The sequence below is a fragment of the Agaribacter flavus genome (assembly GCF_042646125.1).
GTDB classification, from domain to species: Bacteria; Pseudomonadota; Gammaproteobacteria; order Enterobacterales; family Alteromonadaceae; genus Glaciecola; species Glaciecola flavus.
In genome coordinates this window covers 105,906-163,576 of sequence record NZ_JBHRSW010000014.1, presented here as the reverse complement: position 1 = coordinate 163,576, position 57,671 = coordinate 105,906, and the positions used below count along the sequence as shown (strand labels likewise).

Genomic DNA, 57,671 nt, shown 5'->3' with positions numbered 1-57,671 from the left:
CATCTTCCAAACTTCTCGAAAGATTGAGCTGATGAAGATCACGTTTTTGGTATTCCTCCTTGTACATACGACCAGGCATAACAATCGAAATGTATTGATCGGCTGTGACTATGTTAGTACCAATACAAGTCAATATCGTCCGGCTCACCATGTCTCCTGCACTGCGAGCGCCTTTGAGTATGGCTGATACGATAGATTTCAACAAACCCACGCTTTCTAACACCGCACCAAACGACATTGCACAAATGATTAACCAAATTGTGTTTAGCATGTTTGACATGCCGCCACGTGATAGCAAGCTATCTAAATCCTCATTTCCCGTGCTAAAGCTCACACCATCAAACATGGCTATCCAAACTACTTGGAGGCTTTTTAATGCATTGCCATGCGTAGAGTCAATCATAGACAATACGAGTTCTTGCTGAAATAAAACCGCCCAAATGCCGCCAACTACTGCGCCAATCGCTACGGCAGGAAAGGCCGGCATTTTATTGATGGCTAGAGTCAACAATACAAACAATGGGATAAGTGTATACCATGCAATATTAAAGTTATCGTCTAAGAGCGTTCGCATTTCTGCGATTCTGGAACCGGCATCACTCGTATCTGCCTGAAAACCTATAATAATAAAGAGTGTCATTGCAATGACAAAACTTGGTACTGTTGTCCATAGCATGTACTTAATGTGCTCAAATAGGTCTGTGCCGGCTATTGCAGGTGCTAGGTTGGTGGTTTCTGACAAAGGGGACAACTTATCGCCAAAATAAGCACCAGAAATAATTGCACCTGCAGTAATAGCTAGAGACATATCCATGCCCGTCGCAACGCCTATCAACGCGACCCCGACCGTTGCCGCTGTCGTCCAAGAGCTACCTATACTCATCGCAACAATCGCACAGACCAAGCATGCTGCAGCATAAAATAAACTCGGATTAAGTAATGCTAAACCGTAATAAATTAGTGTCGGCACCGTACCGGCTAACATCCAAGTGCCAATGAGTGATCCGACTGCCATCAAAATCAAACAGGCACCTAGAGACATAGAGATACCTTTAACTACCCCCTTTTCAATCGACTTCCAAGTGTGCCCATTTTTCAAGCCGATAACAGAAGCGACAAACATACCGGTCAATAAAGCGATTTGATTGGGACCAAACGATGAATCACTTCCAAATAAAAAGACCGCTCCGCCCATCATGATGATTAACAAAACAATTGGGAGAAGAGAATCCAACAGTGAAGGTTCTTTGATTAGTTTGTCATCCATAATTTATAGCACCGAAAAGTAAAAATTTAAGCCTATGAATAAAGGGCACAGTAACTTCACATACCACGGCCATATCTTCCAAAACCAGCTATTTTCGGCTTGGTCATTACCATTTTTCAACTCGTTTAGTATTTCATTGCGCTTCCAAATCCACCCCGCAAAAATACACAAAAGTAAACCAAGTAGTGGTTGGCTGTATTCTGTTGTGATAGTGATTACCAAACCAAATAGCGCGCCGAAGTTAAACACAATTACTAGGCTCGCAATAAAGACCACGAAGGTGATTATTTGCGTCGCACGATTTCGAGAGAATTTTTTTGCGTCCACCATATAGGAAACCGGCACTTCCAGCATTGATATAGAGGAAGTCAGTGCCGCGATTACCATAAGCAAAAAAAATGCTGACGCGATAACAGTCCCAACGTACCCAATGCTTTCAAACAAGGATGGCAGTACAGAAAAGATGAGGGTTGGTCCAGAAATTAAACTGCCATTTTCATTGAAAATTTCTACACCATTATTTAGTGCGACGTACATCGCAGGAATAATAAGCATGCCCGCTAAGATAGCAACACCGATATCAACAAGCGCAACGGATGCACCAAGTGAAGGTAAGTTTTCTTGTTTTCGCACATAAGAACCATAAACCAACATAGTACCCACACCTAAAGACATGGAAAAGAACGCCTGTCCCATTGCATCCAACATAAGACTTGGAGATAAAACACGCGAAACATCAGGTACCAAAAGTGTTTTCCAACCTTGTATTGCGCCAGGTTGAATACTTACATAGACAATCAACAACAGCATCAAAACAAACAGTGTGGGCATTAGGCGCACTGACCATCTTTCTATCCCTGCACTAACCCCGCCAATCACAACAATACACGTAAAAACTAGAAAAGCAGCGGTAAAAATTAGGTTACGCGTAATAGAATCTGCAGTAAGCCAAGGTACGCTAACATTGATAACACTTAACAGTGCCTCAACTAAGTATGACAACATCCAACCGGCCACAATAGCGTAAAAGGCGAGAATCAACATCACGGTAATTGCGCCAATACTGCCGACAATTGTACCCATTACGTTTCCAGATATACTGCGCAATGCGTCAATCATGTTTGCTCGCTTTGCGCGACCAATAATCAACTCAGCCATCAATACTGGGTAAGCTAACAAAAACGCCATTGCTAAATACATGATGATGAATGCAGCGCCACCATTTTCGGCAACTTTGGTGGGGAAGCCCCAAATGTTCCCTAAACCTACTGCAGAACCAGCCGCAGCTAGAATAAATCCTAGCCGGGAAGAAAATTGCCCTCTTGACGCCATGAAAACCTCATTTTTATGAGAGGCTGTTTATCTTTGTTTATTATTTGTGCTGCCGGTCATTAATTCGTCAAACAACGCTAAATTCACGTGGTTTGGTGGTTCCAAATGAGTGAATTTAGAGGCCGTGTGACGAATTAATGGCCGCAGCCCGAAGGATTGGCTCTAAAATTGGATAATACTTCGTTGTAGTTGGCTTATCCAATTTTAGAACCAACACAAAAAATAACCAAAGATAAACAGCCTCTATTATTTTATTGGCTATTATTATCCCTATAAATGTAAAAGCTCAACAAACAAGAGCTTTGTTTACTGAACCTCTACACTTGCTGTTTTTTTAATACAGCTTAAGAACGGGTATTTAAAGCATAGCTGCCCGTTTTTATCATATCACTTGTGATATTAACCGCCTCTGTCAAAAACGGGTCGATCTCTTCTAATTTTTCCGGTAACTCGTCTTCTAGCGATTCAACTTTACTCAAGCCCATCCTTTCAAGGCGCTCGTTGACACGAATCAATCGTTTCTCGTCATTTTTCTTACTTTCCGCTTTTCGTTCAGACGCTACTAAAGAGATAAACTTCTTGTCTTTATTCTTTTTATACTCTTCGATGTCATCATAGATATACTGAAACTCTGGGTCTTTAACGACTCTAGCATTGTGTTTAGCGGTAAGTACATCAATCATGTTGTGACTGTTTGTAACCGTCACATAGTTTGCTCGCTTTATCTTGTCCCAAGGCAAAGCGTTCTCTTCTTTGCTCTCGCCCCACTCTTCTGGCTCAATTGCACTGGGATATAAGATATCAGGTTTAACCCCTTTGTGCTGGGTGCTGCCGCCGCTGATGCGATAAAACTTAGCCATCGTGTATTGTACGGCGCCCAGTTTATTTTCGTAAAAGTCGTAAATACGGCCTAAAGAACGATGTTGCTGAACTGTCCCTTTACCAAAGGTTTGTTCGCCAATGATTATTGCTCGATTAAAGTCTTGCATAGCAGCGGCAAATATTTCGCTTGCCGACGCACTAAATCTGTCCACTAACACGGTTAAAGGACCGTCATACGTGACTAAACCATCCCTATCTCGGTTAACCTCAATATGCCCGTTTTCTCGCCTAATCTGCACAATTGGCCCTTTATCGATAAACAGACCAGATAAGGCAACGGCTTCAGGAAGAGAGCCTCCGCCATTTCCTCTTAAGTCTACAATGACACCTTGCACATCTTGTTCATTAAATTCGTTTAATAGCTTGATAACGTCAGCATGTAAGCGGTGATAAAAAGATGGAATTTCGATCACACCAATTTTTTTGCCATCTTCTTGTTCATATACTTCTGATTTTGCCGCCTTATCTTCTAACTTGACCTTGTCACGGGTTATGGCCACATCAATTACTTTTTTGCTATCCGAGCCACCTTTTTGTACCTGTAATTTAACCGAGCTTCCCTTAGGCCCCTTGATCAGTTCAACGACTTCGTCGAGACGCCAACCCACTACATCAACGTATGTTTCTTCGTCTTCTTGTGCCACACCCAATATTTTATCTTGTGGTTTAATTTCGCCATTCTTATCCGCTGGACCGCCAGCCACAACACTCACTACTACGGTATGATCATCTTCGCTACGCAGCACTGCCCCAATGCCTTCAAGGGAGAGATTCATGTCCATTTGGAAGCGTTCGGTATTTCTGGGGGAGAGGTAACTAGTATGTGCCTCGATGCTTCGCGCAAATGCATTCATGACTGTTTGAAACACATCTTCACTATTCGTTTGCGAAAGTCGACGGATAGCTCGCTTGTAACGCTTGTTCAACAGAGTTTTAGCTTCTTCCACCGTTTTGTCAGCGAGTACTAAATTCAGCGCATCATATTTTACGCGTTGACGCCATACTTCATCTAATTCTTGACTTGTCTGCGCCCATTGCGCATCTTCTCTGTCGTAAAAGAACTTGTCACCTGCTTTTTCAAAGTCAAATTCCTGTTCCAACAAGGAGAGTGCAAACTCTAAACGCGCTCTACGACGTTCAAGATTTAGAGAATACATATCGTAAGCAATTTCTAAATTACCGACTTTGATAGCCTCATCAAATTTTTCTCTATATTTGCTAAATTGTTCAATGTCCTTAGCTAAAAAGAAATGTTTACTGTTGTCGAGTGCGTCCAGATATTTATGAAAAACTTTTTCAGACAGCGCATCGTCAATACTGACTTTTTTGTAGTGAGCGCGAGTAAATAATTCTGAAATGCGCGTGGCTGCTTTAGCATGCTGTTCTTCTTGCGCTAAATCGGGAATTTCTACAGATTCGGTTGCCACTTTTGCATAAGCAGGTGCAAAGTAAAAATTAGCAAACCCGATAAAGGTAGTCGCTAAAAACAGCTTTTTAGCTGCGAAACGCTTTACATTCATTCAATTACCTCAATTAGTCTTTGACCAAGATCCTAAGTTTATCTTGCTGTACTTTGACCGACATACCTGAATTAAGTTGCACTAATATACCGTCTTTAGCAACTTCGGTAATAACTGCTGGCATTGGTTGTCGACCCACTTTTACTGATACAGAAAGACCTGGTTTTAAGTCTTTTTCTTCAATTTTTACTGCAATATGCTTAGTATTTTTGGTTTTCACTGCGGGGGTTTTGCTTGCGGAAGTGTCTCTACTTCCAGAGTGACTTCGGTTTGAATCACCCTTTACATGTTTAAATCTGCTACTTTTCGTTTTACGTTTTTCTAGTTTTTCTTTTTCGCGCTTTTCAGCCGCTCGCTTTTTACTCTCTTTAAGCTGCTCGGCAGCATGCTCTGCATGCTCGGTTTCTACTAAATCGCCGGGTTCACCCTCTAAGTTAATACGGGCGTTGCCTTTTTTTACCGCTGCTAAGTATTTCCAACTACTTGTGTAGTGACGAAGGCTCATTCGCAATAGGCGTTTACTTACCAGCTCTGAGTCTTCGAAAGTTGCAGCTAAGTCTTTAAAAATGCCGATTTTTAATGGCTTAACATCCCCGTCTACAATGAAGCATTTTGGAAATTTTTCAGACAAAAATGTAAGTGTATCTTTGGTATTAGTTAGCTTCTGTTGTTCCATTAATTATATCTATCAAAAGGATGGTTAGTCATAAATCTATATTGTCATTATTTCAGTTATTCAAAAGATGATCCACCCAATCCACTAAATCATCAGTGTCAATATCCACTAAATTCGAATCGGTGTGCCATTTTTCCCATACTGCAGTTAGCTTTTCATTTAACTTATCGGTATCCATATCCTGATCTGCTTTGTCATACGTTAAGTGCAATAGCATGTTTAGCGCTTCACTCGCTTCTTCGGGATCGTCATGCCAATCTTCCATGTCTGAAGGCGTTGATAAAAGCGTGTGGATATCAATCGTATCTTTCAATTATTTACCTTTTTGAGTTTGAATACTCTGTTTCAGGCAACAGAATTAAATAGCGAAGCAACGTGCAGAGCAATAGGACGAAGCCCTTTCGCATCTTGCTGATCAAACCTACCCACCGATGGGCTATCGATGTCCAAGACAGCGATGACTTTACCATTGCTTATAATTGGAAGAACAATTTCGCTATTTGAAGCAGCATCACATGCTATATGCCCGTCAAAAGTGTGGACGTCATAGATAACTTGCTCTTTGGCTTCTACCGCTGCTGTTCCGCATACCCCTCTTCCCAGTGGGATGCGAATGCATGCCGATTTACCTTGAAAAGGCCCTAGCACTAATTCGTCATCTTTTAGCAAATAAAACCCTGCCCAATTGATATCATCCAAACCATAAAAAAGAATCGAGCTTATATTTGCTAAGTTTGCAATCAGATCGGGTTCGCCTTGTGTAATGGCAGACACTTGTTGTGAAAGTGACTCATAAATGACGTTTTTATTATCCATACTACTCAATACCCTAGATATTGTTTTATTTCACTAAAGCTATTAATAATACCGATGGGATTATGTTTAGCTAAGCGAGTTTTATCATGTACACCATAAGATACAGCCAGTCTGTGCATGCCAATTGCCTCTGCCATTTGCATGTCATAAACGGTGTCCCCTACCATTAATACCTTATCCGCTTTTACTTGCCATACATCCAAAAGTTGCAACAGCATATCTGGAGAGGGTTTACTTTTTGCTTCATCCGCGCATCTTGAGGCATCAAAAAACAAAGCACTTGATGAATTTTCCCAAGCTCTCTCTAACCCCTTTCGCGCTTTCCCCGTTGCCACGCCCAACACAAAATCATCTTGTAGTTCAGCCAAGGTGTCATATACCTCTTCAAACAGGGGACACGGAATACTATCACTGCGAATAAAGCTTTCTTTATAGTGCCCCGCAATCGTATTGGCGGCCTTGATATCGACATCGAAGAGTTGCTGTATGGCAGGGATTAAACTGATACCAATAATATTTTGTATTGCCTTATCTGATGGCACATCCAAATTTGACTTAATCGCAGCTTGTTTCATGCAGCTGACAATTTTTGCAGATGAATCCATCAATGTACCATCCCAATCAAATATAATATGACTGTACTTTATATCCAATGCTTTATTTCCAATTTGTGACGACATTTTTCAATTGTTGATCGTAGGGCGCAGTAAAATGCACCGTTTTTTCCGTATGAGGATGTAAAAAGCTCAGTTGATAGGCATGCAAAAAAAGGCGATTGCAGTTCAGATCTTTAATACGTTGATCAAACGCTTTGTCTCCATATTTACTGTCATTTGCAATCGGATGACCAGCATGTAAGCAATGTACCCTTATCTGGTGTGTTCGCCCAGTGACAGGTTTACATTCTATGAGTGACATATTTTCGCCTGTTCGCAGCAGCTTAATGAGTGTTTTGCTTGGTTTACCTTCAGGATGCACCTGTACCATGCGCTCTCCACCTTGCAACAAGTTCTTTAACAAGGGAGCGTCTACTTTTTGTAAGCGTTTAGGCCAAGTTCCTTTGACTAGCGCGTGATACACCTTGTTGACCTGATTGTCTCTCAACTGCTGATGAAGGTTTCTGAGTGCTGAGCGTTTTTTTGCAATCACAAGACAACCTGACGTGTCTCGGTCTAAGCGATGAACAAGTTCAAGAAAATCTTGCTGCGCTCGAGAAGCACGTAAACCTTCAATCACCCCATAATTTAAACCACTTCCGCCATGCACAGCGATACCGGAAGGTTTGTTAATCACGATTAATCGGTCGTCTTCAAACAGTATGCTCTTATTGATTATATCAATGGCTTTATTTGACGGCTGCGCACTTTGTTTTTCGTCAAGGCGAACAGGGGGAACTCGAACAGCATCGCCGACATTCAACTTGTATTCTGGCTTAACTCGCTTTTTGTTAACTCGAACTTCACCCTTGCGCAAAATTCTGTAAATTTTACTTTTGGGCACACCTTTCAGTTTAGATAATAAATAGTTATCAATCCGTTGACCTGCGTTGTCATCGGTAATACTAAGAAACTGCACTTGTTGAAATTTTTCTGACATGTATGCTCAAGGGTTGTATTCGACGAGGTAATATAGCGGTGGATAAGGTCGAATAAATTCAAAATTTGTTTTTCATGGAAGAAAAACTAAAGCGTACATGGATATGTTCGCAGCGTTTTTGAATTTATTCGACCTTATCCACCGCTATATTATCTCGCCATGGTAGATTGTAAAAAAATTCGACATTTAGGTGTTTAATCTATATGTGAATAAAATTTATTGTGATATTATCGCACGGCTTGGAGTCGACCTGAATAAAATTTTTGCATTTTCAGTGCCTTATTCTACAGTGTGATTGTAGTGACCATAGAGTGTACAGTTAAAATGAAAAGTTCTGGACGGCATTAGAATCTGATGATTTTAATTGCGCCACAAACTGAATAACTTCAAGCAACATAGATTTTTACCGGTAGCTGAGACCTGAATATAGGTAAGCAGAGTAGATAAAAGACAACGTCATTTTAGCCAGCTGCCTTAGATTGATAAAAATAGAACGACTTAACAGCGAATAAACTAAGTGTAAGCATCACCCCGTATTTGAAATGATGAAATTTTAGATACTAGTATTTAAATAAATTGAAACGCAATACATAAAGAACGAAACACACCCACAGTCGTGAGACTCTGAGCAAAATAATTTGCTGCTAAGTCTGTATAATACAGAGTTAGACAATATGAAACGTATGTTAATTAACGCCACTCAGCAAGAAGAGTTGCGCGTAGCCCTTGTAGACGGCCAAAAACTCTACGACCTCGATATAGAAAGCCCAGGCCACGAACAAAAAAAAGCAAATATATACAAAGGTACCATCACTCGCGTTGAGCCGAGTTTAGAAGCCGCATTTGTTGATTACGGCGCCGAGCGTCATGGCTTCTTACCAATGAAAGAAATAGCACGCACCTATTTTCCTGACGGTTATCGATTTGAAGGTAGACCGAATATAAAAGAGGTTATTTCTGAAGGAACAGAAGTCATTGTTCAGGTTGATAAAGAAGAGCGCGGACAAAAAGGCGCAGCCCTTACCACCTTCATATCCTTAGCAGGTAGCTATCTGGTACTCATGCCTAACAACCCACGTGCTGGGGGTATCTCGCGCCGAATAGAAGGTGAAGAACGCACAGAATTAAAAGCCGCCTTAAGCGGCCTAGATGTCCCGCAAGGCATGGGTCTGATTGTGAGAACCGCAGGCGTCGGAAAATCTGCGGATGAGCTGAAGTGGGATTTAAACGTTCTCAAACACTACTGGGAACAAATATCTACGGCAGCCGATGCGAAGCCAGCCCCATTTTTAATTCATCAAGAAAGCAACGTTATAGTTAGAGCTATTCGTGACTACCTTCGCCGAGATATAGGCGAAATCTTAATTGACAAACAAGGTGTTTACGAGCAAGCGCTAAAACATATAGAGCTTGTCCGCCCGGATTTTGTTAGTAAAGTAAAGTTGTATCGCGGAGAAGTGCCTTTATTTTCTCACTACCAAATTGAAAGCCAAATTGAGTCCGCTTTTCAACGTGAGGTGCGTTTACCATCAGGTGGTTCGATCGTTATCGACCCTACGGAAGCACTGACTTCTATTGACATTAACTCTGCCAGAGCGACAAAAGGCGGAGATATAGAAGAAACAGCGTTAAATACAAATTTAGAAGCGGCAGATGAAATTGCCAGACAGTTACGACTGAGAGATCTTGGCGGCCTTGTCGTCATAGACTTTATTGACATGTCTCCAGTCAAACACCAAAGAGAAGTGGAAAACCGCATGAAAGATGCGGTGCGCAGTGATCGTGCGCGCATTCAACTCGGTAAAATTTCGCGCTTTGGTTTGCTCGAAATGAGTCGCCAACGCTTGCGCCCTTCTCTAGGAGAATCCGCGCATACTGTCTGTCCTCGTTGCGATGGGCATGGCACGATACGCGGCATTGAATCAACTGCATTGGCCGTACTTCGGATTTTGGAAGAGGAAAGTATCAAGGATAATACGGGTCAAATTGAAGCACAATTACCAATATCAGTTGCAACTTATTTACTCAATGAAAAGCGCGCCGCAGTGCAGAGTTTGGAAAAGCGTCAGAAAGTCAACTTGCTTATTATCCCCAACCCGAATTTAGAGACGCCTAAATTCCAAATTGTTAGACGTAAAACAGCTGATGTCGTGACTGAGCATAGTTATAATTTAGAGTTGGTTCAAGCTACTGAAGAAGTAAAAGAGTCAAGCAACGCTCAAGTTATCAAACGTGAAGAACCTGCTTTGCAAGGTATGACAGCACCTACTCAAGCACCTATTGTAAAACAGGAAACCAAACAGTCTCCTGGCTTATTGGCTAAACTAGGCGCTTGGTTTAGCAAGTTGTTTGAAGAAGAAAAGGAAAAACCTAAAGCAAAAGGGCGTCAACAAAATCGCAGAAACGGTAAAAATGACAAACGCCGACAAAACAATCGTGGCCGCCAGAATCGCAATGCTCGCAACAACGATGGTCAAAACAAACCTGAAGGGCAAGATAAGCGCACCGAGAATAAGCAGGATCGCAACACTAAGCAGGAACGTACTAATCAAGACAAAGCCAAACAATCTCGGGGCAACAGTGCTAACAATCAAGATAAGCAAGCACAACGCAAGCCTCAACAGCGTAAAAAACCGGCGCAACGCAGAAATAAACGCGCCGAACGTCCTAGTGTACGAGTAAAAGACGATGCGCCAGTCAGTGACAAGGTTTTGGAAGAAAATAATACAGCTGTAATTTCCGCTGAAACTAAGCCACAAGTTCCTGATTCGGTAACAACACCGGTAGCTGAAGCGCCAGCTGTTGAAAAACAAGCAGAATCACTTGAAGTGACTTCTCCAAATCAAAAAGCGGTAGAAGAAAACACGAAGCCTGCAAGCACAAGTGATGTTTCTACTTCTGCAGTGGAAGCGGAGTCAGAAGAGAAAGCTGAAGCTAAAGAAGATAAAGCGACCACGGGACGTGTGAGAACAAGGCGTACACCTCGGCACACACGCGTAGCAGGACAAAAACGCAAACAAGAGAAAGAAAGCACTGCAGAGTTAGAAGCAGCCCCTGACACTGACACAGCGTCTGAGCTAAAAGAAACACCTGATGCGAAAAGGGGGGGCGCAACAATAGATACTACAACGACAGAAGCCAAGCTCTCAGACGACGTGCAACAAGCAGAATTATCCTTTGATAACTCTGACCCTGTCATTCACGAAAGCTCAGAAGAAAATGTAGTGGCGCAACCTGTACAAACAGAAATGCCACTGGAAACAAATACGAGTGAAAACATTTCTGCAGAGAGCGATACTGGAGTAAGCAGTGATAATTCATCTCAGGCTGAGACTAATAACATCATTACGAAAGCTTGGGAATTTACCTCACACCCTATGGCTCGTCCTGACAGTATCACTATGCCACCCATGTCTGATACCCATCCGATTATGAAAGAAAGTGATCGCAAGGAGATTGCTGGTACGCGGATACCCGCTATTATCGCCAATGCAAGGTCAAATGCCAGCGCACCAATTACCACTCCAGCCTCTGTAGACTAAAGGTATATACAACTAAAAAACGCCCTTGTAGAACAAGGGCGTTTTTTTTGTCTTAGATTTGAGTCCGCTAAACTATTGTGTTTAGCACTGATTAACAGCTTGGGACAAGGTAATGACTTCGACAGAAGAAATTTCCAACTCCATTTTGCCTGAAGTATGCAACATGAAAGGTGTAGTGACGGCTGACAAATCAATTTTGCTTTGGTCAAAACAAGCCATTGGAATCGTCACATTAGACCACTCTCCAACCGGTAAACGAGACAATACAGATTTAAGTTGAACACTCGCTCTACACTTCCAATCCCATTTGCATTCCATCGTTAGCTCGACAAGCTCATCGGGCTTTCGCAGGACTTTTGTTCTAATGTTCAAGGCTTTAGATTGATAATTATCGCCCAAATTAGCATGCATCTGGCGGTTAATCACTGTTATAGTATGGACATTCGTATCTGCACTACCCCATTGATTTTTAACGCCTCGAGGACGCCACTTGAAGCGAACGCCGCTCACCTCGTCTTCGGTAAATGGTGTCGCAATGAGCGAGCCTTTTGCGGTTTTTTGCTTTTTATCGGTAATAACTTTTTTGCCAAAGGATAAGCTCAATTCATACGGAGAAACGGCTTTACCATCTGCCAAGATCGGCGTAGTACTTGCCTGAGCCATGCCTACCACTAAAAACAGCGAACAAAGGCTGACTTTTTTTAACAGTCTCATCGTGACCTCCAGTAACTGCTAGAAAATTCAACTAGGGATACTAACCTAAGCAAAGTCCATTGCAAAGCGCAAACTCGTATAATGTATAGCGTTTTTACGGAGGCTACAATTGGGAGCGTCCTTATTTGGTCGCAAAACCGCTACGAGTATATCCATATACGCTTTGATTTTTTTTCCATGAAAAATAAATTTTGCGACAAAATAAGGCCTCCCAATGCTAACCCACCTAACAGCTACTTTTTACGTTTGTCTTCAACCACCCACTTACCGTCTTTATACCAAGCTGACCAACCTGAAGCCTTTGCCTTGCTCTCTCCTTTGCTAGGTTTAAGCTCAGACATAATATACTGTTGTTTTGTTTTTCTGCTAAAACGAACAATCGCGGGGTTGCCATCGGGATCCTTTTCGGGCGCATCCGCTAGATAATAAAACGTTGGCGATAAGCGCTCTCGAAAACGTTTTAACTCACTCACCAGTGGCGCACGCGTTTCTCTTGACTTAGGAAATGTTGATGCCGCTAAAAATATACCTACTGCACCATCTCTTAACACAAAATAAGCCTCCGAGTTTGCACAGGCGAGTTCAGGCAAGTGCACAGGGTCTTCCTTAGGTGGCGCTGCTTCACCATTTTTTAGTAGCTTGCGGGTGTTTTTGCATGATTCATTGGTACAACCAAAGTACTTACCAAAGCGTCCATTTTTTAATTCCATATCACTTTGGCATTTGTCACACTCAATCACGGGTCCATCGTAGCCTTTGAGTTTAAAGCTACCGGATTCGATTTCAAATCCAGGGCATGTTGGCGTATTGCCACAAATGTGCAGGCGTCTATTCTCGTCAACAAGATAACTATCCATCGCTGTATCACATATTGAACAACGTTTTTTAGCGCGGAGTACTTCCGTTTCAAGCTCTTCTTCTGAGGCGCTGACGACTTCTTCTCCTGGAGTGAGATTCATAGTATTCGTACAGCGTTCTTTAGGTGGTAGATTGTATCCGGAGCATCCCAAAAAGACGCCTGTACTTGCTGTTCTCAAGTTCATTTGACGACCACACTTAGTGCATTCTACATCGACTGGAACAGCTTGATTAGGCCGCATTCCTCCTTGTTCGCTATCGAGTTCAGCTTTACTCAGCTTAGTAGAAAAATTATCGTAGAACTGATTGAGAACTTGTTTCCAACTCAATTCACCGTAGGCGATGTCATCTAAGTGCTGCTCCATATTAGCAGTAAAATCGTAAGAGATTAGGTCTGAAAAATTTTCTACCAAGCGATCATTGACGATTTCGCCCATTTTTTCTGCATAAAAACGTTTATTGTCTAGCTTTACATAACCTCGGTCCTGAATCGTCGAGATAATACTTGCATACGTAGAGGGGCGACCAATTCCGCGCTTTTCGAGTTCTTTTACTAGTGAAGCTTCGTTAAAACGTGCAATCGGTTTAGTAAAGTGTTGTTTGGGATCCAAGTGTTTTAACTGCAACACATCGCCTGGCTTGACATTGGGCAGTTCCGTATCTTTGTCGTCCTTTTTCTTTATTTGCGACAGCACAGTGGTCCAGCCATCAAAAATGAGCACCCTTCCCTTCACCGTCAATTCAAATTCTGTGTTGCCGCTCGGCACCCCAGATGCCCGAATAGTTGTTGAATCATATTTGGCATTTGTCATTTGGCAGGCAACAAACTGGCGCCAGATAAGGTCATACAAACGCTTTGCATCGTTTTCCATATCTGAAAGGCTAGTTGATTTGATGACGACATTACTTGGTCGAATTGCTTCGTGCGCTTCTTGTGCGCCCTCTTTACTGCCGTATATTATTGGAGATTGAGGTAAGTACTGATTGCCATAGTTATCACTAATATAAGCACGACAGGTTTCAACTGCCTCTGCACTCAAATTTGTCGAATCTGTACGCATGTAGGTAATATGCCCGGCTTCGTACAAACGCTGCGCCATCATCATGGTTTTTTTAACGCCAAAACCCAGCCTTGTACTAGCAGCTTGTTGCAAAGTCGAAGTAATAAACGGTGCAGAAGGCTTACTTTGCGTAGGTCTAGAATCACGACTCACCACTTCATATTTGCTTTGTTCTAGCTGTTCTACGGCCTGTTCAGCTTGCGTTTTGTTGAGTGGCTTAAACGCCTTACCATCTTGCTTGGCGACCAACATTTTAAGTGAATCGCCTTTCTGGGTGTGCAAATCCGCATGAATATCCCAAAATTCTTCTGGTACAAAGGCTTTAATCTCTCGCTCACGTTCTACAACTAGACGCACCGCCACAGATTGCACTCTGCCTGCAGACAGCCCTCTGGCCACTTTCTTCCAAAGCAGTGGAGACAACATGAAACCCACTACCCTGTCTAGAAAGCGACGCGCCTGTTGTGCATTTACTCTTTCAATATTTAGTTCACTAGGGTGAGAAAACGCTTCCTGAATGGCGGTTTTGGTGATCTCGTTAAATACAACCCGCTGAAACTGCTTGTTGTTGCCTTTTAACAGCTCTTGAAGATGCCATGCAATGGCTTCCCCTTCTCTATCCAAATCGGTCGCGAGATAAATGGTGTCTGCATCTTTTGCTAGCTTTTTGAGTTCGCTGACGACCTTTTCTTTACCTTGCAAGACTTGGTAGTGCGCTTTCCAATCATTTTGTGGATCGACGCCCATACGGTCAACGAGCTTTTTGTATTCGTATTCTTTTAAATATTTTTGTTTTTTATTCTCGGTCCATTCTTTTAATTCTTTTGCTGTTTTTTTAGGCGGAACCAAACCTAGAGACTTAGTTGGCAAGTCTCTGACATGACCAACACTGGACTTTACAACAAAGTTTTTGCCTAAATATTTATTTATCGTCTTTGCTTTTGCTGGCGACTCTACTATAACAAGGGATTTACCCATTTATATCAAAAACCTTATATAAATTAGACACTTGAAAAAAACAATTATTGAAATTAGACAAGTGTAGATTAATTCTTCTTTTTTAACATATATCTACAAAGTGAATAGAAAACAAGTTGTTCTATATATTTATCTTTGGATAAACCATCAAAGCTATTGTTTTTACTAAGTTTTTCTATATTAAAAGATTGGAATAAAAAATAATACTCGTATAATCGTCGAATTATACTACGAGTTTACTAAGCTTAACTTTTAATAAACTCGTTTTGAGTAAAAACCAAAATAGGAGTGAAATTGTGTCTTCAATAGAAGTCAATTTTGACGGGCTGGTTGGGCCTACCCACAATTATGCGGGTCTGTCTTACGGTAATATTGCTTCACAATCTAATGCCAGCGCTAGCAGTAATCCCAAGCAAGCCGCATTACAAGGTCTAGCAAAAATGAAGGCACTTCACGACATGGGCATGACACAAGGTGTCTTGGCACCACAAGCTCGCCCCGATATCAATACACTCAGGCGTTTAGGTTTTAGTGGCTCTGAGCAAAATGTACTAGAGACGGCGAGTGCTCAGGCGCCATACTTACTCGCTGCCACTAGCTCTGCTTCCAGCATGTGGACAGCCAATGCAGCTACCGTATCGCCAAGTGCGGACACCGAAGATAAACGTGTTCATTTTACGCCAGCAAATTTAACCAATAAGTTCCATCGCGCTATCGAACCTGATACGACAGGTACCATTCTAAAAGCTGTTTTCCCAGATGAATTGCACTTCTCCCATCATCAACATCTGCCTGAAAACGATCATTTTGGTGATGAAGGTGCAGCTAATCATACGCGCTTATGCAGTGATTACGGCGATGCGGGTATTGAGTTATTTGTTTACGGTAAGCAAGCTTTTTCAAATTCAGCTCCCGCGCCCAAAAAATTTCCTGCGCGTCAAACATTGGAGGCCAGTCAAGCGGTTGCCCGACTGCATCAACTCGATCCAGCAAAAACGATTTTTGCGCAACAAAACCCTGATTTAATTGATCAAGGTGTATTTCATAACGATGTGATTGCCGTTGGAAATAAAAACGTACTTTTTTATCATGAACAGGCTTTTTTAAATACCGATGTATTACAAAGTCAGCTAAAAGAGGCGTTTTTTTCGAAAAATGTATTTCATTTTGTTGAAGTAAAAAGCCACGAAGTCAGTGTCGAAAACGCGATAAAAAGCTACTTATTTAATACGCAACTGATTAACTTACCGAATGGTAATATGGTCATTATTGCGCCAACAGAGTGTAATGAAAATAAGCAAGTTGCAGACTATCTGAGGGAAGTTGTGGAGCGTGATAACCCCATAACAGATGTACACTTTTTTGATGTGAAACAGAGCATGCAAAATGGCGGTGGTCCCGCATGTTTAAGGTTACGCGTGGTTTTAAACAGCACTGAACGCAAGGCGGTCAATCAATCTTGTTTAATAAACGATAGCAAGTACCTAGAATTGTGTGATTGGGTGAATAAGCACTACCGAGACCGACTGTCTGCAAGTGATTTAGCTGACCCCAATTTACTGCTCGAAAGCCGCACTGCGCTTGATGAACTCACGCAAATATTGGCATTAGGCTCTGTTTACCCCTTTCAAAGATAGTTAACCTTGAGAGATATCATAGCGCCCTCGTTTACTTCGAGGGCTTGTTATGAGCTTTCGATTTTTATCTAATTTGTGTCGCTGCACACCGCATTCATACCGAATGGATTTGCGGGTGGTGGGCTCGCTCTATCAGTTAAGTCAGCAGCTGCAACTGGCAAGGTATACCGTTGTACCTCTGAGGATTCTGTGCCTAGGGATTGACCAAAAACTTTTAAATCAATCGTTACCCATTCGCCAAACTGCCTAGGATAACGAACCTCAACAGTAGCCTGCCCAAAGTCATCCGTTCGCGATATTCCGTCCTTAAAGGAGACGGCGGCAACATTGCCTGGTGTGAGCAATTCATCTCCATTAAAGTCTTCCCCTGCGTCTAGTCGATTGTTGTTCTCAACAAAACTATCCTCTGAATCACAAAATACTGAAACTAGAGATACCCAACTATTGGCATCAGTACTCCACATCCAAACGCCTTTACTGTATGCGTTTCTCAACGACGGTGTACCAGTAACTGTTAGGTCAGCGCCAGCAATCGGTCTGCCAGCAGCATCTGTTACAAAAACGGCAAACTCTTTGAGGTAGGAGGCGTTATCTGGAGATTGAATGATATTACCAGTACCAAGAGATATATCGAAGGCTCGATCCCCTACTGTTAGGTTTGTCTCACCCTCAGCATTTCCACTACTCGCTTTTATCAAAATGCCATTTTCCGAACTTACCGCGTTAGATGTATATACCGTGGTTGCAATACCATTGGAATCAGTGATTGCTGTATTAGGTGAGATACTCCCGCCAGTCGAGTCGGCTACGATAGTAAAATCAACCGTTGTCCCTTTTACTAGGTTACCAGCGGCATCCCTTACAATCGCAGTAATGGTTGAAGTTTGCCCTTCTGGACCGACTAAATCAGGGGTTGCATCAACCGAAATATTATTCGGGTTAGTTGCAATAAATTCGACCGTCGCTCTGGCGGTGACCGTTTCTCCGTTAGTATCGGTACCTACTGCGGAAATAGAGCTTGGACCAGCAAAGGCAGAGCTGATTTGTACCACAGCAAGCCCATTGCTGTCTGTACGGGTTTCATTTGTGTCAACACCGTTAACAGTGATATTGCCTCTAGAGGAGGTAACAATCACATCCCCGTTCGCAAACGGGATACCATTTTTAAACCACCTGAGTGTCAGGTTATTGCTTTGGTTAAGTTCAATTTCACCTTCTGGTAGCGCCGAAAAACTAAAGTCATCTTGTTGAATTGCGACACTAAACTCTGTACTTGCATTTAAAGCCGAGGCGACGATGGTCGCCTGCCCCGCTGATGACGAAGAATAGTTAACCGTGACTTGCCCATTGGCGCCTGTTTTTACTTCGGTTTCGCTGAGCACCCCTAAATCGGTAGTCAATTGAACGTCTTGATCAGCTATACCTTTCCCATCTGAGTCTGAAACGATAATAGTAATAGGTGAGACATCATCAATGATCACCGAAGACGCTCCATTCAAATTGATTTCCGTGCCGACGACATTAATTTGTAGCTCTTGTGTCAGCGTTGTAGTCGACGCAACAACCGTGATAACACGATTTTCAGGGTTGTTTTGAGTAGACAATAATGCTCTTGCCGTACCGTCTTCACCGGTCGCTAAATCTACAGACGATAGTGATGAATTTTGATTAGCCGAAAAGGAAACTGGAATATCACTCAACAAAATGTTTTTGTCATTTTTAACGACAGCGATCAGTTCGATTTGGTCCGAACCGCTTGAGGGAAGTTGTATGTTATTGGCAAATAATTCCAAGGTTGAAGGCTGTTGTTGTCTAGACCCTGCGGATGTAAACCCTACAGTTTGTTCATTTCCTGCTGCAATGCTTGCTGTTATGTTGGCACTGCCAGCAAGGCTTTCAGCATAAATGTTGATGCTCGCGATCCCATTTTCATTGGTTAGTGCGGTACCTGTATCATTGCCAAATCTAGCTAAGTCATCTTGACTAAAGACAAATGTAACCAGTTCATTGTTCACAGGTTGGTCGTCCTGATTGGTGACCAAAGCGTTAACGGTAAGCGGAGCACCGTCTTCTACGAGTGTCGAAGATAAACCATTTTCATCCACCATCGTCACAGTTAAGTTAAAACTGGTATTGGTAGGGCTTGAAGTAAAACCGATTGAAGCACTCACACCGGCGTCAATCGTCGCATTCACATTTCCACTTCCAGCCAACGTCGCGGCAAAAATTTGGATGACCGCTACACCCTCCGCATTGGTTAACGCGGTGCCTGTATCATTGTCAAAGCGCGCAAGATCAGGTGTGTTAAATGAAAAGGTCACAAGCTCCTGTGCTACGGCTTGACCATCTTGGTCTGTAAGTGTAGCTTGAACGGTAAGCGGCATATTGCTACTGACTTGCGATGCATTCTCTCCATCGGCGTCAAGCAAAGATAGGCTTAGGCTGAAACTAGGTGTGTCCGGAGTTGGATCAGGATTTGGTGTAGGAGCTGGCGTAGGCGTTGCCCCTGTATCAGTGCGCTCAAGAGGCTCTCCACCCCCGCCACATGCAAAAAGTAGCAAAGCCACTGAAATAAACCAAATTGTGCGTATACTGTGTTTCATGTTTAAAACCTGTTTTATCGCTTAAAAGCTCGATTGGCAGTAATATCGATTTAATTTAGCAAAGTATCTTTAGCTTTTATGCCATTGTTGTTAACCTTTGGTATCAAGACACATAACCAAAATAATAAGGTCTTCGTATGTCTGAAACGGCAAAAAAATCAAATCTGACCCTCAAAATCTTTATCGGCATGGGGGCTGGAATCATAATAGGCGCATTTCTGCAAATACTTCGTAACGTGTTCGGAAACGGCTCTGATGACGTGAGCATTCCATTTTTTGGTATGACTTTTTCTATTTATGGCTTCTTCGTTGAAGGGATATTCAACATAGGCGGCACCGTCTTTGTAAAAAGCTTAAAAATGCTTGTCGTCCCGCTTGTTTTTGTCTCTTTAGTTTGTGGTGTTTCCAGCTTATCCGATCCGGCAAAGCTAGGACGTTTGGGCGGCAAATCCGTTGCGCTTTACTTAATGACCACCGCCATTGCAATTACCGTTGCCTTGGTGGCGGCACTGATCGTGCAACCAGGGGCTGGATTTTCTGCCACAGAGCAAGCCACGTTTGCGGCAAAAGAATCACCAGGGTTTGCTAATGTCATAATTAACATGTTTCCTTCCAATCCCATTGATTCAATGGCAGAAGGCAACATGCTGCAAATTATCGTTTTCTCTATTCTGGTCGGGATTGCCATTTCGCTGAGTGGTGAAAGTGGCCGTAAAGTGCGTAGCGGGTTTGACATGTTAAATGATGTCATCATGAAAATTGTCACAATCATCATGAACCTAGCACCTTATGGCGTCTTTTTCTTGATAGCGAAATTAGCGAGTACAATTGAGCTTAGGGATTTTGGCAATATCTTCCTTTACTTCATCTTAGTTTTTGTTGTGCTCATTGTGCATGCAGCTGTCACCTATCCCCTGCTGTTGACCTTATTTGCCAGACTTAACCCCAAAAACTTACTCATCAAAATGAAAGATACCGCTATGTTTGCCTTTAGTTCATCGAGCAGTAACGCAACCTTACCCATTACTCTTGCGACGGCTAACAAAAGGCTGGGAGTAGATAACAGCGTCGCTTCATTTACTGTTCCCTTGGGTGCGACAATTAACATGGATGGCACTGCCATCATGCAAGGGGTAGCAACGGTATTTATAGCACAAGTTTACGGCATTGACCTAACTATGCCTCAAATCTTAACGGTAGTCGCCACGGCGACCTTAGCGTCTATTGGCACGGCAGGTGTTCCCGGCGTAGGCTTAATCATGCTCGCTATGGTATTGCAACAAGTCAACCTGCCAGTAGAAGGCATAGCCTTAATTATCGGTATTGATCGCTTGCTGGATATGACCAGAACTGTCGTTAATGTCACAGGCGATTGCACGGTGACTTGTATCGTTGCAAAATCTGAAGGTGCATTGGACGAGACGGTTTATAATGATATGGATTCTGAAATTGAAGTCGTTCCAAATGGCGAACCTTCAGCAATGGCCAATAAAACCGCATGAGTAAATCATTGCATCAAGTCTAACTTGAGTCGGGTGTAGTTAATGGGCAAGAAGGGGCTCACCATAAGGTAAAGCCTCAAAGGCATGGATGCCTTTGTGGAGCCCCCATGGATGGGTTTACGGCGACTTTACCTTATGGTGAGCCCCTTCTTGCCCTTTAGCTACACCTGAATTCACTATTTGGTGAGCCTTTTATTCTTCCTACTGTCACACCTGACGTTACGTAGTAAGCCCTTTTTCTATTTCAGTAACACTCAACGTTGTTCTAGCTTAAGTGAGCAGTTGGCTGCATATTTGCCGCTTTACTAGCAGGATACAAGGTGGCAAATAAGCCTATAGTCACCGCCACACTGAATGTGAGCAAGACGTTCCACCAGATGACTTTTGATGGGATAGTACTCGTAAAGTAAATACCCGCATCTAGTACAGTCCAACCTGTAAGATTCTCAACCGCGTTGACAATATTGGGTAAATACACGCTGAGCAGCGTTCCTACGCAACAGCCAATAAGTGCACCAATAAACGTGCTTCTGATCCCTTTAAGAATAAATATTTGCCTGATTTGCGCTTGTGTTGCCCCCATTGTTTTCAGGATGGCAATCGCTTTGCTTTTTTCTTTTACCGACATGACTAACGAAGATACAACATTGAAGCAAGCAATGCATATTAACAAAAACAAAACAATGTATATCACGACTCTAACTAACTGAATATCATGATACAAATGCCCTTTGCTCAAAAACCAACTAGACATATAAATCGCTTGGTCGAATTGATAACCATGCTCTCGTACAAAGGATTGAGCCAAAAAAGGATCGTGTAATTGAAATTCTACATGTGTGCTATTTGGGGAGTGTAAGTTAAGTAGTTGAGCTAAATCATCGTTATCAACAAATGCGACAAAATTGTCCAGCTCTCCGCCCAAAGAGACCGCTCCCACTACCGTAAACCAAGCACTGATAGGCGTTTTAAAACTCAGCTCTTGGTTAGTTTGGGGCAATAGCAATTGAACCTTGTCACCTTCCTGTAGGTCAAGCGCGTTCATCACCTCGATACCTAGTAGTATCTCAAGATCATTCTCACTTTCTGTTTGCCTAGGGCTAAGTACAGAAAAATCAAAGACCTTCGCATATTTCGCAGCATGGTAGCGCTCGTTCATACCTGTTACTTCTGCTGATTTTATTTTATTCCCGCTTTGCAATAAAGCGGTCGCTTTGTTTAGTTGAAAAACCTGCTTGAGTCGCGGATCATCTCTTAACCGAGATTTTGCATCATCAGGCAAATATATACCTTGATCACCTACCTGAATAAATTCAGCATGAGGCACTAGGTTTAAGAGCTTGCTTCTGAGCTCATTTTCAAAACCGTTCATTACTGATAACAAGATGATCAGAGCAGCACAGCCTAAACCCACTCCAATCGAAGACATCTTAGATACAAAACGAATAAAGCCTTGCCCCTGACTTGCTTGGAATCCTTGAGCAAGCAACTTCACAAAATAAGTCATGGGTGAACCCCGTGCGTTTTTTTATTTCGCATGCTTACTTTCCGTAAAACAACCTTTATGAAGATATAAGGTACGATCCAGTTGTGCAGCTAAGGCTTGATCGTGCGTGACGATGACAAAAGCTGTGCCATTTTTTTTATTGATGTCTTTAATGAGCTCCACGATTGATTGACTGGTATCAGCATCAAGATTCCCGGTAGGCTCATCGGCCATAATAATGCTCGGATCATTGATGAGTGCTCGTGCAATGGCTACGCGCTGCCTCTCACCACCAGAAAGTTGGTAAGGTTTATGTAATACGCGTTCAGCTAAACCAACTTGATTTAACATCGCCTCGGCTCTTTCGAGTGCTTTCTGCTTTGCAGCGTTAGCGATAAAAAGAGGCATGGCAACATTTTCTATTGCGCTAAACTCCGGCAACAAATGATGAAACTGGTAGACAAAGCCAAGGTGTTGATTACGAAAGGCGGCTTGTTCCGATGCGCTTAAGGTGAGTAAATTTTTATTTTCAAAAATAACTTCACCCGCATCAGCTTGGTCAAGCGTGCCGAGTATGTGCAGAAGCGTGCTCTTACCTGAACCAGAACTACCTAGGATCGCCAACATTTCTTTTGGCGCTATTTCAAGCTGGACATTTTTTAGTACATGGAGAGCATGCTCGCCTTCTTTGAAACTTTTAGATATTGATTTACAAGACAGCAAGGGTGGCGTCATAGACATTTTTGAATATTAAAATTGATATAGATTGGGATTGTAACTAATCCGGAGACTATTCCCAAGGCTTTAGTGAAGCACAGATAAAACTATCATAAAGAGGATGTGCTATTGAAGAAATGGCGGAGTGGACGGGACTCGAACCCGCGACCCCCGGCGTGACAGGCCGGTATTCTAACCAACTGAACTACCACTCCAATGGTAGCTATTTTTCTGGCGGAGTGGACGGGACTCGAACCCGCGACCCCCGGCGTGACAGGCCGGTATTCTAACCAACTGAACTACCACTCCTCAGAAAAATAGTGTTTGAAATGGCGGAGTGGACGGGACTCGAACCCGCGACCCCCGGCGTGACAGGCCGGTATTCTAACCAACTGAACTACCACTCCTAATTTCAAACTTCTGCTCTCAAATTTGTCTAGCAAGCTTGAGTGCGGCGCAGATAATACGGTGCTCTTTATTAGTAGTCAACTGCTTTTTTTACACTTTTGTGAAGTTGCTTAAATAAAGCACAATAAGATGCATTTTTATACGTAAACATGTATTTTTAAACATCTTCACGCTCGCATGATGCATTAATTTTCTTCTGCTAATTTCGGTTTCTTTCTTATTTTGGGGATTTTATTTGCCAGTCTCTTAAATAGAGATTGATCAGGGTTTTTACGGCGATCCAGAATAAAAAAGATAATCCCGCCACCTATCATAATTAGGCCTAGATTTAAGCCTAAGACAAGCATAATAAGCGAACTCTCTGAAGTTTCTTCTTTTACAACAAGCTCTGTGCTCTGTTCAGCTTCGCTCTCTTGTTTTTGTTCTGCTTGTTCAATTTCAACTATCGGCATTTCGTGAGTAAAAGCATACTCAGGTACGTCCAAAACGATATCTCTGCCGCTAACGGTATTCGCAAATAAACTCAAGTTAATTTTGTATTCACCGTAACCAGCATTGATGATCTCAACAACTCTTGTATCGTCAGATATTTCGGTTACCGAAAATCGCTCTACATCACCATTGGGGTGTTTAATTGTGCCATCCAGCAATACCGAACTAATATCGACATAATCTCTGTCAACATCAACATGCAGCAGGTGATAACCATTGTTTGTCATATCCAGTTCATAATGCATACTCACGGGATTTTCACGTAGCACGACCTTGTCGGGTATTTGTTCTCTAGAAAACAAAGGCGTTCTGACAGTAAATATGGGTTGCCATTCACCTGGCGAAATTTTTAGATCAAACTGTCCGGTGAACACACCGTCCCCACTCTGCTCATCAAAACCAAGCCCATTGTCCTCAAATCTTGCAACGGATTTCGTCCCGAGACCAAAATTAATAAAATTGGGGTTGTTCGTGCTTGCAAAATCTACGGATAAAGACACAACGTCACGAAATTCATTGAAATCAATTCGATTGCCAGCATTATTCAACTGGGCGGTAATTTTAATGATTTCGCCAGAAAACACAGGGGAAGGAATCGGGTCAGTGCTCAAGGTAATGTCTGCAATCACCATCACTCGGCTTTGAGGTAAAATTTCACCAATTGCTTGCCAAGGACCAGGCATGGGGTTGCTTAGCTGAATCATGTCATAGGTATCAGTGTCATACCAATCATAGCTATCATCAACACCGTCATTATCTAAGTATAATTTCGAACCATCAGGGCGAACCAAAACAATGGGTGCACTGCCGTACTCGCGAAAAAAAATCAAGGTGACCTTTTTTACATCGCTGTCAATGCGAAAGCGGTTGTCTAGTAATTGAATGTTGTTTTGATATTCGTTGCCTAAAGGTACGACTTTTTCAAGGACTTTGCGGGCATCAAGGTCTATTTGTGCTTGCTTGTTTTCATTGCTAATTACAGGAGTATCTTGAAGACCATTTGATGCATCTTCCTGCCCCCAAGAATGAGGCGCGTAGGCAGCACAAAGTAGAGCAAATACCTGTAAATATTTGCTCTTACGCTTAAGATGGTGACGTGAGGTTTCGCCAAATAACCTTATTTGCTTTCTTTTCAATGCTATCTAAAAACTCTTCATGCTTTGTCAATTCATCGGCTGAAGCACGTAAAACCTTTAAGCTAGGTTTGTTGTTTAGCTTCTTGATTTTTACTTCAGTGTTACTAAAACCCTGATTATCGTCTTCTGATAGGCTCAATGCAGTTTGCCCACCTGTCATGTACAGGTAAACCTCTGCCAGTATCTCACTGTCGAGTAAGGCGCCGTGATAGGTTCGATGACTATTGTCTACATTGTAGACTCGACAAAGTGCGTCAAGGTTATTTTTTTTGCCGGGGCGCATTTTTCTAGCCAGTTCTAAAGAATCTAACACACTGCATATATCAGCGGTCATTGGTAAATTTCGGCCACAAAGCTTAAATTCGTGATCCATAAAACCGACATCGAAAGGCGCGTTGTGGATAATTAACTCTGCCCCTTCAATAAACGCAATAAAGGCGTCAGCCACTTGGTCAAAACGAGGCTTATCCGCCAAAAACTCATTGGTGATGCCATGAACATCTATCGCTTCCTGCTCAACCTCTCGATCAGGATTGATAAACTGATGATAAGTATTACCGGTTAGCTTGCGGTTAATCATTTCCACACACCCTATTTCGATGATTCTGTGTCCATCGAGCGGATTGATGCCGGTAGTTTCAGTATCTAAGACTATTTGACGCATGTGATTTTTACTTGTTGTCTCTTTGAATGACAGTATACTGCCGTTTGTTTTTATAGGATACGTTCACTTGTTTATAAACTGTGCAATTAAATGAATAAAGTCACGATATATACAGATGGTTCATGCTTAGGAAACCCCGGCCCAGGCGGCTACGGTGCCTTACTCATGTTTAATCAACATGAAAAAGAAATCAGTCAAGGTTTTGCACTGACCACAAACAATCGTATGGAATTACTCGCTGCAATTGAGGGCTTGTGTGCGCTAAAGCGTCCTTGCGCAGTGGAGCTTTATACTGATAGCCAATATGTAAAAAATGGCATTCAACAATGGATCCACAATTGGAAAAAGAACAATTGGCGCACCGCAAGTAAGAAGCCCGTGAAAAATGCTGATTTATGGCAACGCCTAGACGCCGCTGTAAAAAATCACAACGTCAACTGGCATTGGGTAAAAGGACATTCTGGACAGACTGAAAATGAACGGGTCGATGAGTTAGCACGCGCAGCCGCACAATCAACAACGCTTATTGAAGATGAAGGGTTTACAGCATAATGCAAGCACAATTGGTATTAAAAGCAGGAAAAGAAAAATCTCTTCTTCGCAAGCACCCTTGGGTGTTTAAAGGCGCCGTAGATAAAATTATTGGCCAAGCTAAACAAGGTGGTACGATTAATATTGTCTCGCATAGTGGCGAGTTTTTAGCGAAAGCGGCGTATTCACCTCATTCACAAATTTGTGCTCGTGTCTGGACCTATAGCCTGCAAGAAAACATAGATGATGTCTTTTTTAAGAAAAGAGTTGCCAATGCCATTGCCCTAAGAAAAGAGTGGCTAGCGCAGGCAAATACTAATGCTTATAGACTTGTCGCTGCTGAATCAGATGGTTTACCGGGAATTACAGTAGATAAATATGACAATATTATTGTCATCCAATTGCTCAGTGCCGGTGCTGACAAACACCGTAAAAAAATTGTCAATGCTTTGCTGGCACACTTTCCAGATTGTGTTATTCATGAACGCAGTGACGTAGCGGTGCGAGAAAAAGAAGGCTTATCTCCTGTCGTGCAAACCTTGCAAGGCAGTTTACCTGAGACGGTGATAATTAAAGAAAATGATATCAAGATTGAAGTTGATTTAATAAACGGTCACAAAACGGGTTTTTACCTTGATCAAAGAAAAAACCGACAAATTGCAGGACAACATTGCCGTGGCAAACGCGTGTTAAACTGTTTTAGTTACACGGGTACATTTGCCCTATATGCCTTAAAAGGTGGAGCACAAGAAGTGATTAACCTGGATGTGTCAGCCAGTGCCTTAAATACGTCCAAGCACAATATTTCACTCAACTTTGACGAAAACATCGCAAACAGAGCCAAGCACTTGAAAGTGGATGTGTTTGAACAATTGAGAAAATACGACGAGTCGGGTGAAAAGTTTGATCTTATTGTGATGGATCCGCCAAAATTTATTGAGAACAAACATCATCTAGAAAAAGCCGCCAGAGGCTATAAAGATATCAACAGGTTAGCCTGCAAACTACTCAAGCCAAGCGGCAAGCTGCTCACTTTTAGTTGCTCAGGTCTAATGCCGGCCTCGCTGTTTAACAAAATCGTGGCCGATTCTGCACTTGATGCAGAAACAGAGTTAAATTATGTTGAATATTTGTATCAAGATTTTGACCATATGACCGCAAGCTATTTTCCAGAAGGGATGTACTTAAAAGGTCTGGTTTGTATAAAAAGGTGAGAACAATTACTTCATATCCGTAATTTCTACGCCAATTAAGCATGTTTCATCTTCACCGGCCTCACATCTCACCACTTTTGCTTTTGCTTCCAAGGTCGGGATTTGATCGCTATTTGACTCGATTGTTACGGCGACCGAAGCGCCTAGTTCGATACTTGGTAAATCGAGTTCTAAAGACATACCTGTTGCACTAATATCTCGGCATACTGCCGACAAACTGGTCACCGAAGGCTGATCCAATAATCTTACCTCACAAGGTGAATTAACCATCATCCGGTAAAAGTTCCGTTTATCGTCGTACCCTAGCATTCATATACCTCTTTTTAGTAAGAATGATTGTCACAACATTTATAGGTGTATGATCAAATGGTGTCAACCTTTTATTATTGGCGAAAAGTGCTTTTTACTCTTGCAACTTACATAGCTTCAAGTTTATTTTTTATACGTTTCAAGGATATAGGATATTTTGTTCCTAGTTGCTGAGCAAAAAGTGACACCTTAAATTCTTCAAGCATCCATTTTACCTCATTTAATTCTTCAGTATCTTGTAGGCGTTGTGTTCTGGTATTCAAAGCCTTGTCGAACAAAGCTTGCGCTTTATCTAGTTCGAGTTGATTTAAGCGATCGCGGTTGGGGTCGACCTTCAGTTTTTCTGCACGTTGAAGGAGCGCCTGTAAGTACCGGTTCCAATCTTTTAGCCTAGCTTCGCCATAATGCTGAACAAAACCTTTACACACTAGTGCATCTAACTGGCTTTTGATGTGACCGATGTTGTTTATCAAATTGAGTGGAATATTGCCTTTCGTCAGCTTTTGAATAGCATTTGCGGTAGCCAATCCCTGTTCAACTTCCTGCGCGATTACCAAGGCTTTATCGTTGAGTAGCATTCGGCAGTGCTCAAGCAATACTGAAAAATCATCTTTTGTTCTTACCTCGTGCAGTGCCATTTTTTCAGCGCTCAAACTGGCTAATGAAGCATATATTATGTCGTCAATTAAAATAGATACCTGACCAAAAGGATTGAAGTACAAGCTCAATTTTGCTTTGTTAGGTAATTTTTGCTGGAGATACTTAACCGGCGACGGAATATTATTTTTGATCAAGGTAAGGACACCGTGAGCGTGACTATGCTTCGCCTGTGTTTCGTCATCTAATACAACTAAGTCAACTTTTTGCTGTGCAGCCACTAAAGCCGGAAAGCCATTTATTTCAAAACCGGCCTGTTTGCGTTTGTACACCTTTGGCAACGAGCCAATAGACCAAGTCTGGATATCTTTTTGTTCCAAGTCCACTGAAGCAACCGCTTCTATCTTTTGTTTTACCTGATTCTGTAATTGTTTTTTTAATTGTATGAGAGATTTATCGTTAGCAATGATTTTTCCCTTTTCATTCACGACAGCAAAATTGAACTGCAAATGAGAGGGTAAGTTTTCAAGCACAAAGTCCTCAATGGCTATCTGAGTGCCGGACATTCGGAATAATTTTTGTGCAAGTGCATCAAGCAAAGCGACCGGCGCGCCTTTTTTATCCACTGAACTTAAATCTTCAAGGCAGGCATGCGCGTAATCAGGTGCAGGTACAAAGTTTCGCCTTAAACGTTTAGGTAAAGCTTTGATCAAATGGGTGACTAACTCGTGACGCATACCAGGAACAAGCCAGTCAAACCCAATATCATGCACCTGATTAAGTAAGCTTATGGGAACATGTAAACACACACCATCCATCGACTCACTGGGTTCAAAGTGATAGGTCAATTTTAACCGTATATTACCTTGAACCCACACATCAGGGTAATCAGCTTCACTGATCCCATCAGGCGTCTTTTTTAAGAGATCTTCATAGTTGAAATTGAGAAATTCAGGTGTTTTCTGTGAAGCAGTTTGCCACCACTTTTTGAAATCTGCTTCATTGTTAATATTCTGCGGGATTTTGCCTTGATAAAATTGTGTTAATACTTCTTCATCAACCAAAATATCCCGCCGCCGCGCCTTTTTCTCGAGTAATTCTACCGCTTCAACTTGTGCTCTGTTGTGCTTTAAAAATGCATATTTCAGTCTAGTATGACCGTAGACTAAGGCTTCACGAATAAATAATTCGCGGCTTACCTCATGGTCTATTGACGAATAGTCCACACGACGACGATTGACAATTGGCAAACCGAATAGTGTGATAGTCAAAAACGCCTGAGCACAGCCTCTATCCATACTCCAATAGGGCTCTGCATAATTGCTTTTGGCAATATGTGTACTGATGGGCTCCAACCACTCAGCCTGAATGCTCGCGACCTGCCTTGCAAACAATTTGGACGTTTCAACAAGTTCTGCTGCCATCAACCATTTTGGTTGCGCTTTGGCCACACCCGAACCTGGAAAAATCATGAATTGGGCGTTTCGACAACCTAAGTACACCTTGTTCTTATCTTTCAAACCTATTTGTGACAAAAGACCTACCGCAATTGAGCGATGAACAGCCTCATAGACAGCAGGCTGCGTGTTTAAGCGCAAATTAACTGACACAAGCGTTTGTTTGATTTGGCTGACAATATCTTGCCACTCACGCATGCGCTGAAAATGAAGAAAACGCTGCTTGCACCATAAGCGCAATTGTTTATTGCTCAAGGCATTTTGTTGTTGCCTAAAACTATTCCATAAATTCAATAAGCTAATGAGATCGGAATCTTTATCTTTAAATTCAGCATGTGCAGTATCAGCTTGTTGTTGTTTTTCCTGTGGCCTTTCTCGCGGATCTTGTACACTTAAGCCTGCAGTAATAATCGCCACCTCTTTCACGGCATCGTGATTGGCAGCCTCAATTAACATACGGGCGTATCGAGGATCTAATGGTAATTTCGCCATACGCCGCCCGATATCCGTTAAGCGCCATGCTTGTTGCTTTCGGGTAATCGCATTTAGCTCTTCTAGGAGTTTAATACCATCGTTAATTTGTCTCTCGTCCGGTGCTTGTACAAAAGGAAATTGTTTAATGTTCCCTAAACCCAAAGACAGCATCTGCAAAATAACACTCGACAAATGCGTTCGAAGAATTTCAGGATCAGTAAAATTGTCTCTACTCTCGTAATCGGCCTCACTATACAAGCGAATGGCAATACCGTCGGACAAGCGTCCACAACGTCCTGATCGTTGATTGGCAGATGCCTGAGAAATAGCTTCTATCGGTAAACGTTGTATTTTGCTGCGCGCGCTGTAACGAGATATCCGCGCATAACCAGTATCAACAACGTATTTGATACCCGGGACAGTTAGCGAGGTTTCGGCAACATTGGTTGATAAAATAATCCGTCGAGCGCTGGAAGGAGAGAATATTGCTTGCTGTTCATTGGACGATAAACGCGCATATAGGGGCAAAATGCGCGTATTTCTATATTGCCTTTTCTGCAACACATCTTGTGCATCGCGAATATCACGCTCACCCGACAAGAATACGAGAATGTCGCCAGGCGCTTCGCGCATCAACTCATCGACCGCCAAGCCAATAAGACCGAGTTGATCTTCATTGTCATAGTCAACTGGATCTTTATACCTTATCTCAACTGGATACGTACGGCCACTGACTTCAATAATCGGCGCATCATTAAAATGCTTAGAAAAGCGCTCCGGGTCAATTGTAGCTGAGGTGATGATGAGTTTAAGATCAGGGCGTTTAGGTAGTAAACGTTTTAAATAACCTAGGATAAAATCAATGTTGAGGCTTCGTTCATGCGCTTCATCAATAATTATTGTGTCATATTGATTTAAGTAACGATCTGCTTGTATTTCTGCAAGTAAAATACCATCAGTCATTAATTTTACTAGACTGTTATCACTTACCTTGTCGCTAAATCTAACCTTGAAACCGACTTTTTCACCTAGAGAAGACTTTATTTCTTCTGCAATCCTATTAGCCACACTGCGTGCAGCCAAACGCCGAGGTTGTGTATGACCAATGTAGCCATGAACTCCACGCCCCAACTCAAGACACATTTTAGGGATTTGCGTCGTTTTTCCCGATCCGGTCTCCCCAGCAATAATGACAACTTGATGGTCACGGATGAGCTGCTTAATTTCATCCTTTCTCTCAGATACGGGTAATGCTGGGTATTCAATATGGGGCAAAATCGATTGCCGATGTTTTACAAAATCTTGAGAATCGGCAATTTTATTTAAAAATTTTTCAATTTTTTCTTGTGGAACATCGCCATCCACAGCATTTTTCATCGCGTTATACTCACGCGTTAGGCGATGTTTATCCTTACATGCACATACAGAGAGTGCTTTTTCAAAATCAAAATCGATCATTAATAATTATTATATGAGGGAGTAAAAAAGGTTCAAAGGTAAGTTAATCAGGGTGAATTGTAGTGATAAAAAGGTTCGGGGACAATCCTTTGTGCTCCGATTTTAAGCGCTGGCTGCTTTTATTGGCGACAGTTTTTGTCTGCAAACAAGGCTTTTGTCTTCGAGAAGTTTGAGGTTTCTTCTTGAAAGCGTTGCAAGCATCTGCCACAACACACGTTCCTGCTAAAGCAGTTGCCATACCCATCCATGAAAACTAAGTTGATTGACCTCTTAGATTTTTTAAGTAATGCAGCGCCACGTAAAATTGCTTTTACTGCATAGCAAGTTATAGTTTGAATGTCGTTCAAGCAAAAATAGCCAATATCTTACAAACTTCTCAGTATTAACGCCGCGATGCAATCGCTTGCCACTTACTTAATTCCATTTGAGGTGCCACTGAAGACAAGACATTTTGTTTAAAATCTTCAAAGCTAGTAAATTCAAAATCGTTCGAACCCATTAACTCGTTGTATACTAAACGTAGCTTTCTCATTGAAAAAAACGGAGCCACCACACCACCATTCGTAGAGTTACCAACGAAATATTGGCTCACATACTCGTCTTGTGTATCAAATTGTGCTGATTCGTTCATTAGCTCTCTCCCGTTCGTTTTTGGTGGTTCGATCAAGCTTTACGAAGTAGTCTTGTCGTAATATTCGATGAACCATGTATAGTTTATCTTCAAATCCCTCATAATTTTTATAGCTATTAGGAATAAATAAACCCTAACCTATACTTTATAGTTATTGGAATTTTTTAAAGCAAGGCCTGTTGTTAGCATCCACACAGTGTCAAATGTTTGACGCGCGGTGTGTATATAATTTTAATCTTAAAATACGCCTTGTAATATCCAAATCGACTAGTTTTAAAATCAATAACTTACTTATAACCGCTTGCTTAAATAATTGTTTCAATTGATTTTATTACTTTCATTACACAACACAGGCGATCACACTTATAGATACATTTTGCCTACGCCTATTCCTATTTAAGCTAAACTCATAATAAGCCGCTCCATCCAGAAACGCCCTAAACTCGGTATTTAGATAAATTAATTTATGCAACAGTTTATCAATTCACTCATTTGCTAAATTTACCCTATTGGTGAACATATATACGCTGATGCACCCTGCGCCTCAATTCTGTATCAATTAACAGTTAACGCTTAAGGACAAATGCCCTAGAATGTGTGAGATTCGTACCCTAAACCAACTAAGATCAACAGACGCTAATAATTAATGCAAAATATTCAAGGTAATAATTTAGATCGCAATAGTATTTTATGGCACGATTATGAGACGTGGGGTGTGAATCCTCAGTTGGATTTTCCGGCACAGTTTGCCGCGATTAGGACAGACGAAAACTTAAACATTATTGGAAAGCCACTGAATTGGTTTTGTCAAATTCCGAATGATTATTTGCCCCATCCAGAGGCTTGCTTAGTGACCGGTATTACTCCTCAGCAAACACTTCGTGACGGGTATATTGAGGCAGAATTCTGTCAAAAAGTGTACGCAGAAATGTCTTTAGCTAATACCTGCAACGCTGGCTACAACAGTATAAAGTTTGACGACGAAGTTAGCCGCCATATGTTCTACCGTAACTTTTATCCTGTTTACTCGCGCGAGTACGCTAACGGAAATAGCCGTTGGGACGTCATTGACTTAGTCAGAGCAGCCTATGCGCTCAGGCCAGAAGGTATCGTGTGGCCAGAACACGAAGATGGCAGACCCAGTTTTAAACTAGAAGACCTCACAAAAGCAAACGACATAGAGCATGAATCAGCGCACGACGCGCTTTCTGATGTATATGCCACCATCGCTATCGCTAAACTGATAAAAACACATCACCCCAAACTGTACGACTTTTATTGGCAACTCAGGCATAAACACAAAGTACTGGCACAAATAGACATTGCTAATCAAAAACCTTTTGTACATGTTTCAGGCTTCATTTCTGCACGCCAAGGTGCCTGCACGTGGATGATGCCAATAGCACCGCATCCGACAAATAAGAATGCAATAATTTGTGTTGACCTAAGTAAGCCAAGCGATTTGTTACTTGAGAACAACGAAGAAACGCTCATTGCAGCCATGTACGACAAAACTTTTACAGGCGAGCGTCCTGGCGTACACCTAGTTTCGGTTAATAAGTGCCCGTTCGTGGCACCTGCCAAAATGCTTGATGAAGTCAATGCAGAGCGCTTAGGGATTCAACGGGAAAAGTGTTTAAGCAACTATAAAAAGCTCAAAGAATCTGCATTTTTACCTACACTCTTAGTTAATGTCTTTTCCCTCGACTACAGAAAAGACGCTGACAAGACAAGGTCAAACGTCGACACTTTACTTTACGCTAGAGAATTTCCCTCACCGGCCGATAACAAGTGGATGGAAAAAGTAAGAAATGCGTCGCCAGATGAGCTATCTTTGCTGTACGATGAAATTGAGAGCGATTTATATAAACAGCAGCTATTTCACTATCAGGGACGCAACTATCCAGCATCGCTGGGGTTTGAGTTTCAGAATAAATGGCAAATGCATCGCCAACAAAGAATAGTGTCAAACAATATTGAAAACGATAATAATATGAATGCCGAACGCTTTATGCAGAAGCTCTCTGAACTCGCGACATTGTACGCCGATGATCACAAAAAACTGAGGCTATTGAAGTCTTTGGAATTGTATGTGGCATCGTTATGAATTAAGAGGATCTTGCTAAAATGAAAGGCATCACTTTTATTGAAAATGCAGAAAAGAGACAGCTTGAAGTAGAAGTTGACCCTTTGCTTCTCGAAGACACATTCAAACCTGAGCTTTTCATTAACTATATTAAGACAACCCCACATTGTAATTTTTTCATACTTAAAAATGCGATATCTGAACTTGCAGGTACGGTAAATACCGCAAGAGAAGAAGGCAAAATGAATATGATCACTTGGCGAATTGGAGAATACAGAGACGCTGAGTTGAGTACACATGCCTCAAAAGATCATATGAGTATAGAACTCGTAATTACTTCTGCTTACCAAGGCGACACGCCGAGTGTCGATGAGATTGTCGATTATTTACACAAACAAGGCGTTGTGAGGGGTATCAGTCGTAAACGCATAAATAAATTGATAAATAGTGCCATTGCTGGTGTACCTGGCAGTAAACATGGCGATATCGTGGCAATTGGCCTGCCACCTAGACGAGGTAAATCATCTCGGATAATACCCTTAGTTCAAAATGCACTTGATCGCGTATTAAGCCCACAAAAAGTAGACAACGACAAAGTAGACATGCGTGACCTCGGGGAAATAGTTTGTGTACCTGCAGGAACAGCAGTAGCAAGACGAGTTGCGCCCACAACAGGTAGAATTGGATTTACCGTTAAAAATCATCCTGTCAATGCTGACCCAGGCGAATGGCATCACATTAAGTTAGGAAGAAACACCCATATAGACAAGCAAGATGATAACTTGATTCGTGCATCTGTGGTCGGGCTGCCAAAGTTTGAAAAATTTGTAATGAATATTGATGATACTTTCGTCACTAAAGGCGTGAATGTGCGAACGGGCAATGTGCATTACAAAGGTGCGGTGATTGTAAACGGCGATGTCACCGAACAAATGCAAATCATTGCAGATGGCGATGTAACCGTGAATGGCTTTGTTGAATCAGCGCTCATAAAAGCGGGAGGAGACATCATTATTACTCAAGGGGCGACCGGCAAAATGGAAGATGGTGATTGTCAGCTTTATGCTGATGGTAACGTATGTATTCAGCACGGTCAGGGCTTAGATATAAAGACGGGTAAAAATTTAACTGTTTTCAAACAACTCGCGTACTCAAAAGTGAGGTGTAAAGGCACTATCACGATTGGCAATCCTAAAAAACCGCGTGGAAAACTATTTGCAAGTAAACTTCAATGCGCTGGCATAGTGCGCGCTGGCTGTATAGGCGCAGTCTCAGGTTCCAGTCTTGAAATTGACTACAGCGAAGCCTATAACGCTCTTTGCAAGCGTTTTGATGGTGTATTAGAGATGTTGTCCGCCTTACAAAAAAATAACGCCGATCACGAAATAAAACTGAGTGAAGTCAATAATAAGCGAATTCACGATTCAATCTTACCAAAACTTTCCACGCTCAATAGTAAAATAGAATCTGAACGCTACCTACTGAACTGGCTAATTAGTGTAGAAAAAGAATTGCGTGACGCAAAAAACATGTTTGAAGAAACCGCTCGAGTACTGGCATACCAAGAGCTATATCCTGGGGTAACGATCAAACTGAATAACCGCGTTTGGAAGGCGGAAAAAGAGTTTTTACGCTCTCGTATTGCATATTTAGACAAACAGTGGAAATATGAACCTATCATTTAAGGTCTATGTATCCATGCTCCACAAATTAAGGCAGTATGAATTACCCAAGCTCCGTAAAAATAGTTGAAGTGGGTCCAAGAGATGGTCTTCAGAACGAAAAACTGTGCCTAACTGTACAAGAAAAACTATGGTTAATCGATGCGCTAAGCCAATGCGGACTTAGGCATATAGAAGCTGGAAGTTTTGTTTCTCCATCAAAAGTGCCGCAAATGGATAACACCGATGAAGTATTTCTAAAACTCAAGCATTTCGAGAAGCCGGTATACAGTGCACTTGTTCCAAACACTTCGGGTATGAAAAGAGCAATAGCTTGCCAAGTAAATGAAGTGGCTGTGATTGTTTCGGCTTCTGAAGCATTTTCTAAAAATAATTTGAACTGCTCAATAGCGCAAAGTGTCGAACGAATAACACAAATTGCCTCTTTAGCAACGCAATTCGATATTCCCTTGCGAGGTTATGTGTCGTGCGCAGTTGACTGCCCATATGAAGGCGCCGTCTCGCCAGCAACGGTGTTAGTGCTTTGCGAGAGCCTCCTCGCTGCTGGTTGTAAAGAGATATCCTTGGGCGATACTTTAGGCACAGCGACAGCGATAAAAACGTCAAGACTTTTATCTCAAGTTCTATCGCGTATTTCGGCAGATAAGTTGGCGCTGCACATGCACAACACCTATGGTCAGGCACTGGCTAATGTATTGGTGGGTTTGCAACACGGTATTGCTACTTTTGACAGTTCTGTTGCGGGATTGGGCGGCTGCCCCTTTGCCAAAGGTGCCACTGGCAATGTGGCCACGGAAGATTTAGTTTACCTGCTGAACGATATGGGCATTGAAACTGGAGTCAACTTGTCTACACTCACATTAGTTGGGGATAAAATAAGTAAATTGTTACAACGAAGCAACGAATCAAAAGTCGGCAAGGCTATGATCGCAAAACAAAGATCACATTAATCACTGGCCTTGCCTAAAATGTTTATATACCATGAATGATGCAATTTGAAGAGGATGGTACATGTCAAAAAATAACAATCGTTATATCAGTAACCTTACCCGAGACACCTATGCCCTAGTACTTGCAGGCGGACGAGGGTCTCGCTTACATGAGCTAACCGATTGGCGCGCTAAACCAGCCTTATATTTTGGCGGAAAATTCCGCATTATTGATTTCCCTCTTTCCAATTGCATTAATAGCGGTATTCGACGAGTGGGCGTATTGACCCAATACAAGTCACACTCTCTCATCCGACACTTGGTTAGAGGTTGGGGGCATTTCAAGAAGGAATTGGGTGAGTCTATCGAAATCTTGCCTGCTTCTCAGCGCTTTTCAGACGACTGGTATCAAGGTACAGCAGACGCCGTTTTTCAAAATATCGATATCGTCCGTGACGAATTGCCCAAATATGTCATTATTTTATCGGGCGACCATATTTATAAAATGGACTATGGTCCAATGCTTGCTCAGCATGTTGAATCGGGTGCCAAAATGACGGTTTCATGTATGTCAGTGCCAGTTGAGACTGCTGCCAATGCCTTTGGTGTATTGACAGTAGACGAAGACAACCGCGTCACAGACTTTATTGAAAAACCCGCTAACCCTGCCCGTTTGCATAACGATCCCGATTATTGCCTTGCGTCGATGGGTAACTATGTTTTTGACACGGATTTCTTGTTCCAACAACTTGAAAAAGATGCGAGCTCTTCTGGCTCTGCCCATGATTTTGGCAAAGATATCATTCCCAGCATTATCAACAATCACAAAGTACTGGCCTTTGATTTTAGAAAAAGTGCCATGAATGACGCATATTGGCGCGATGTAGGTACATTGGATAGCTTTTGGGAGGCTAACATGGAACTTGTGGCGCCTATTCCAGAATTAAACCTTTATGATACTGACTGGCCAATCTGGACTTATCAGGAACAGCTTCCTCCCGCCAAATTTGTATGGGAAGAAGATAACCGCCGAGGTGAGGCTTTAAATTCGGTTGTATCGGGCGGTTGTATTATATCTGGCGCGACCTTGCGCCGAAGTATTTGCTTTAGCAACGTAAGAGTCAAATCCTATAGCGTTGTAGAAGAAGCAGTTGTACTGCCTAACGTCGAAATTGGGCAAAGTTGTAAGATCAAAAAAGCCATTATTGACCGAGGTTGCATTATCCCAGATGAAATGGAAATCGGTTTGGATCATGAGCATGATAAAGCGAGAGGGTTTAGAGTATCCTCAGGCGGTGTTGTACTTGTGACACGCGAAATGATTGAACAGCTCGACATTGAAAACACTCAATAGAAGCGCTATCGATTAAGCTTCGTTCAGTCGCGCAATAACACTGATGATTGATTGGTAAGGGGTACAAAACGGTTTGTACCTTTGGCAATAATTACATCAGGTTAATGATGCCAATCACCCAACAATTGATTAATAAGCTGAGCCACATGTATTGGTTGCTCTAAGGGAAACATATGGCCTCCCTTTGAAATTTCTAGGTGTTGTACATTTGGGTTTTGTTTTAAAAACGGCCGCCGTAAGGTTGGCACGCAAACATTCGTAAATTGCCCTGTCAGCAGTGCTGCAGGTATACGCAACTGCCCTTTGAACTCAGTAATATTTGAGGGAATGGTGCGAAATACCTCCGCCTCAATGTTTTTGTCAAAACTCAATTCATATCGGTCGTCGCGAGTATGGATTGCCGCTTTGATATAATCCTTTATACACTCGTGATCGATGTTTCTAAACAAAGCTTTAGATGCAAAATAGGCGTGTAAGTCAGTTGAGCGATGCCACTGCGAATTTCGATATTTTGTCGTCCCTGCCGGCGTGACTTTATCAATAAGTTTTGTTCTTTTTACCCATTTAAATAAATACCTAGCAAGCCCAGTCATTAATGGAGGGTCGAGCATAATCAGGGATCTGAAGTACTGAGGATACTTGCAAGCAGCAATATACGATATCGTTGCGCCAAAGCTATGTCCCACGGCAATAACAGGTTGCTGAGTATGCATGCGGATATAATCCACCAGCTCCTCTGCTTGGTTATGCCAATCGTTATTTAATGGGTATCGAGGGTCATGTGCAAATTTTTCTAAGGCAAACACTTGATAAGATGAATCTAGATGCTTGAACAATTTTCGATACGAACCTGCCGGAAAGCCATTGGCGTGTGCAAAGTGCAAAGGTATCTTAGAGTTCATAAAAAGCTATTCAACAAATAGTGAAACTGCTTCTTCGGTTTGGTGCCTAGCATCTTCTAGTAGGTCTGTCACTTGGTTTAAATTTAGATTAAGCGTGGAATGCAAGAACTCTGGCATGACTAAGTTTAGCCTATATTTATCGGGGTAACTGGCTACCAGAGAGAGGATGTAAGCCAATTGAATAATTTGTACTTCTTCCTGTAGGGCTGGAATATCATCGTGGTGTTGCATAGCCACGGCTGAAACAATCGAATCAGGCAATAACCAGCGTTGTAGCAATGACGCTGAAATCTCAGCATAGCTAAAACCTAAAAGTTCCATCTGATGTAACTTGGGTACTTTCATCTCAGAAAAGCCCTGACAGTCTTTTGCCAAATGTGGATTGATCCTGAGTACAGCCAATTCACCAATATTGTGAAACAATCCTGCCATAAATAAGCGAGAAACATCTTTTTCTTTACAAACAATGGCAATTTTTTTTGCCAAAAAAGCGCAGCATAGGCTTTGAAACCAATATTGTCTTACATTGATATATTTTTTATGTTCAAGGCTTAAAGAATCGGATACGGCAAATGCTAATGCAAATTCATAAACAGAATTTACCCCAATAATTTGTATCGCTTTATCGAGGTTTTCAATTTTTCGGGAAAAACGATATACCGCACTGTTGGCAAGTTTGAGTACGTGTGCTGCTAGACCAGGATCATTGGCAATGACTTTGGCAATATCTTCCATGTTTGCCGTACCAGAGTCAGACATTTTTTTTATGTCTATCGCCGTCTGTGGTACTGCAAATAATTTTGATGCTTTTTGTGCATACTCTATTGCATTCATTCAACAAAAACTCTCTACCCAATTATTCATTTATGTGCTTTTAACAGTGAGTCAAAACGTTTCAAAATATCAACTTTTTTATCGGTTTTTCCAAGCTCGCGCTTTTTTATCAGTGCCGTAATCAGCCGATTGCCAGGTGCTGATATATCTAGTTTTACAGCTTCTTCAATGACTTTGCCATTGATGAAATCGACCTCAGTATTTTTATCTGCGACCAAATCCCAATACATGGATGAACGCACTAAAGGGTCAATAAACAAAGTATGTCTAGCCAAGATCCGAAAGGCAAAGTTTGGCAAACGCATAATGACCGGTACCCATTTATTCGGCAGATTTGTAATTTTCGGTAGGGTAATTTTTTGTTTTTTCGTAACTTTTAACAATTCATCCATTAATAATGCTATGACTAATCGATAACGACGATCCTGCAGCATTTCTTTTACGGGCACTTCGACTAAAGCATTCACTGCATTCCCCAAGTTTAGCTGCAGTTTTGCCCATTGTAAGTTGTCCATTTGATGGGTAATGGCCACCGGCAGTAAAGCTGATGCCAGCTGACTCACCATCCATTTGATGGTCACCTCCAATCCGCTAATGACCTCAAGCGTTAACGTACCTTGAGAGCCTCGATGATAGCGACCTGAATCGTCTTTGACTACATTAAACGACACCATCGCTCGAATCACCTTATTGTGCGGAAATGCGCGTTTTATTGGCTTATGCGTAGCCACACCATTTTGGCAACAGATAATAATAGTTTGTTCATCTATACAGGCTTTTAGCTCATCAACAACGGTTTCAAGTGCATGACACTTTACCGTTAACCACAGCACATCAGCTTTATCATGTAGCATATCAACACTCGAGCGTGTGACAAAATGAGGTAAATTTTTTACCTCAAATTGATTTCCTTTGTAATCCGCAACCACATATTGCTCGCTCAAGGCATTTATTTGTGCTTGTTTTGCATAGAGCGACACTACTTGCCCCGCTTTTAACAAACATGCTCCCAAGTAGGAACCTATCAAACCCGCACCAAATACAATGTGATGTGCATCGTGTTGTGGTATCTTTGGCATACGCAATCAACCTCAATTAACTCACTGACGTCTTAAGCTTCGACTACAACCATGACGCATCAAAAAACCGTAATTTTTATCGGATACATTTGGCCAGAACCGAACACTACGGCTGCCGGACAAAATATTCTTAGCTATATTACCAGCATGCAAGAAAACCAATGGCTCGTCCATTTTTGGTGTGCGGCTGAAAAAAGCCCTCATTCCATCGACTTGCAAAACTTAGGTATTAATGTACAGCAAATAAAATTGAATGACGACGGTTTCGACGAATTGATAGAGGCCGTCAAGCCAGACGTCGTGATATTTGATCGCTATTTAAGTGAAGAGCAATTTGCTTGGCGAGTGGCCAAGGTGTGTCCAAATAGTTTAAGGGTGCTGGATTGTGAAGATTTACATTTTTTGAGGTACGGCAGAGAAGTGTTGTTCAAACAATCTGAAAACGCGAGACTCAAGCACTCAAAGTGCAGCTTAAATAAACAACAGCTAAGTAAAATTACCTATCCACTGAGTCGAGACATATTTGCTGACACCGCCCTTGCCCACTTGCATACGCCACAATTTTACCGAGAGTTAGCGAGTATCATTCGGTGTGACTTGGCGTTGACACTGTCTTCTTTTGAAGCGGATGTATTAAATCAACAATACGGTTTACGCCAAAACATCGTACATATTCCTTTTATACGTGAACGCCCTACAACAAGGCCTTTTTCTTTTGCTGAGCGCAACAACCTAATCACGATAGGGAACTTAAAGCATCAGCCTAATGTGCAGGCAGTAGAGCACTTGGCAGTAGATATCATGCCACAAGTGCGAAAGCGTATCCCCAGTATTCAACTACATGTTTATGGAGAATATGCACCTCCTAGAATTGTACAACTACACAAGCCTGACAAAGGGGTTTTTATTAAGGGTTATTCTGAGCATCATATTGATGATATATCTAGGGCTCGTTTACTTTTAGCCCCTCTTCAATTTGGTGCGGGTGTCAAAGGAAAATTACTCGACGCTATGGCCTGTAGCACGCCCTCTGTGACTACAGCTTTAGGTGCTGAAGGTATCGACCTTGCAGAATGGCCGGGTGCAATTGCGGCCGACAGTGATGTACTGGTACAAGAGATTGTGCGTCTCTATAGCGAGCAAAGCCAATGGGAACATGCCTCTTCGCTATCGACAACACAAGATATTCAACACTTTCAGCCGAGTATAAACAAACAAAAATTTTTACAAACAATAGATGAATACCTAAACAATCTAGACGCTAGGCGAATGCAAAACTATCTTCAAGGCATGACGATGCAACAAGGTCTGCAAGCCTCAAAATACATGAGTCAATGGATAATTGCTAAGAACAAACTAAAACCCGAGGGCTAGGAAGTGCGGATTCGTCATTTTCTGTATTATATCTATATGTGCCTTAAGAGAGATTAGCCAAACGCTTAATGATCTGGCTCACGCCATCTCGGCGACCGACGCTAAAATAAGACGATAAGCCTAGCTGATCTAAAAATTCGCTGTGGTTGTGTTTATTCGGCGGCAAACCAACAGCTTCCGCCAATAGCGCTTCATGAGTGCTATAAGTGATTAACAATGTGAGTATGCCACGTATCACCTTGCTGTCTGAATAAGCCCGCCATCCGACTAAAGAATCGTTTGTTAACCATACAGCTGATTCGCAGCCAAGAAGTTCGCTGTTAGCATTTCGCTCCTCCTCTGGCAGTATTGGCAGGATTTTGCTCAACAGAAGTAAGCCTCGATGCTTTGTGCTCCAATCCCGCGCTTCAGCTATATTAACAATCTGTTCAATGATAGGTTTATCCAATTGGGTACCACATGCCTTGCCACACTTGGTTTGTTCAGAATAAGAAGAATCATTTTCTATACTGGCTAGATCGCCCTCACTCTGTCGCAGTATTCGCTGCAGAGTTTCAACAAAACGTAAGATATCCTGTTCATCAGTGTATGCGCCGATAGATACACGTATACATGCACCCACTGACAAAGTCTGGAGCAATGGCATGGCGCAATGATGTCCATAACGAAGCGCTATTCCTTCTTGCCAAAGTTGTTGCACAATACTGTGATTATCTTGCTGCTCAAGCACAAAGGAAACAATACCAATGGTATCTTGCGGATTGCCATTTGTGGAATGCCCATGTTGTTGTAGAGGGTTACCTAGTACACGCAAGTGTTTAATCGTTTTAAGTCTACTCATCAAGAGCTTGCATAACGTGCGTTCGTGCTGAACAATCTGAGTCATATGTTCACGCAAAAAGTAAAGCGCTTCACCCAAGGCTATGACACCAGAAACATTAGGTGTCCCCGCCTCAAACTTTAAGGGCGGATTTTGCGTCGTAAAACGCTCATAACTGACGGCACTTACCATTTCGCCACCAAGTTTGCTTGGCAGCAAACCAGTTAAACACGAATAGCGCCCGAATAGCACACCCGTTCCAGTTGGCCCATACATTTTATGGCCGCTAAACACATAAAAGTCACAACCAATATCTGCCACATCTACCGATAAATGCGCAAGGGCTTGTGTACCATCGATAATGGTTAGGGCTTGGTTTTGTTCGGCTAATTGGCACAAGGCCTTAACTGGATAAATATTCCCCAAAACATTAGAGACATGTGCACACGCTATTAGGCACACATCTTGAGTAACCAAAGTAGACCAGCGTTCCCATGTCGCCTCAGAAAACACACCATCTTGCTCCAGAGGCAGCACCTCAATGCTCAAATCTAAACGACTAGCTAATGCCTGCCAAGGTAATAAGTTAGCATGATGCTCACTCGCACAAACAAGTATTTTTGTGCCGTTCAGCATAGGTGCATGTATGCCTGCAGCAATCATATTAAGGCTTTCTGTCGCCCCGCTGGTAAAGACAATTTCATCCTGTCGTGCATTTATCCAAGATGCCACATTTTGTCTCACATTTTCGTATGCAACGGTCGCTTCACTCGCTTTTTTGTAGGCGGCTCTATGCACTGTTGCATTGTTTTCAGCCATCGCTTGCCGAGTGACTTCGATTACTGCTCCCAAACGTTGTGTTGTCGCCGCGCTGTCAAGATACACTTGCTTGGCATTATCAGAAAAGTATGGAAAGTGTTTTTTTGCACTAAAGTCTGTCATTTAAAAAATTGTATGCGCTTATCAGGAGGCTCTCTATCTTGCGTTTATTATAAAGCGATGAAACTTTGATACAATGCTCATGATTTTAAGACACATGAGAGTCCCAGTGACAGCAATACAACTTACCTGCCTTATCATTTACCTACTCTGCAGTGCTTATGTAATAAAACACACGTCGCTACAACGCTTATTACATGACAAAAAGTTACAACACCGCTTATTTGGTGCCTCAACTGTATTATTTATCCTTTGGTTATTTCGCGTCAGTATACACGATGGTTTGGTGATGCATTTTTTGGGCTTAACGGCGCTGTGCTTAATTTTGGGATTTCGCTGGTCATTGATCAGCGCGACAAGTATTTTACTTGTGATCACCGTTTTAGGGTACGAGTCTTATGAAACAATTGGTGTGAATGGGCTATTTGGGGTTATTCTGCCACTTACAGTCAGCTATGGTATTTACATGCTGACTTTTCACAAAATGCAACGGCATTTATTCATCTATATTTTTATATGCGGCTTTTTGGCCGGCGCCCTATCCATTGCACTAAAAATGGGATGTTTGAGTGGGTATTATTATATCGACGGATTTTATGAATGGAATGTGATTACCTACAATTACACGCAAATGATTGTGTTGCTAGTTTTTCAAGAAGCCTTTTTCAACGGTATGTTGATGACTTGCTTGATCGTTTACAAACCAGAATGGGTGTATACATTTAGCGATAAATTTTATTTGGACGGCAAGTAGTTTGGGGCTTGTATCGGCTTTTAACAAACTGTTGTGATGGCTTCCCTTGTGACGGGGCGGGATTGTATTGTAAAGAATAATCCCGCCATATCATCTGAAGGAATGGTTCGCTTATTTTGTTGTCAATATATCCATGATCGGCGCAAGTTCAGCTTTACCACTAATAATCTCTTCGGCGCTTAAACCCGATAATTCATGCGGAAACACTAACCATTCATCACTTTCATGGACAAAGTAATCAGGCGTGATAGTTGTTTTATTATTTTGTGGTTTGTACCAAGGTGTCGCCACCCTTATTTCCTTTGGCGCGTTTAGTCGCATTAATACGTGAATTTGATTAATCAACGCTTCTATGCTGCGACCCGAATCAAAAACATCATCGACAATTAACAATTTGTCTGCCGCGTTAGCGTTTTCCACCAAATAGTGCAAACCATGCACGCGGATCTCTTTTGATTGTTGATTAATGCCGTAATATGAAGACGTGCGTACTGCAATGTGATCGGTAGGCGCGTTACGAAATTCGAAATACTCTTGTACTGCGATACCGATTGGCGCACCACCCCGCCAGATACCTACAATAAAATCTGGCCTAAATCCATCTTGATAGACTTTATCCGCGACCAAGAATGAGTCTCGCAAAAGTGCGCCAGAATCGATGAAACGTTTATTCACATTTAACCTTTAGGTTTCAAAAAATAATTGAGTGGAGTATAGCACCTAGCTTGTCCGCAATCCATTTGCAGGTCTCACAGATGCAGCCATTTTAGCTGGGTACAAGGACGCAAGTGCGCACAGGCCAATTGTCACACCCAGAATAAGGCATATTTGTTGCCACCTAATGTCAATCGGCAAGCCCTGCCCGTTTTCGCCAAAAGCCAAGCCTGAATTCATTAAATCCAGTAGTGGATTCAACATAAACACACCACCAAGGCCAAGTACCAAGCCGCCCAACACACCCACGCAGCCATTAAACACGCCGTTGAGAATGAAAATTTGGGTAACATGCTTGGTTTGCATACCTTGAGTTTGTAAGATCGCAATATCTGCGCGCTTTTCGGCGACAACCATCACCAACGCAGACACGACATTAAAACCCGCCACCAAAATAACCAGTCCGAGCATGAGCGTCATCATGTTCTTTTCCATTTTGACGGCATCAAACAAGGCACCTTGTCGCTCCCGCCAAAGCGAATAGTCCAGCTCAGCATCATCTAAATTTCGTTTAACTGACTCGAAAGAAAAGGGATCAGATAAAAATAAGCGAGTCGTGTTTGCTTCATCAGAAGCAGGAGTTCTGAGTAATTTACTTGCGTCTTTCCAATGAACCAACACCACTTTATCATCCATTTCCGAGACCACATTAAAGATTCCAGTCACCGTAAACAAACGCTGACTGGGTATGCGACCAAAGGGTGAATATACGCTTGTCTGCGGGCTGATAAGCCTGACTTTTTGTCCGATGCCGACCGACAGTTGTCTGGCGAGAGTGCGACTCAATACAAGATTAAAAGTCTTAGCTTGAAGGCTATCGTAGCTACCTGCCACCATAGAATTAGCGACGGTCGAGTGCGCCTTATTTGCTGCGGAATCGACACCTTGCATAATCACACCTTTGATATGCGATCTAGACTGCACGACGACTTCTTGCTCTAGATAACTTGCCATTTTGACAAGATCAGCTTGCCCAGTGTCCAGTATATTCACTTTTGAAAGCGGTGCCTCTACCACCGCATGAGGCAAAATTCCCAAAATACGCGCTTTTAGTTGCGACTCTAAGCCATTCATAACAGACAAAACAATAATCAAAGAGGCGATACCAAGCGCAATTCCTAAAATCGAAAAACGGTTGATAAAAGCCACAAAACTTCGCTTGCTGCCAGAACGCGCATATCGAAGCGCAATGAACTGCGGTAATAGCATGAAAAATATACCTATTCGTTTCCTAGTGCCTTTTGACCTTTGCAATTTGTAATTGTCCGAGGCTATCGCTCGCATAATTTTTTGCTAAGCACCAATAATATCTAAAGTTTACTATCATTTAGCTACCTTTGTATGCGAAAATTTCAGGCTAGATAAAAAACGATCATTAGATGGAGTTTTCCTTGCTCACACTTGCCGAAAAACAAGCCCAATTTAGTTCGTATTTTTTAATGGAACACGCATTACCCATTAACATTGTGCCGGCTACGCCAGAGCAAGCCAGCCAAGATATGCATACCTTTGAGCAATCCATGCCCTACGTCTTTCGCATTGCGGCTGAAATGTCTGAGATCGAGGCACAAGCGCTAAGGCCATTTCGAAACATGGGCGAAAAATTTGAAGACTTGGTTAATTACCTCCAGTTACAAGCAAAAAAAATGGATTTAATGATGTCGTATATTCTGCAAGAGCAAGACGACCCTGCTTATCGCACAAAATCACATAAATTTGGTGGCGGAGGTTTGATAGTCCACACCAACACTCTAGTAGAAAACGGTACGCCGGTTGTGGTCAAACTATTTTTAGAAGATGAGGCCGCAGCCGTGTATTGCCTTGCCGAATCGATCGATTCTGAGCCACTGGATAGTACTCAAGAAGAGTACGCGACGAGCTATTACTTTACCCATATAAGAGAACAAGATCAGGAACTATTGGTAAGAGCAAGTTTACATCTGCAAACAAAAATGTTGCGTCAGCAAAAATCTACACGTGAAGAACAAAAATAAACACACTTTATGAGCTTAACATACCCTAGACTCCCGGTTTTTACATCCACAGACTCTGGCAAGACTTCGCGCGGTGATCATATTCATTGGTCTAACTTAAGTGGAAGCAGTCCAGCGATGGCAATGGCAATGGCTGCCAAACAACACTCTGGCTCATTGATCATTGTGACAGAGGACATGGCACAAGCCTACAAACTCGAACGAGAGATTAAGTTTTTCTTAGATAGTCCGACAAGCATCGACGTGCATTTGTTTCCTGACTGGGAAACGCTGCCCTACGATGCATTTTCTCCACATCAGGACATTGTCTCTAAGCGTCTTGAAACGCTTTACTTGCTGAGTAAAAACGAGCCAAACATATTCTTATTACCAGTAAATACACTACTGCAAAAGGTAGCGCCTGTAGAATACGTAGGGCAACACCTCTTGTATCTGAAGGTAGGAGACAGATTAGACCCAGCAGAATTTAGGCGCACGCTAGAGAAATCCGGCTACTTGCATGTAAGCCAAGTGATGTCGCATAGTGAGTTTAGTATTCGCGGCTCCATTATTGATTTATTTCCAATGGGCAGTGAACAACCTTTCAGAATTGACTTATTTGACGATGAAATTGATACCATACACTTTTTCGACACGGGCTCACAAAGGAGCGTAGATAAAATAAATGAAATTCGGCTTTTGCCAGCGCGCGAATTTCCAACTGACAAAACGGCAATTACCCAATTTAGAACGGCTTATTTAGAAAAGTTCCCCAATGCTAGTAACAGCGATCAAGAATCTGTCTTTTATCAAGTTAGCAGAGGGACAATGCCAGGCGGTATTGAATATTATTTACCTTTGTTTTTTGCCCAAACAGCTAGCTTATTTGACTATCTGCACAGTGATAGTTTACTTATCGTAAACGACAAACTTGAGCAAGCAGCCAACCGCTTTTGGCAAGATTTATTGCAACGATACCAGCAATATCAATTTAACTTAGCACGCCCGTTACTTCCGCCTGAGGATTTGTATCTCGATACAATTTCTATGCTATCTGCACTTAAAAAACGCGCACGCGTTAGCATTACAGAAAAAACAGGCACGTCATCAAAGGGCTTTTGTGATTTTAAGACGCGTGCCATTGATGATATAGCCATTGATACAACAGCCACCAATCCGTATTCAGCCGTACAAGCCACTATTGACGAGGCTAAACATAGTAAAACGCCAGTAATTTTTGTGGCAGAATCGGCGGGTCACCGCGAAGCCTTAATCGACATATTAAACAAGGCTATTATTAACGTAGATAGCATCGAAAAACTGTCTATTGGCACTATTAATAAACCCGTCAGTATCGCCATTGGCAGTGTTGAAGACAGTTATATATGTCATGATCCCGAGTCTAAACACCTGATCATTACAGAAAAACAGCTACTCGGTCACAAACAAAGCAAGCGTCGCAACGCTAAACGTGCCAAACAGGTGGATGAAAGTGCAATTATCCGAAATCTCGCAGAACTGTCTGAAGGCTCACCAGTCGTGCACTTGGAGCATGGTGTGGGGCGTTTTCTTGGCATGCAAACGCTTGATGCGGGCGGCATAAAAACTGAATTTTTGAGTATTGAATACGCCAAGCAAGCAAAACTCTACGTGCCTGTGTCTTCCTTGCATCTCATCAGCCGCTACAGCGGTGGAGATGTGGAAAATGCGCCACTACATAACTTAGGTAATGACACCTGGAGTAAACAAAAGAAAAAGGCTGCAGAAAAAGTACGCGATGTCGCCGCTCAACTACTTGATATCTATGCCAAGCGCGCTGCTAAACCTGGTTTCGCATACCCACTGGATTGGCAGGACTATGAAGGCTTTGCCAATAGTTTTCCTTATGCAGAAACAGAGGATCAAGCCAAGGCTATCAATGCGGTTATCCAAGATATGGCCGCCGACCGCGCCATGGATAGACTGGTTTGTGGCGACGTGGGATTTGGCAAAACCGAGGTTGCCATGCGAGCCGCTTATATAGCGGCATCTTGTGGCAAACAAGTGGCTATTTTAGTGCCCACCACTCTGCTCGCGCAACAACACTTTGATAACTTTAAGGATCGCTTTTCTCAGTTTCCTTTCAAGATAAGTGTGATGTCTCGCTTTATTAGCAACAAAGAGCAAAAGCAAGTGGCAGAGAGTATCGCCTGCGGAAAAACTGATATTGTCGTCGGCACCCATAAATTATTGTCAAAAGATATCCAATTTAATGACTTAGGCTTGGTTATCATTGATGAGGAGCACCGCTTTGGAGTACGTCAAAAAGAACAATTTAAAGCACTGCGCGCAGACGTTGATATTCTCACTTTAACCGCTACACCTATTCCAAGAACATTAAATATGGCAATGAGCGGCATGAGAGACTTGTCTATTATTGCGACGCCACCAGCAAAACGCTTATCGATAAAAACCTTTGTTATGCAAAAAAACAGCGAAGTCATACGCGAAGCGATCATGCGTGAAATACTCCGCGGCGGACAAGTATACTTTTTACATAACGAAGTCAAAACAATTGAACAAACAGCGGCTGATATCGAAGAGATCGTCCCAGAAGCCCGCATTGCAATCGGTCACGGGCAAATGCGAGAACGCGAACTAGAAAGCGTCATGAATGATTTTTATCATCAACGCTACAATGTACTAGTGTGCTCAACAATTATTGAGACGGGCATCGATATACCCACGGCAAATACCATTATTATGAATCGGGCAGATAACCTCGGGCTGGCGCAAATGCATCAACTGCGCGGTCGAGTTGGTCGTTCTCATCACCAAGCTTATGCGTATTTACTCACACCTCACCCAAGAAGAATGACCAAAGACGCGGCAAAACGTCTAGAAGCCATTGCATCTTTAGAAGGTTTGGGTGCGGGATTTGCTTTAGCTACACATGATTTGGAGATCCGAGGAGCTGGGGAACTGTTGGGCGACGATCAATCAGGTCAGATTAACTCTGTCGGTTTTTCAATGTATATGGATATGTTGGAGAATGCCGTCGAAGCATTAAAGCAAGGGAAAGAACCCAGTTTACACGATGCAATGCACGAACAAACTGAAATTGAATTACGTATTCCCGTACTATTGCCTGACGATTACATTGGCGATGTGAATACCCGTTTATCTCTTTATAAGAAACTTGCAAACTGTCATCATCAAGATGACATCGACGATTTTCAAATTGAACTCATCGATCGCTTTGGTTTACTGCCACAAGCAACCAAAAACCTAGTGAAGATCACAAGCTTTAAGTTGCAAGCTGCTGCACTTGGTATAAAGAAGATAGAATTTACTGAACTCGGTGGTATGATTGAATTTGACGCGGACACCAAAGTTGACCCAGGCTTCTTAATTGCACTAATCCAAAAGAAGCCGAACGAATATCGATTTGACGGCCCTCAACGCTTGAAAATCAATAAGAAATCAACCGATGCTTTGACGCGTATCGATTTAGTTGAACGTTTGTTGGCGTTATTCGCAAAGGAAACAAATGGGTAAGTTTGTAAATTATGCTATAGCTTTATTGGCGAATGCCGCAATTCTGAGTACTCTGCTAGCCCCGAGCCCTGTTCATGCTCAAGATGAACAAGAAGAGTGGTGGTTTGACGTTGAGTTTGCCGTATTTAAACGCAATTTACAAAGCGATACGCTTGCCGAAAACTTTGAAGCCGCAGCATATGTGCCATCAAATGAAATAGGTATTGATCTATTTAGCTTGCCGATTATTAGACAACAATCACTGCACTTCGACATATTTCGAAGTTTACCTCACTGCAATCCAGCACCTCTTCCACAAATTATTGATCTGTCAGAAACAATCGAGGCGCTGTCATATTCGCCTTTTGTGCAACTAGCGAATAACGAGGAGCGACAATCAGAACCAGACACCAGCAACACCGTTTTGCCAGAAATAGCATCGTCAGAAGTAGCATCGCCAGCAATAGCCTTGCCTGAGAATGAGCCCTTGGCGTCGACAAGTGCTGCACAAGACGAGCCTTATATCGATTGGCTGAATTACGAACTAGAGCAAATCGATACCCGTCTCAATTTGAACCTAAGTTGTTATGACGACTCTTTACCAAATCCGGTTAAACAAACACCCACACGCTTATTTGTCGAGGGCGAATATGCGGATGGTCAACATAGAGTGCTCGATAAAAGCAATCTTAAAATGGAAAGCTTTGTTGAAAGCGTGTTTAAACAGCGAGATATAGCGCCGCTGCTTTATACAATTTGGCGACAACAGGTTGTATTTGGTGAGAAGAATGCTCGATTTATTAAGGTATTTGCTGGAGAAAAAATTAAACTAGACGCAGATAAACAAGCCGAAAGTGAGCCAGACATTGAACTACTCGACGACACTGAGGAAACCTTCATTCAAATCCTGTCCAGTATTAAACAAGAATTAGGCAGTGGTAAGCCTGTTGAGTGGAATACTGAAAATACTGAGCTTGATTCTACCTCTAATATCACGCAAGACTTCAGTGCATTTGAGCTTGAAGGTCTGTTCAAAGTTTACTTAGAATATGTCGGTCGAGTGCCCTACTTGCACATTGACAGTGAATTTATGCATTATCGCCTCAAGCTTGATGCATCAGGAAATAAGCACATTCAATCCTTTCCATTCAAACAAAGACGACGGATTATCAGTAAACAAATACATTACTTTGATCACCCAGCAATTGGCATCATAGTACGTTTACACCGCTATCAAGTACCCAAAACAAACTAGGGGCGAGCTATGACAAAAATAAAGTGGATAGCTGGGATACTTCTATCGATAAGTATTCTAATATTATTGGGCGTTTATTTTAGTTTAGCGCATAGCTTGCCGACCTTAGACGGCGTAGTAAAAAGTGCGAGAGTAAGCAAGGATAGTCGAATAGACCGCGACACACTCGGCACGGCTATTATTCATGCAAAGGACAGGGTAGATGCAGCCTACTCACTTGGCTATGCCCACGCACAAGATCGCTTGTTCCAAATGGATTTGCTACGAAAAAATGCGGCGGGTGAACTATCTTCAATAGTTGGCAAAAGAGCACTCGATATTGATATAAGTAAGCGCGCGCACCAATTTAGGCGTCGAGCACAAAACATAGTCAAACAACTACCAAAAGATGAACTTGCGTTATTAACCGCTTATGCCAATGGAGTAAACGATGCGGTCAGTATTGAAGATGCTAAACCCTTTGAATACATACTGACAAATACACGTTTTTCAGAATGGTTACCAGAAGACAGCTTGTTAGCTATCTTCAGTATGTATATTGATTTACAACAAGATCAAATTGAACGAGATTTTCATTTCACCGGTATTCAACACTATACAGGCAAGGCTATTTTAGACTTTTTCACCCCAGCCAGTAACTATCAAGCAAGCATCGACTTTTCTTTGGATACGCGTCCAGAGTCAGATATACCCCACCCTCCAACCGTAGCAGATGAAATCGTATCCAGAACTGAAAATTTGCAAGAGCTGCCTGATATTGGTAGCAACAACTGGGTAGTCTCGGGCAAACATGTTAAAGACAGCAACAGCGCCTTGCTCAGCAATGATATGCACTTGGGTTTGGCCGTCCCCACTTTGTGGTATAGAGCACAATTAAATTACCAACAAAATGGTAAGGCGGTCAGCGCGACAGGTGTCAGCTTACCTGGGGTACCCGCTATAGTCGTTGGCGCAACAAAACATATTGCTTGGGGATTCACCAATGCTAATGTGGACAATGTCGACTGGGTAAAACTGGCTCCCGATACACCCATTGAACAGGTATCAGAGCGTTTTACTTTATCAAATGGAGAGGTAAAAGAAGCAAATATTCTCGTTAGTGAATATGGCCCAGTGCGATATATTGAACAGCAAGCTTACGCGCTAAAGTGGGTGGCTCATCAAGACTACGCACTCAATCTCAAATTAGCCAAACTAGCAGAGCAAAGAGATATGACAAGCACTCTGCAATTGGCAAAATCTATTGCCATTCCGGTGCAAAATCTCGTCGTTGGTGATAGTCAAGGTAATGTTGCTTGGCAATTAACAGGGGCTATAAGCGCACGCACCTCGCCAACGAAAATAGCCATTGAAGAATACGCATTCGACACGCAAGGCTGGGCCTCGCCTGAGCGGTCACCAGCTAATTTTATATCGCCTGATCACGGGCGGATATGGAGTGCAAATGCCCGAATGGTGAGCGCTAATGATTTGGCGCGTTACGGTGATGGCGGTTATGCACTAGGGGCGCGGCAGCAACAAATTGCCAATGCATTAATGGGCGCAAGTGATTTTAGCGAGCAAAGCTTTTATGACTTGCAACTCGACAACCAAGCTGTTTTTTTGATGCCTTGGCATCATTTGTTACTGTCTACGCTTAAGCAACACCCTGAATTATACAAACAAGATATTGATGCGCTGACCAATTGGAAAGCCTGTGCCTGCAGTGATTCAGTAGGTTACACTTTAGTGAGACGCTTTCGCTCAAACCTGATCAATGAGTTATTAAGTCCCGTGACAGGAGTAATACGAGAGTTGGATCCGTCTTACACTATCAAGCCCAGATACCTGCTTCGAGGCATTGAACCCGCTATTTGGCAGTTGTTACAAGAAAAGCCGGAAGCATGGTTAACACAAAAATATGATAGCTATGATCATATGTACAAAGCCATTTATCAACAAACAAAAAAACGCCTGCTAGCGCAATACAGCAATGGCAGCAATGATATGACGAGCCTAGCTTGGGGTGAGGTCAACGCCTTGCAAGTCAAACACCCACTTGCCTCTGCATTGGGCGTACTCGGCAACTATTTGAACATGCGCAAAGTTCAAGCTTTTGGTGATAGCTTTATGCCAGCCGTGCAATCGCCATCCTTTGGCGCCTCTCAACGAATGATTGTGAAACCAGGCAAACTCGAGCAAGGTATATTAACGGTGCCGGGCGGGCAATCTATGCATCCCTTGTCAGCGTACTATCGTTCTGGCTTTGAAGACTATGCAAATCATCGTGCTACGCCACTATTACCTCAAGATATTAAACATAGCTTATTATTGAGCGCAAAATAAGAGTCGAGGCCAAACCTAAGCCGGTGTTGAGGCTACGCTAGCTTGGCCTATTTAGAAACGGTTAGCTTAATATATTTTCGCCACGGTTCTCTTTTTGATGGATCGTAACTGGCCAACCCTCAAATTGATTGCTTGCACGTCCGTCACTGACGTCTACCAAAAATTTGTAAGCAGACAAGGTATAAGTGAGAGCAGAGGTATCAAAGGTAATAAAACCAAAACCACTGCCTTTTTCATGCGCTTTTACATAACGGTTGCCAGACTTTCCGACTTCTGGATTACCAACGGCGTACACGTAGATTTTGTTACCAAAACTATCGAGGTACTCTCCCGTTTGTTCAATACCATGACTTGGTCGGTTTGTATGGGGTAAACCAACTTCATCGGGCAACCACCAACGCGGCCAACCTGCGGCAATCGCAGGCGTACAAAACGCCCAATTGCTATCTCGTTGTTTCGATACGCCATATTGTGAGAGCGTACCTAAATGCGTATCACCACAAATATGCAAGGCCATGGATGGACGCATACAATCTATAGCTCGATTCCTTGCTGAGGCTGGCCAACCACTGCTATCAAAATCATATTTTAAATACCGGTCAGGACGGGGTTGATGGGTAGATATACCTGCGAATACTGTTTGGCTGAGCACGGCCTTCAGCGTGTGGCCTCGCCAGTCTTTTGACCATTGGGTTAAAAACGCTTCTTGCCTTTTACCTAATAACTCTAGTCCCTCAGGGTCGTATTCTGGCCGAATCAAAAGCGGATCTTCGCCTTCACCCGTTACGCCAACTTCGACATTAATGCGGTCTGGACCACTTTTCCATTGTCTGTCCGCTAATATCGCAAAACCCACATCGCCATAGACCATATCGGAATAATAAGCACTGATACCATTTGTAGGACTTGGATCGAAAGGGTCAGGATGATGCGCAGTACTGGTGCGGTGTACAGTATTAACAACTCTGACAGGCTCAATGTAGCCACTCAATACAGACGCACTCAAATCCTTTTCTATGTTTTGCATAGGTGCACCACCTTCGCCCCACAAGTTGCCTTGCAATACGTCGTGATCATCTGGCAAACAAATTGTTGGACAGTTACGCATAACCTCACGAAAAGCCCATGCGAACTGGTAAAACTTGCGCAAATAGTTAAGTATGGCGAGATTGGCAGGCTCTCGAATGATACCAAAGCCACCATGTTGCTCATATAGTTGATCACCAGAGAAAAACACTAAATCAGGATCGAGTTTTCTGACATTGTCTGCAACGGGTTGATAGGGATATCCGTAGTCATTTTGACAGGTCAAGGCGGCCATTTTCAACGGCCGATTACTCGGGTTAGCTTTTATATTACCTTCCCAGTAATGCGCCTCTTCGGTGTTATCCGTATATTTTTGTACATAAACAGCGCGGTATCGGTGGTTTTGCTTTTCGTTCCAATTTGGGATCCTAAACGTCGCAACCCAACCATCTGTATTGAGCTTTTCTTTGGCAATACTGATCCATTGTTTCCCTTTTAGGATCTGTAACTCAACATATTGGTTATCGAGTTTACCAATAGGACCAGTGTAGGCACTAAGCTTCATCACAAAGCCCTCGCTGCTTCTAGAATCGCTGAGTGAATACATCGTCCAGAGCAAAGTACCAAATGTTCTGTCTGCTTTATATTCAAACGCTTCACCCGCTATTTCCCAATCACTAAAGCGGTATCGATTGCCTTGCAGATTTGCTGGTGGATTTTGATGCGTGACTGACGCAATGGCAAAGTTACTCACTAGCGCAACATTACCTATTAACTCTTCTTTAGCGGCCAAATGGGACAGCTCAGCTATGACTTTTTCACCGACTTTTGCTCTCAATATTATGAGAGACGCACCCAATTGCGGTGTCGCATCCAACTCGAGGGAAAGGGTTTGATTATATAGATTTGATGACAGTAGGGTTTCTTTAGCGCCTAATATGAGTCTATCCCCTAATATACCGGCATCATACCCTTGCTGCACAAAACAGTTACTTCGGTATTCGTTGAGTTCGCTTTTTACCCCTAAGCGAAAACCTGCGCCACCATCGCGTTTGTTTGCTGTCAGGCGTTTGATATTTACAGACATTTGAAAAGGCTTAGACACATCCTTTAATTGGTGTGTTAGAGAATGAATACTTCGATTCCCACCAATACTCGAGCATTCAGCGGCGCCATTTTTTACTTGCCAATCCTCCATAGGATTAGCCCAGTATTCCCCGCCCAACCATGTGCGGTCGGGTGTTTTGTGCCATTTATCTTTTGTTGGTAAAGGTGTTGAGCTAAAGTCATGCTCGCTATGCTGCTGTGTCAACTCAGTGCTAATAGACTGCTTGGTGCACCCCACTACACCCGTCGATACTACTCCTGCCGCGACAAATTTTAGTGCATCACGGCGCGATACATTTTTTTTCATAAATTTTCAATCTAACGAAAACTGTTAATAATTTGTATATTGTTAACAAATTATCATCGCATCGCAAGGATTGTCATTTAGAATTGTGGTTTATATCAAAATGGCGATGAGTTAAAGCAATAGGTATGTTTTAACTC

The 57,671-nt window shown here is 42.4% G+C and carries 40 protein-coding genes and 3 tRNA genes (1 of these 43 only partly in view); 15 read left to right on the top strand and 28 right to left on the bottom strand.

Annotated features, from left to right (window positions below; all coding sequences use genetic code 11):
- From nhaC to rluC, 8 genes are all read right to left on the bottom strand, one after another.
- A protein-coding gene (gene nhaC, locus ACFOHL_RS08535; protein ID WP_376919801.1) for a Na+/H+ antiporter NhaC crosses the window boundary here: on the bottom strand, positions 1-1,267 show its 5' portion. The gene continues 197 nt to the left of window position 1, outside the view; only the first 1,267 of its 1,464 coding nucleotides appear in the window; the start codon lies at positions 1,265-1,267; its stop codon lies beyond the left edge, outside the window.
- 3 nt (positions 1,268-1,270) lie between these two features.
- Positions 1,271-2,599, bottom strand: coding sequence for a sodium-dependent transporter (locus ACFOHL_RS08530; protein WP_376919800.1), 1,329 nt, complete (start codon positions 2,597-2,599; stop codon positions 1,271-1,273).
- A gap of 344 nt (positions 2,600-2,943) precedes the next feature.
- Positions 2,944-5,001, bottom strand: coding sequence for a carboxy terminal-processing peptidase (gene prc / locus ACFOHL_RS08525; protein WP_376919799.1), 2,058 nt, complete (start codon positions 4,999-5,001; stop codon positions 2,944-2,946).
- Between the two features lie 13 nt (positions 5,002-5,014).
- A complete protein-coding gene (gene proQ, locus ACFOHL_RS08520) occupies positions 5,015-5,677 on the bottom strand; it encodes an RNA chaperone ProQ (RefSeq protein ID WP_376919798.1) in 663 nt (220 codons plus the stop codon).
- Positions 5,678-5,729: 52 nt separating this feature from the next.
- Positions 5,730-5,990 carry a hypothetical protein gene (locus ACFOHL_RS08515; protein WP_376919797.1) on the bottom strand — a complete coding sequence of 87 codons (261 nt, stop codon included), beginning with the start codon at positions 5,988-5,990 and terminating at the stop codon, positions 5,730-5,732.
- 32 nt (positions 5,991-6,022) lie between these two features.
- Positions 6,023-6,493 (bottom strand): GAF domain-containing protein, encoded by a 471-nt coding sequence (locus tag ACFOHL_RS08510; protein ID WP_376919796.1) that lies wholly within the window; start codon positions 6,491-6,493, stop codon positions 6,023-6,025.
- Between the two features lie 5 nt (positions 6,494-6,498).
- On the bottom strand, positions 6,499-7,173 hold the full coding sequence (locus ACFOHL_RS08505; protein ID WP_376919795.1) for an HAD-IA family hydrolase: 675 nt from the start codon (positions 7,171-7,173) through the stop codon (positions 6,499-6,501).
- Entirely contained in the window at positions 7,151-8,089 is a 939-nt protein-coding gene (gene rluC, locus ACFOHL_RS08500) for a 23S rRNA pseudouridine(955/2504/2580) synthase RluC (RefSeq protein WP_376919794.1), read from the bottom strand. Before rluC ends, ACFOHL_RS08505 begins: the two co-directional genes overlap by 23 nt.
- A gap of 674 nt (positions 8,090-8,763) precedes the next feature.
- Between rluC and rne the strand changes: the two genes are divergently transcribed.
- The gene (gene rne / locus ACFOHL_RS08495) at positions 8,764-11,631 is read left to right on the top strand and encodes a ribonuclease E (RefSeq protein WP_376919793.1); all 2,868 of its coding nucleotides are present in this window, start codon (positions 8,764-8,766) and stop codon (positions 11,629-11,631) included.
- Between the two features lie 81 nt (positions 11,632-11,712).
- Here rne and ACFOHL_RS08490 read toward each other — a convergent pair whose 3' ends face one another.
- Both ACFOHL_RS08490 and topA read right to left on the bottom strand, forming a co-directional pair.
- Complete coding sequence (locus ACFOHL_RS08490; RefSeq protein ID WP_376919792.1) at positions 11,713-12,345, bottom strand: putative glycoside hydrolase; 633 nt, start codon at positions 12,343-12,345, stop codon at positions 11,713-11,715.
- Between the two features lie 233 nt (positions 12,346-12,578).
- Positions 12,579-15,242, bottom strand: a complete 2,664-nt coding sequence (gene topA / locus ACFOHL_RS08485; protein ID WP_376919791.1) for a type I DNA topoisomerase — start codon at positions 15,240-15,242, stop codon at positions 12,579-12,581.
- Between the two features lie 296 nt (positions 15,243-15,538).
- On the opposite strand from topA, the gene astB reads away from it, so the two are divergent.
- Complete coding sequence (gene astB / locus ACFOHL_RS08480) at positions 15,539-16,879, top strand: N-succinylarginine dihydrolase (RefSeq protein WP_376919790.1); 1,341 nt, start codon at positions 15,539-15,541, stop codon at positions 16,877-16,879.
- 68 nt (positions 16,880-16,947) lie between these two features.
- Here the strand turns inward: astB and ACFOHL_RS08475 are convergent, their stop codons facing one another.
- Complete coding sequence (locus ACFOHL_RS08475; protein WP_376919789.1) at positions 16,948-19,482, bottom strand: Ig-like domain-containing protein; 2,535 nt, start codon at positions 19,480-19,482, stop codon at positions 16,948-16,950.
- A 137-nt stretch (positions 19,483-19,619) separates the two neighbouring features.
- On the opposite strand from ACFOHL_RS08475, the gene ACFOHL_RS08470 reads away from it, so the two are divergent.
- Positions 19,620-20,984 carry a dicarboxylate/amino acid:cation symporter gene (locus ACFOHL_RS08470; RefSeq protein ID WP_376919788.1) on the top strand — a complete coding sequence of 455 codons (1,365 nt, stop codon included), beginning with the start codon at positions 19,620-19,622 and terminating at the stop codon, positions 20,982-20,984.
- A 265-nt stretch (positions 20,985-21,249) separates the two neighbouring features.
- Here the strand turns inward: ACFOHL_RS08470 and ACFOHL_RS08465 are convergent, their stop codons facing one another.
- The 7 genes from ACFOHL_RS08465 to dnaQ form a co-directional block, all read right to left on the bottom strand.
- Positions 21,250-22,491, bottom strand: coding sequence for an FtsX-like permease family protein (locus ACFOHL_RS08465; RefSeq protein WP_376919787.1), 1,242 nt, complete (start codon positions 22,489-22,491; stop codon positions 21,250-21,252).
- A gap of 21 nt (positions 22,492-22,512) precedes the next feature.
- Complete coding sequence (gene lolD / locus ACFOHL_RS08460; RefSeq protein ID WP_376919974.1) at positions 22,513-23,205, bottom strand: lipoprotein-releasing ABC transporter ATP-binding protein LolD; 693 nt, start codon at positions 23,203-23,205, stop codon at positions 22,513-22,515.
- 120 nt (positions 23,206-23,325) lie between these two features.
- Positions 23,326-23,402: transfer RNA gene (locus ACFOHL_RS08455), tRNA-Asp, on the bottom strand.
- 17 nt (positions 23,403-23,419) lie between these two features.
- Positions 23,420-23,496, bottom strand: a tRNA-Asp gene (locus ACFOHL_RS08450).
- A 21-nt stretch (positions 23,497-23,517) separates the two neighbouring features.
- Positions 23,518-23,594 (bottom strand) — tRNA-Asp (locus ACFOHL_RS08445).
- 186 nt (positions 23,595-23,780) lie between these two features.
- Entirely contained in the window at positions 23,781-25,223 is a 1,443-nt protein-coding gene (locus ACFOHL_RS08440; protein ID WP_376919786.1) for a TIGR03503 family protein, read from the bottom strand.
- Positions 25,171-25,887, bottom strand: coding sequence for a DNA polymerase III subunit epsilon (dnaQ, locus tag ACFOHL_RS08435; protein ID WP_376919785.1), 717 nt, complete (start codon positions 25,885-25,887; stop codon positions 25,171-25,173). The genes ACFOHL_RS08440 and dnaQ overlap by 53 nt, the downstream gene beginning before the upstream one ends.
- A 90-nt stretch (positions 25,888-25,977) precedes the next feature.
- On the opposite strand from dnaQ, the gene rnhA reads away from it, so the two are divergent.
- Both rnhA and ACFOHL_RS08425 read left to right on the top strand, forming a co-directional pair.
- On the top strand, positions 25,978-26,439 hold the full coding sequence (gene rnhA / locus ACFOHL_RS08430; protein WP_376919784.1) for a ribonuclease HI: 462 nt from the start codon (positions 25,978-25,980) through the stop codon (positions 26,437-26,439).
- Complete coding sequence (locus ACFOHL_RS08425) at positions 26,439-27,632, top strand: class I SAM-dependent rRNA methyltransferase (protein ID WP_376919783.1); 1,194 nt, start codon at positions 26,439-26,441, stop codon at positions 27,630-27,632. Before rnhA ends, ACFOHL_RS08425 begins: the two co-directional genes overlap by 1 nt.
- A gap of 6 nt (positions 27,633-27,638) precedes the next feature.
- On the opposite strand, the gene ACFOHL_RS08420 is transcribed toward ACFOHL_RS08425, so the two are convergent.
- From ACFOHL_RS08420 to ACFOHL_RS08410, 3 genes are all read right to left on the bottom strand, one after another.
- On the bottom strand, positions 27,639-27,941 hold the full coding sequence (locus ACFOHL_RS08420; RefSeq protein WP_376919782.1) for a PilZ domain-containing protein: 303 nt from the start codon (positions 27,939-27,941) through the stop codon (positions 27,639-27,641).
- 107 nt (positions 27,942-28,048) lie between these two features.
- Positions 28,049-31,927, bottom strand: a complete 3,879-nt coding sequence (gene hrpA / locus ACFOHL_RS08415; RefSeq protein ID WP_376919781.1) for an ATP-dependent RNA helicase HrpA — start codon at positions 31,925-31,927, stop codon at positions 28,049-28,051.
- Between the two features lie 382 nt (positions 31,928-32,309).
- Positions 32,310-32,558, bottom strand: coding sequence for a hypothetical protein (locus ACFOHL_RS08410; RefSeq protein WP_376919780.1), 249 nt, complete (start codon positions 32,556-32,558; stop codon positions 32,310-32,312).
- Positions 32,559-33,204: 646 nt separating this feature from the next.
- Between ACFOHL_RS08410 and sbcB the strand changes: the two genes are divergently transcribed.
- From sbcB to glgC, 4 genes are all read left to right on the top strand, one after another.
- On the top strand, positions 33,205-34,665 hold the full coding sequence (gene sbcB, locus ACFOHL_RS08405; RefSeq protein ID WP_376919779.1) for an exodeoxyribonuclease I: 1,461 nt from the start codon (positions 33,205-33,207) through the stop codon (positions 34,663-34,665).
- 20 nt (positions 34,666-34,685) lie between these two features.
- Positions 34,686-36,329: a DUF342 domain-containing protein gene (locus ACFOHL_RS08400; RefSeq protein ID WP_376919778.1), complete on the top strand. Its 1,644-nt coding sequence runs from the start codon at positions 34,686-34,688 to the stop codon at positions 36,327-36,329.
- A gap of 35 nt (positions 36,330-36,364) precedes the next feature.
- Positions 36,365-37,276 carry a hydroxymethylglutaryl-CoA lyase gene (locus tag ACFOHL_RS08395; protein WP_376919777.1) on the top strand — a complete coding sequence of 304 codons (912 nt, stop codon included), beginning with the start codon at positions 36,365-36,367 and terminating at the stop codon, positions 37,274-37,276.
- A 61-nt stretch (positions 37,277-37,337) separates the two neighbouring features.
- Positions 37,338-38,609, top strand: coding sequence for a glucose-1-phosphate adenylyltransferase (glgC, locus tag ACFOHL_RS08390; RefSeq protein WP_376919776.1), 1,272 nt, complete (start codon positions 37,338-37,340; stop codon positions 38,607-38,609).
- Positions 38,610-38,710: 101 nt separating this feature from the next.
- On the opposite strand, the gene ACFOHL_RS08385 is transcribed toward glgC, so the two are convergent.
- Genes ACFOHL_RS08385 through ACFOHL_RS08375 form a run of 3 tightly spaced genes read right to left on the bottom strand, consistent with a single transcriptional unit; the run spans position 38,711 to position 41,424 of the window.
- Entirely contained in the window at positions 38,711-39,511 is an 801-nt protein-coding gene (locus tag ACFOHL_RS08385; RefSeq protein WP_376919775.1) for an alpha/beta fold hydrolase, read from the bottom strand.
- 6 nt (positions 39,512-39,517) lie between these two features.
- The gene (locus ACFOHL_RS08380; RefSeq protein ID WP_376919774.1) at positions 39,518-40,345 is read right to left on the bottom strand and encodes an HDOD domain-containing protein; all 828 of its coding nucleotides are present in this window, start codon (positions 40,343-40,345) and stop codon (positions 39,518-39,520) included.
- A gap of 26 nt (positions 40,346-40,371) precedes the next feature.
- Positions 40,372-41,424: a 2-dehydropantoate 2-reductase gene (locus ACFOHL_RS08375; protein WP_376919773.1), complete on the bottom strand. Its 1,053-nt coding sequence runs from the start codon at positions 41,422-41,424 to the stop codon at positions 40,372-40,374.
- Positions 41,425-41,475: 51 nt separating this feature from the next.
- Here ACFOHL_RS08375 and ACFOHL_RS08370 point away from each other — a divergent pair, with 51 nt between their 5' ends.
- Complete coding sequence (locus ACFOHL_RS08370; RefSeq protein ID WP_376919772.1) at positions 41,476-42,798, top strand: glycosyltransferase family 4 protein; 1,323 nt, start codon at positions 41,476-41,478, stop codon at positions 42,796-42,798.
- Between the two features lie 43 nt (positions 42,799-42,841).
- Here ACFOHL_RS08370 and ACFOHL_RS08365 read toward each other — a convergent pair whose 3' ends face one another.
- Complete coding sequence (locus ACFOHL_RS08365; RefSeq protein WP_376919771.1) at positions 42,842-44,560, bottom strand: aminotransferase class V-fold PLP-dependent enzyme; 1,719 nt, start codon at positions 44,558-44,560, stop codon at positions 42,842-42,844.
- A 106-nt stretch (positions 44,561-44,666) separates the two neighbouring features.
- On the opposite strand from ACFOHL_RS08365, the gene ACFOHL_RS08360 reads away from it, so the two are divergent.
- Positions 44,667-45,311 (top strand): energy-coupling factor ABC transporter permease, encoded by a 645-nt coding sequence (locus ACFOHL_RS08360; RefSeq protein WP_376919770.1) that lies wholly within the window; start codon positions 44,667-44,669, stop codon positions 45,309-45,311.
- A gap of 111 nt (positions 45,312-45,422) precedes the next feature.
- Here ACFOHL_RS08360 and ACFOHL_RS08355 read toward each other — a convergent pair whose 3' ends face one another.
- Positions 45,423-45,986: a phosphoribosyltransferase gene (locus ACFOHL_RS08355; RefSeq protein WP_376919769.1), complete on the bottom strand. Its 564-nt coding sequence runs from the start codon at positions 45,984-45,986 to the stop codon at positions 45,423-45,425.
- 45 nt (positions 45,987-46,031) lie between these two features.
- Positions 46,032-47,234 carry an ABC transporter permease gene (locus ACFOHL_RS08350; RefSeq protein WP_376919768.1) on the bottom strand — a complete coding sequence of 401 codons (1,203 nt, stop codon included), beginning with the start codon at positions 47,232-47,234 and terminating at the stop codon, positions 46,032-46,034.
- A gap of 182 nt (positions 47,235-47,416) precedes the next feature.
- On the opposite strand from ACFOHL_RS08350, the gene ACFOHL_RS08345 reads away from it, so the two are divergent.
- Genes ACFOHL_RS08345 through ACFOHL_RS08330 form a run of 4 tightly spaced genes read left to right on the top strand, consistent with a single transcriptional unit; the run spans position 47,417 to position 55,094 of the window.
- A complete protein-coding gene (locus ACFOHL_RS08345) occupies positions 47,417-48,019 on the top strand; it encodes a PilZ domain-containing protein (protein ID WP_376919767.1) in 603 nt (200 codons plus the stop codon).
- 9 nt (positions 48,020-48,028) lie between these two features.
- Complete coding sequence (mfd, locus tag ACFOHL_RS08340) at positions 48,029-51,535, top strand: transcription-repair coupling factor (protein ID WP_376919766.1); 3,507 nt, start codon at positions 48,029-48,031, stop codon at positions 51,533-51,535.
- The gene (locus ACFOHL_RS08335) at positions 51,528-52,769 is read left to right on the top strand and encodes a CsiV family protein (protein ID WP_376919765.1); all 1,242 of its coding nucleotides are present in this window, start codon (positions 51,528-51,530) and stop codon (positions 52,767-52,769) included. The genes mfd and ACFOHL_RS08335 overlap by 8 nt, the downstream gene beginning before the upstream one ends.
- 9 nt (positions 52,770-52,778) lie before the next feature.
- Positions 52,779-55,094, top strand: coding sequence for a penicillin acylase family protein (locus ACFOHL_RS08330; protein WP_376919764.1), 2,316 nt, complete (start codon positions 52,779-52,781; stop codon positions 55,092-55,094).
- A 61-nt stretch (positions 55,095-55,155) separates the two neighbouring features.
- On the opposite strand, the gene ACFOHL_RS08325 is transcribed toward ACFOHL_RS08330, so the two are convergent.
- Entirely contained in the window at positions 55,156-57,534 is a 2,379-nt protein-coding gene (locus ACFOHL_RS08325; protein ID WP_376919763.1) for an alkaline phosphatase D family protein, read from the bottom strand.
- Positions 57,535-57,671 lie beyond the last annotated feature (137 nt).

Coding starts and splice junctions, on each gene's coding strand:
- mfd (WP_376919766.1), top strand. CDS start 48,029: ATGAGCTTAACATACCCTAGACTCCCGGTTTTTACATCCACAGACTCT.
- ACFOHL_RS08375 (WP_376919773.1), bottom strand. CDS start 41,424: ATGCCAAAGATACCACAACACGATGCACATCACATTGTATTTGGTGCG.
- ACFOHL_RS08465 (WP_376919787.1), bottom strand. CDS start 22,491: ATGACTTATTTTGTGAAGTTGCTTGCTCAAGGATTCCAAGCAAGTCAG.
- rnhA (WP_376919784.1), top strand. CDS start 25,978: ATGAATAAAGTCACGATATATACAGATGGTTCATGCTTAGGAAACCCC.
- ACFOHL_RS08395 (WP_376919777.1), top strand. CDS start 36,365: ATGAATTACCCAAGCTCCGTAAAAATAGTTGAAGTGGGTCCAAGAGAT.
- ACFOHL_RS08400 (WP_376919778.1), top strand. CDS start 34,686: ATGAAAGGCATCACTTTTATTGAAAATGCAGAAAAGAGACAGCTTGAA.
- ACFOHL_RS08365 (WP_376919771.1), bottom strand. CDS start 44,560: ATGACAGACTTTAGTGCAAAAAAACACTTTCCATACTTTTCTGATAAT.
- ACFOHL_RS08510 (WP_376919796.1), bottom strand. CDS start 6,493: ATGGATAATAAAAACGTCATTTATGAGTCACTTTCACAACAAGTGTCT.
- ACFOHL_RS08325 (WP_376919763.1), bottom strand. CDS start 57,534: ATGAAAAAAAATGTATCGCGCCGTGATGCACTAAAATTTGTCGCGGCA.
- ACFOHL_RS08425 (WP_376919783.1), top strand. CDS start 26,439: ATGCAAGCACAATTGGTATTAAAAGCAGGAAAAGAAAAATCTCTTCTT.
- lolD (WP_376919974.1), bottom strand. CDS start 23,205: ATGACGCCACCCTTGCTGTCTTGTAAATCAATATCTAAAAGTTTCAAA.
- ACFOHL_RS08410 (WP_376919780.1), bottom strand. CDS start 32,558: ATGAACGAATCAGCACAATTTGATACACAAGACGAGTATGTGAGCCAA.
- rluC (WP_376919794.1), bottom strand. CDS start 8,089: ATGTCAGAAAAATTTCAACAAGTGCAGTTTCTTAGTATTACCGATGAC.
- ACFOHL_RS08330 (WP_376919764.1), top strand. CDS start 52,779: ATGACAAAAATAAAGTGGATAGCTGGGATACTTCTATCGATAAGTATT.
- ACFOHL_RS08380 (WP_376919774.1), bottom strand. CDS start 40,345: ATGAATGCAATAGAGTATGCACAAAAAGCATCAAAATTATTTGCAGTA.
- ACFOHL_RS08385 (WP_376919775.1), bottom strand. CDS start 39,511: ATGAACTCTAAGATACCTTTGCACTTTGCACACGCCAATGGCTTTCCG.
- sbcB (WP_376919779.1), top strand. CDS start 33,205: ATGCAAAATATTCAAGGTAATAATTTAGATCGCAATAGTATTTTATGG.
- ACFOHL_RS08350 (WP_376919768.1), bottom strand. CDS start 47,234: ATGCTATTACCGCAGTTCATTGCGCTTCGATATGCGCGTTCTGGCAGC.
- glgC (WP_376919776.1), top strand. CDS start 37,338: ATGTCAAAAAATAACAATCGTTATATCAGTAACCTTACCCGAGACACC.
- prc (WP_376919799.1), bottom strand. CDS start 5,001: ATGAATGTAAAGCGTTTCGCAGCTAAAAAGCTGTTTTTAGCGACTACC.
- ACFOHL_RS08475 (WP_376919789.1), bottom strand. CDS start 19,482: ATGAAACACAGTATACGCACAATTTGGTTTATTTCAGTGGCTTTGCTA.
- ACFOHL_RS08490 (WP_376919792.1), bottom strand. CDS start 12,345: ATGAGACTGTTAAAAAAAGTCAGCCTTTGTTCGCTGTTTTTAGTGGTA.
- topA (WP_376919791.1), bottom strand. CDS start 15,242: ATGGGTAAATCCCTTGTTATAGTAGAGTCGCCAGCAAAAGCAAAGACG.
- dnaQ (WP_376919785.1), bottom strand. CDS start 25,887: ATGCGTCAAATAGTCTTAGATACTGAAACTACCGGCATCAATCCGCTC.
- ACFOHL_RS08370 (WP_376919772.1), top strand. CDS start 41,476: ATGACGCATCAAAAAACCGTAATTTTTATCGGATACATTTGGCCAGAA.
- ACFOHL_RS08335 (WP_376919765.1), top strand. CDS start 51,528: ATGGGTAAGTTTGTAAATTATGCTATAGCTTTATTGGCGAATGCCGCA.
- ACFOHL_RS08505 (WP_376919795.1), bottom strand. CDS start 7,173: ATGTCGTCACAAATTGGAAATAAAGCATTGGATATAAAGTACAGTCAT.
- ACFOHL_RS08470 (WP_376919788.1), top strand. CDS start 19,620: ATGTCTGAAACGGCAAAAAAATCAAATCTGACCCTCAAAATCTTTATC.
- ACFOHL_RS08530 (WP_376919800.1), bottom strand. CDS start 2,599: ATGGCGTCAAGAGGGCAATTTTCTTCCCGGCTAGGATTTATTCTAGCT.
- hrpA (WP_376919781.1), bottom strand. CDS start 31,927: ATGATCGATTTTGATTTTGAAAAAGCACTCTCTGTATGTGCATGTAAG.
- ACFOHL_RS08420 (WP_376919782.1), bottom strand. CDS start 27,941: ATGCTAGGGTACGACGATAAACGGAACTTTTACCGGATGATGGTTAAT.
- proQ (WP_376919798.1), bottom strand. CDS start 5,677: ATGGAACAACAGAAGCTAACTAATACCAAAGATACACTTACATTTTTG.
- rne (WP_376919793.1), top strand. CDS start 8,764: ATGAAACGTATGTTAATTAACGCCACTCAGCAAGAAGAGTTGCGCGTA.